This is a genomic window from Methanoculleus methanifontis (genome assembly GCF_030464365.1).
Taxonomy (GTDB): Archaea; Halobacteriota; Methanomicrobia; order Methanomicrobiales; family Methanoculleaceae; genus Methanoculleus; species Methanoculleus methanifontis.
This window is the reverse complement of record NZ_VCYI01000010.1, coordinates 1-55647: the sequence shown is the minus strand read 5'-3', so window position 1 is coordinate 55647 and position 55647 is coordinate 1. Positions and strand designations below refer to the sequence as shown.

Here is a 55647-nt window from a genome sequence, read left to right as displayed (position 1 = left end):
GAGAGGCATGAACCGATGACGGAGGAGGCGGAGATCGAGGTGCGGTTGGTGAACGTCTGGGACGTGGAGACAATCGCCGACCTCTACCGGGCTGGCGGCTGGTGGAACGAGCGATGGGATCCTGCCGACCTCGCCGCCCTCATCGCGGGAAGTTTCGCCTTCGCCGTCGCCGTCGACCGGACGACCGGCAGATCCGTCGGCATGGGCAGGGTGATCTCGGACGGGGTCTCGGACGGCTACGTCCAGGATCTGGTCGTCCTGCCGCGCTACCGGGGCCGGGGCGTCGGAACGATGATCTTATCTGCGCTGCTCGATTACTGTACGTCTGCAGGTGTCGCCTGGGTCGGCCTCGTCGCCGAACCCGGGACCGAGCCGTTTTACACCGCGCTCGGGTTTCGGAAGATGGAAGGGCACACACCCATGCGGTGGTACCCGGATAGGAGGTGAAACATGCTGAAACTTGCCGACTTCAAGCCCGTGAGTCTGGACGATCGCGACCTTTTCTCCAGGCATTACCGGCAGTTCCCCCAGGTACACAGCGACAACACGTTCGCGAACATGGTCTGCTGGAACCATTATGCGGACTACCGTTACGTGGAGGTCGAAGACTCGATCGTCCTCTCGAGCACCATCGACGGCTTGACGGCGTTCCGCATGCCGATCGGCCCGAGGAACCCGGATCTCCTCGAGGACGTCATCGATCTCGCGCTCCGGGAGGGGGGTGAGATACCATTGCGGGTCCTCGACCCAGCAAACGAGGAGTGGCTCCGGGAGGCCTACCCGGACCTCCCACTGCACGAGAACCGAGACTTCTTCGACTACATCTACCGGACCGAAGACCTCGCCGAACTCGCCGGAAAGGACTACGCCACTATCCGCCGCCAGGTCAACCGGTTCGGCCGGGACTACGCGTATACGATCGAGAAGATCACGGAGGAGAACATCGATGAGGTCTGGGAGTTCCTGGTCGTCTGGTGTGAGTGGCGGGACTGCGACTCCGAACCCATCCTCACCCATGAAAAAGACGCCATCCTCTTTGCCGTGAACAACTTCTTCGATATCGGGCTCGAAGGATGGATCGTCAGGCTCAGCGGCACCATCGGGGCGATATCGGTTGTCGGACAGGTCAACGCCTCGATGGCGGTCGTCCACTTCGAAAAAGCGCTCCCCGAAACCTATCGCAACATCTACAAGGTGATCACAACCGAGACGGCGGCCGGGCTCCGGGACCGCTACCGCTTCGTCAACCGGGAATGCGATATGGGCGTCGCCGGGCTCCGCGAGTCGAAGACGCGCTACCATCCCGCGTACATGGTCGAGGTCCACTCCGCAACACGGCGCGACCTGGAGACGTGCTGCCGATGAACGCCGATCTCGTACTCCGAAACGTGATGCTCCCGACGGGCCGCCGCGCCGATATCGCCGTCGTCGGCGGCATCGTCCGGCACATCGGCGCGGCGGTGCGTGCCGTCGAGACGATCGATTGCACCGGGTATACCTGCCTTCCGGGTGCGGTCGACATGCACGTCCACATGCGGGGCGGGGTGCAGGCCGAAAAGGAAGACTGGCGGACGGGAACGACGAGCGCGGTCGCCGGGGGGGTGACGGTCGTCGTCGACCAGCCGAACACCGTCCCGCCCATCATCACGCCCGAACTCCTCCGGGCGCGCATCCGCGAGGCGGAGGAGCAAGCGGTATGCGGGTTTGCGGTGAACGCGGGCGTCGTGCCGGAGGCCGATCTTGGCGGGATGTGGGAGTCCGGCGCGATGGCGTTTGGGGAGACCTTCGCCGCTCCATCGAGCTACGGTGATGGACTCGATGCGGAGACGCTCAGAGAGTTGTTTGCCCGCATCCACGCCCTCGGCGGGGTCGTGACCGTCCACGCCGAAGAGGTCTCCGGCCGGGCACCGGCGACGCTCGCCGACCACGACCGCGCCAGATCCGGTGAGGGAGAGGCCCGCGCCGTGCAGAAAGTCACCGGCCTCGCCCCGGCAGGGCTGCGGCTCCACTTCTGCCACCTCAGCACCGCCGCCTCGGTCAGGGCAGCACGCGGCACAGTGGAGGCGACACCGCACCACCTCTTCCTCTCGCGCAAGAACTTCGATCCGGACGACACCAGAGCCCGGGTGAATCCACCCCTCCGCGACGAGAAGACCCGGCACGAACTATGGTCGTGCTGGGACAGGATAGACGTCGTCGCCTCCGATCACGCCCCGCACACGGTTCAAGAAAAAGAGGCGCCCTTCGAGACCGCGCCCTCCGGCATCCCCGGGGTCGAGACGATGGTGCCGCTCCTGATGGCGGCGGTGCAAAATGGGCGGATCACCCTCGCCTCGGTGATCGAGAAGACGTCGTGGGCACCCGCCGCCATCCTCGGCATCCCGCGGGCAGGGTTTGAACCGGGCGACCGGGCGGACTTTGCCCTCTACCCGGACGAGATCACCCGTATCGACGCCTCACACCTCCACGCAAAGTGCGGCTGGTCGCCGTTCGAGGGGCTCGAAGCGGTCTTCCCGGAGGAGGTTATCGTCGGGGGAACGCGAGCCTACGTTCACGGCGATCTCCGGGAAACTTGCGCAGCGTGGTATCCCGGGCAAGGATATTTATCCCGGGAAAATAAATAATACAGGGCCGATAAAGCGCACCTTATAGGTCCCCGGGTGATCATCTGGCGAGACGCCCGGAAATGATCCGCGGGACAACCCAGGTGCGCGACAGGCACGCCCGGCATATGGGTTCGATCGGGTGAGGACCGGCACAAGCCGCCTGTGAACACCGATCGTTAGTGTCGGGCGACATCCCTTCAAGAGGACTATTCTCATGGACACCTACACCGATGCCGTCGCCGAAACCTCGCACGGGGTGACTGTCACGCTCGACGTCACGGCGGGTGCAAAGCGCTCCTCGTTTCCAGCGGGCTACAACGAGTGGCGAAAGAGCATCAAATGCCAGATCGCAGCTCCCGCTGTCGGCGGGAAAGCAAACCGCGCTATCACCGACCTTCTCGCGGAGACGTTCCATGTCCCCCGCGCCGATGTGACCATCATCGCCGGAAACACTTCTTCCTCAAAAACCGTAGCAATCGCCGGCATATCAAAATCTCATGCCCTCACATGCCTGAACGCCGCCGCTGCCTGATCCGGCGCGGACGGAAGATGCAGGACACAAGGCAGAACGACACCCGGCGTGAAAGGGCGCTACAGTACAGTTTATCAAAATGTAGGCGCCTGAGAGCATATTTTTAGGCCTATCCGTTTAAAAACATTGCGCTCAGGCCGCCATCTGATTTAAGTAATTTCACCCTAGATATATGATTAACCCGTACGTCCGCGCAGAACCAGACCCGTGTGGGGTGCGGCAATCAGACTTACACATACCAAAGGGGGCAAAACTCCATGTACTCACCGGATACCACAAAGTATCTCATTCATCTTATCCTGCAGATCGAGGGAGTGGTCGACAAGCCCGACGTAGTGGGCGCCATCTTCGGCCAGACCGAGGGGCTGCTCGGCGAAGACCTCGACCTGCGTGATCTACAGAGAACCGGCCGCGTCGGCCGGATCGATGTTCAGATCACCACGAAACGCGGAGAGACAAAAGGCGGGATACTCATCTCGTCTTCACTCGACCGGGCGGAGACCGCGCTCCTCGCCTCGTCACTCGAGACGATCGACCGGGTCGGCCCGTGCACGGCGCACGTCATGGTCGACCGCATCGAGGACATCCGGGTGACCAAGCGGCGCAAGATCGTCGAGCGCGCAAAAGAACTCCTCCTCGAGGACTTCGACGAGGGATCCATCAACAGCGACGAACTGCTCGACGAGGTCAGGGAAGCCATCAGGATCGAGAAACTCGAGTATCTCGGCGAAGAGAAGGTGCACGCGGGCCCGAATGTCATGGACTCCGACGCCATCATCATCGTTGAAGGAAGGGCCGACATCGTCAACCTGTTGCGCTACGGGATCAAGAACGCTGTTGCGGTCGAAGGAACTCACGTCCCGCGTATCATCATCGACCTCTGCTCGCAGAAGACCGCAACGACCCTCCTCGACGGCGACCGGGGCGGGGAGCTGATCCTCCGCGAGCTCCTTCAGGTCGCCGAGATCGACTTCGTGGCCTACAGTCCGCGAGGAAAGAGTGTCGAGGAGATGAGCCGCAAAGAGATCGTGAAGGCGCTCCGGAACAAAGTGCCTGCGGTGGGGATCATCGACCACTCTCCCACCGAGAAGATCGAGCGGCTGCCCACATACACGCCTCCCGCCGAGGTACAGGTTCCTGCCGGTGCGGGTGATGGTGAACAGCCGCCGCGCCGGGAATGGCGCTCGAAGTCCCCCTCGACCCTCGGGGAACACATGGCCGACGTCCGGGACAAGAAGATTGCGCGGTTCCTCTCACCGGATTACACCGTCCTCCTGGAATCCAACGCAACCGACGTCGAGGGCGCACTCCAGAACCTGAACGGCGACGTCGAGGGGGTTGTCGTCGATCGTGTCATCGACCAGAAACTCCTCGATCAGCTTGGGGGGAAGGATCTCGAGTTCGTGGCTGCCCGGGACTTTAAGGGAATCATAAAGCGTCCGCTCTCCATAAGACTGATAAAGATAGGGTGACGGTTATCCCGGGTGCAAATTTATATATATTCATATCCACCATTTTTATCTCTGGGAGAGAATATGCACAAGGAAGAGTTGATAGCCTTACATGGGATTCTTACTGAGATTAAAGACTTTTTTGAGTTGCAGAACCAGGAACTGAAATTTTCTCAATATTACGCGTTGAAAATAGACCCATCTCAGGTGCATAAGAGCAAGATGGAACATAAGTACGCAATATTCGTGCTCGGCACGGAACTTGCAAACGCCATGAAGGACGTGGAGTTCTCGTCATCCGGCCGGATCTCCGCCCGGATGAAAGAGCTTGCGGAGAAGACCTTAAAAGAGATAGAGTATCTCCAGTAAGAGCGCAAGCGGGTGCAAAACCCCTCTGCTCCCCTCCTCTCCTCAGGCACGCATCTCGCGCTCGCGCTCGATGAGGTATCGAGCGAGCAACTTCGGGATGGGCGCCGCCATGCAGTGCCAGTTCGGCGTCCCATTCACCTCAAGGACCGTATAACCGTCCCGGTCACAAAGGAGATCGACCCCGCAGTAATCGGTCCCGATCGCCGCCGCAGCAGCCTCGGCGACGGCGCGCATCCCCTCGTCGATCGGAACCGGCATCCCGGTTCCGCCCTGATGGATGTTGTGCATCAGGGTATCGGAGACCCGGGCTATTGCACCAACGGCCTCGCCGCCGAGGACGAAGACGCGGAAATCCCGGTCGTTCTTCACGTATTCCTGCAGGTACCATGGGCCCGGCCCGAGTTCCCCGGGCTCCGTCACGAGCCGGATACCGTTTCCGTCATACCCGTAGAGCGGTTTATAGACAACGTTTCCGTGCCGCAGGAGAAATTCCCGCGCCTGCTCCTCCGACTGCATGTAAGCCGTATCCGGCGTTTTCACTCCATTTGCGAGGAGGAGTGCCGTCGTCATCACCTTGGATGCGCAGGCAACGATGCTCTCGGGTGTGTTAATCACCCGGTTATGGAGCGAGAGTACGTTCAAGGTCTCGAACTGGTGCCCGTCCTGCCGGATACCGCAGACCCATATGAGTTCGTTCTCAAGCCCGGAATCAAGGGGATCGACTGCACCGATATCGAGAACCCTATATCGGGCATCGGCTCTCTCCAGTTCCCGCATAACAGCGCCGGTTGAGTTGTCGTCCGGCGTATCGGTCGGTTTAGGTACGATATGGATCATGCGCCTCACATCCCGCTCCCGGAACGGCAGTTCACGGTCAGGGGTTTTCAGTACCATTTTGTACCTTGCCGGATATAACCGGTAGGTACCATGCAGAAGAACCGGGTCTGTATCATCGGGTGCGGAAACCCATTCATGGGAAACGACGGGGCGGGGATCTCGGTGATGCACCTCTTTGACGGGAGATTTCCCGGGGTGGATGCAATCGACGGCGGCACCGGCGGGTTTGGTCTGATCCCGCTGATGGAAGGCTACGAGAAGGTGGTGATCATCGATGCGATGGTGGGTATCGGCGACCGCATCGGAGAAGTCCTTACGTTTGAGGTCCCGCCATCGTGGGACCTTCCGGCATACACGCTCCACGACATCGGGATCGGTGAGGTGGTGACGATTGCCCGGGAACTCGGATACGCCGGCGAGATCGTGACCGTCGGGATTGAAGTGGGCGACATCCAGGAGTTCAGCAAAGATATCGACCCGGAAGTTGAAGAGGGGATCCGGGTTGCCGAGCAGGAGATCCTTACCATTCTCCGGGAGTGGACCGGGGGTTAGGGGTAAGATCTTAGATAGCCGTTATCACACCGTCCGAATTATTGCGCACCGGGTAACCATATGGAGCGTTATAAATAACAAGGTTTATCTCATACCACTTAACTAAAGTTGTCTGAATGCAACTGCCACGCGGTCGGTTCCATCGTCTAATCAAGTCCACGACACCCCGTGCCCTGGTAGATGAGATTACCTCAGAACAGTTCACCGGGATCTGCACGATTGTCCCTGGCAGCGAGAGTGCCACTCTGGTGCTGAACGAGGGTCGGGTTGTGCTTGCCGAATATGGGGGCATAAAAGGGCAGCACGCACTGGACGCGGCGTTGGAGGGCGAAGAGAACGAGGTGGCAGCAGAACTGAACCTTCTGACGCCCGAGCAGGTACAGCTTGCTCTGGAGTTCAATCGCCCGTTCGCGATCGGAGAGCCCGAAAAACCGGGCAGGCTTTCGGCAGGAAGAGGTGCTCCGGGAGGAGCAACGCCGTCCACAGCACCGAAGGGTGCCGGTGCGGCCTCTTCATCCAGGCGTCATCCAGAATCGACCGCAGAGATGCATCATATTCCCATGCCGGGAGTGAAGCCCGCGGAGAAGGCGGCCGAGGCGTCTCAATCAGGAGGTGACGAGCTCGATACACTCGTCCAGAACATGGAAGAGATGGACGTCGAGCAACTGGTCAGCAGTTTCAAGGTAAACTGCAAAGACATGCTCAAGAAGATTCACCTCGACCACCTCATCCAGGACAAAGAGACCTAACCTTCAGGAGCTGGTAACAGAATGGATTCAACAGGCACGATCCAGTTTTTCCTCATCCTCCTCACACTTATAACGGTAGCCGGTTTTGCCGGTATTGCGTACTACCTTGCGGAGATCTCCCGGGTCATCAAAAGACTGGATTCTCCACAGGCCTCAGTAACGCCTGAGGCTTCCTCGGGCCCGGATCTCGCCGTGCCTGTGTCCACGCCTCCTCCCAGGCCAATCGATCCCGGGAACACGGGAAGCCTTGAGGAAACGCTCGGTGCAATCAGCGAAAAATACAGCCTTGCATCCCTGACGGTGGCGGCCGCAGACGGCCTTCTGATCGGCTCGACAAAGCCCGGCAGCGAGGACGAGGCCGCACGGTACAGCCACCTCTACTCGCAGGGAAGGCTGCACGACGAGGAAGGAGTGGAACTCCTTGGTGTCCCCTACCGTGGGGAGACGGTGGTCGGCATCGCCCACTCTTCGGAGCATCTCTCTGACGAACAGATGAACGCACTCGAACAGGATATCCGGGAAACCCTGCAACACTGGGTGTAAGACCGCAAGGATCAAAACAGCGAGTGATTACATGGTAAAAGTATACACAATTGCGTCCGGTAAGGGCGGTACCGGTAAAACAACGGTCACAGCAAACCTGGGCCCGATGCTCGCCCAATTCGGAAAGAAGACATGCATTCTGGATGCCGACGTCGGAATGGCGAATCTCGGACTCATTCTCGGGCTTGAAAACCTGCCGGTGACCCTGCACGAGGTGCTGGCAGGCAAAGCACGCATCCGGGACGCCATCTACGACGGGCCGTTCGGCGTGAAAGTCGTCCCGTGCGGCCTCTCTTTGCAGGGCTTCCAGCAATCGAACCCCGACCGGCTCAAGGACATCATGACCGACCTTGTGAGCGAGTTCGATGTCCTGATCCTGGACGCTCCTGCAGGGATCAGCAGGGACGGCGTCATCCCGCTGACAATTGCCGACGGGGTGATTCTCGTCGTAAACCCCGAGATCTCCTCGATTGTCGACGGCTTAAAGACAAAGATCCTGACCGAGACCGTCGGCGGCCACATCGAAGGAGCGATCATCAACCGGGTCACGGCCACCGGGAACGATTTCAACACCGCACAGATGGAGAAACTCCTCGGGGTCCGGGTGCTCGGGGTCATACCGGAAGACCCGAACATCCGGCGCGCATCTGCAGGGAAGTCGCCGATCGTGGTGAAGTACCCGGCGTCCAGTGCATCCCGTGCCTTCAAGCGCCTTTCCGCCGACGTGGCCGGGATCGAATACACTGAGGAAGAGACGCAGCCTTCCCGGGAAGGCTTTGTCAACCGGCTCGCCCGTGCCCTCTTCCGGGCAAAAGCGTGATCGTTGGGGCCCGCAGGACCTATCACACGCATTAACGCCTTTTTTCATCCGATCTTCGCACAGCAACGGGGAGTGAGCCGCGCAACCGCAAGGGAGCATTCACTAATATCGGTTCCGACTGCGCGAGGCGTCGGGAAAAGACCTTTCGTAGCGGCCACCACCGCCAGCACGGCAGTACAGCTATTTTCTGAACGAACTACAAATCACCCTGTACAGCCAGAAAATAGAATGAAACTGCACAAAATCCGAAATATTCTTTTACCTGATGAACTCTCTAAGCGGACAAAATATATACTTTTAATAGCAGGAAGTGTTAATCACCTTCTGAGGCTCGCAATGGAGATACATGTGGATACGGATGCGTGCGTCGGGTGCGGTCTCTGCGTCAAGGACTGCCCAATGCACGTGTACGAACTCCAGAACAACGTGAGTGTCGCGGTCAGGCCGAACAATTGCATGGGATGCCTTTCCTGCCACGAGATCTGCCCGGCCCAGGCACTCGAGCACCGGGGCATCTACGCTGCCCGGAGACACTACATCGACATCAAAGTCTGTGAAATGCTTCGGAAGGTGGTCTGATGAGCGCTGGATACATCGATGAGATGCACGAGGCCTTTCACTCCGATCTCGTCTATCGTTCCGAGGATATTCCCCTCGAATGTTCGCCCAGGCCAAAGGAGATGGAACAGACGCTCCACGGCGTGATGAAACTCAACGGCCTTGTAATCAGGTCGCTTGAGGAGATCGCAGGCCGCGGGGCAAACGCAGTCACCTACCGTGCCGGCAAGAAGTTCGGTCACGAGGTTGCCAAGTACTTCCAGAAACGTGAGGACGTGGAAGGGGCGCTCCACGAACTCTCCGACCTGCTTCGGGGCCAGTACTCGTTTGAGGTCTGGAAACCTGAGGACAAGGAGACGTTCATCATCGAGGAGAACGGCGAGACGTTCATCTACCTCGTCTTCCACGACTGCATCGTCCGCCAGACGCTCCGACGCAACGGTCTTGAGCAGGGCGGCCCGCTCTGTCAGACGCTCTTCGGCTACGTTGTCGGCGCGATCGAGGAGATCACCGGCAGGAAAGCCAAACTGGAGATCGTTCACACCGGCCCGAACGCCTGCCTGAAGAAACTGATCCTAAAATGAGGCAAGGACGATGAAGATCGCTATTGAAGAACTGGCAGGGTGTTCGGGATGCACGATCGCAGTGCTAGATCTCCATGAAATGCTCCTTGACGTCATCGCGGAAGCGGACATCGTCTACTCCCCCGTGATCATGGACGTCAAGGAACCTCCCGAGGATATCGATATCGCATTCGTGACCGGAGCCGTCCGAAATGAAGAGAACCGCGAACGCCTCGAAAAGATCCGGAAACGGTCAAAGACGCTTGTCGCACTAGGAACCTGCGCCTGCTACGGGGGAGTATCGGGTCTCTCGATGCTGAGCTCGAACGAAGACCTCTTCTCCTGCGTCTACCGGGAGGTTGAAACGACGAAGCCCGACGGGGTTATCCCAACAGACGTGCCGCCGTTCCTCTACCGGGCGTTCGCGGTGGGCGACCTCGTGAAGATCGATTACTACATCGTGGGCTGCCCGCCAAAAGAGGCGTTCTTGAAACAGATCATCCCGGCAATGGTCGCGGGAGACACCCTCGAACTCTCGCGCAAGTCCGTCTGTTCGGAATGCGACAGAATCATGGGGCCGGTCGAGAACTGGACGCTCAAGCGCCGGCACGAGGGTGTTCCCGACCGCGAGCACTGCCTGCTCGGGCAGGGCTACCTCTGTCTCGGGAGCGTCACCTTCGGGAGATGCGGGGCGTCGTGCCCCAAAAACAACATCCCGTGCCACGGGTGCAACGGCCCCTCGCTTGACATCCTTCGCGAACCCTGTCGGGACATCTACGGCATGATGGCGCGGAGAATTTCGGATCTCACCGGTAAGCCGCAGAAAGAAGTGGAGAAGGAACTCTACGACGTCGCACACACGATGTACGCCTTCACCATCGGGAGCCTGATCATGGAGGACAAGGAGAACTCAAAGATCCGGGATCTGGTAAAGGAGAGGAGCAGATGAAAGAGATCACAATCAGCCCGGTGACCCGGATCGAGGGTCATGCAGGCGTCAGGATCTACCTCAACGACCAGGGGCAGGTCGACTCGGCCCACTTCCAGGTCGTGGAACTGAGGGGGTTCGAGAAGTTCCTTATCGGCGCTTCGATTGAGGAAGCACCCCGTATAACGCCTCGCATCTGCGGGATATGCCCTTCGGCGCACCACCTGGCCGCAGCGAAGGCGACCGACCAGATCTTCGGCGTCGAACCGCCTGCAACCGGGAAGAAACTCCGGGAGCTCTTGAGCATCGGGCAGTTCATCCACTCTCACGCCCTCCACTTCTTCATGCTCGCGGCTCCGGACTTCATCCTGGGCCACGATGCACCGGTGGAGAGCAGGAACGTCATCGGGCTTGCCCGCCACTCGCCGGATCTCGCGAAAAAGGCGATCGCGGTCAGGAAGTTCGGTCAGCGCCTGACGGAAGCGGTCGGCGGCAAACCCATCCACCCGTCAAACGCGCTGCCCGGCGGGATGTCGACGCCGCTCACGGAAGGGAAGAAAGCAGAACTCACCACTATGGCAAATGAGGTGCTCGGGATCGCGCGTGAAGGGTGGGATCTCGCCCGCGGCCTCCTCGACGGCGTCGATACGGATTTCGGGGCCGTAACCACCGGGTTCCTAGGCATGGCCAACAACGGGGTCTACTCGACCTATGAGGGGCCTGCGATGATGCTCGGCCCGGACGGAGGCCAGATCGGTTCGTTCTCGGGCCAAGACTACACGAACTTCATCGAGGAGTACTCGGAGGACTGGTCGTACCTGAAGTTCGCCCGGTTCAAAGGCGGCGATTACTACCGGGTCGGGCCGCTCGCCCGGCTCAACATCGTGCAGAAGATGGGCACAGAGCACGCGGACGCTGCTCTCGCGGAGTACCGCGAGCGGTTCGGCACCGTCACCCAGGCCACGCTCGCATACAATCTGGCACGTTACATCGAGTTCCTCGCCTCGTGCGAGCAGGCCGTCCAGTTGCTCTCCGACCCGGGCATCACCGGCTCAGACATCCGGACGCCTGTGGGAGCAGTCGTGAACCGCCGGGGTATCGGGCTCATCGAGGCACCCCGGGGAACCCTGATCCACGATTATACCGTCGATGAAAACGGCGTCATCGAGCGGTGCAACCTGATCGTGGCAACCTGCCAGAACAACTACGGGATGGACCGCGGCGTGGAGGATATGGCACGCCGTGTGGTGGAGAACGGAGCGTTGACCGACGGGGCAGCAAACCGCATTGAGATGATCATCAGGGCGTACGACCCCTGTATCTCGTGCGCAACGCACGCAATCGGGAGGATGCCCCTCAAGATCGAGTGCATTCGAAGAACATAGGAGAGAGAGAAAACATGTTAAGACAGATCCTGGGAGAATTCCTGAAACTTGACGGAGTTACCGCCGCAGTCGTGGCGGGACGGGACGGCTTTGTGATCGAGAGCGTCGTTGCCGGGGACGTGGACGTCGAGGCCCTGGGCGCCATGGCATCGACAGGCATGGGTACGTCTGAAGCCATGAGCGACGAACTCGGAAAGGGCGAGATGAACCAGATGCTCATCGAACTGGAGAACGGCCCTATCTTGCTCTCCCCGCTCTCGGAGGACGAGCTGATCGCCATTGTGGCGAACGCGAACGTTAATGTCGGGAGAATCCGCTACGAACTGAAGAAGAACAGGGATCGGATAACTGCTGCTCTGTGAGACGATGCTACCCGACGGCATCTCACTTGGACGACTGCAGGGGCCTCTCTCGGCCCTTGCTTCAATCAGCCCTCAGTTCACCGGAGCGGTGCGCGTCAGCGAGACCGGAGGAACCGGTTTTGTCCTGGTTCAGAGCGGGAAGCCCTATGCAGCCGCGTTCGAGAACAGCAGCAACGGTTTGCTGCTCAGTGGGGACGAAGCGTACAGATACCTGCTTGACCGGCCGTCGCTTGAATCCGAACTCATCGCCTACACCGTTGAGGAGACCGAGGCTGCCCGGGAGGCTTCCCGTGAAGCCGGATGCCTGATCAGCGAGGAGGGTGCAAAACCTTCTTCCCGGATAGGATCCGCGGAGACAGCCGGCCTCGACCAGATCGCACGGCAGCCGGGCGTCGTTGCAGTCTCGGTCTTCCACGAGGGATTTGCCCTTCAGTCGCTCGGATCCGGGGACTTCGAGCAGGTGGCCGCGGTCGCCGAAGACCTGCTCCGTGCCGGCACCCGCATCACCGGCGACATGGAGATGGGCGATCTCTCCCAGATAATCCTCGAGACACCGGCAGGGAAGCTCATCATCGCACCCTACGGCGACCTCTCCCTCTGCATCCTCGCAAAGCCGGATGCCAACCTCGGCCTGATCCGGCTCTCGATACGGGGAATGCGGGACAACCCCGAGTAAGAGAAAGGCGGTTCCGGCACCTCCACTCTCTCCCGGTGAACTCCATCAACAGTATACACGAGCCTATTTTCGGGAAATCCCGCGCACGTCCCATCCTGCTCTGCTGCAGGGTCTCCCGGAGCGTGCATGAATGCACCGGATCCACCCGCACCAAACAGTTGATATCTCCGCCCACCGGAGTAGTCCTATGCATCTCTCCATCAGATCGAGGAGAACGACGAGTCAACCCTGCCGGCAGCCCCGCAAGGAGGAGCGCCGGCGCCATAGGGTGATCGCCCTATGAAGTATTACCCGGTTCATGCCGGATACCCGCCGTACGCCGAGGTAAACCCGGCAATTGAAGCGGCTTTTGCCGAGCACGGGAGAGGCGGCGTCCAGATGCCGCCGAAGGTCTACGTGACATTCGTCGAGGACGGGGACTTCCGGACGATGCCGGCATACCTCCCGTCCCGGGGGATTGCCGGGGTGAAGATCGTTAACGTCCACCCGCATAACCGCACGAGAGGCCTTCCCACCGTCATGGCGCTCACCATCATCATCGATATAAAAACCGGTATTCCGACGGCGATCATCAACGCCACCGAACTCACTGCGCTGCGCACCGGATCGGCGGGCGCCATTGCGGCGAAGTATCTCGCGCCCCGCCATCCCGTCACCCTCGGGATCGTGGGGGCCGGGCGGCAGGCGGAGGCGCAGGTCGAGGCGACGGCCGCTTCGCTCGCGATCGAGGAGATCCTGGTCTGGAGCAGGACTGAGAAGAGTGCGGAGGCTTTTGCAGCGCGTTACTCCGACTACAATGCCCGGAGCGTCCCAATCGAGCGCGCCTGTGACTGCGACGTGCTGACCACGACGACGCCGTCGACGAAACCGGTCGTGATGGCGGACTGGATCCACGAAGGGACGCACATCAACGCGATCGGCGCGGACGCCCCCGGCAAACAGGAACTGGATCCCGCGATCCTCAATAAAGCCGAGGTCTTCGTCGACGACCCCGGCCAGGCGACCCACTCGGGCGAGGTCAACGTCCCGATCAGCACCGGGAACTACGACCCCGCCCGAATCGCGGGAATCCTCGGCGAGGTCGTCGTCGGGAAGAAAGGACGGTCGTCCCCGGACGCCATTACGATCTTCGACTCCACCGGGCTTGCCATCCAGGACCTCGCCATCGCCGCCCTCGTCCTGCGGGACGATGCGGAGTACGAACTGCCGTTCCCGTGACGCTTGCACGAGGCCGGGTGATGGGGTGTCCATGCTGTATGAATGAAGATGACCCCTTGCCGGGCTTGCCCCCGCCTTATAGGGGGAGAAATCCGCCCGGTCCTCCCCGCCACGCTGGAAGGGGGCAGTCATGGCGATAGGCGATGGGGAAAACATGCTTGGGGGCGCATACATCACATTTCCAGTATCTCCCCGGTGCAGTGGACCGTGAGGGTATCGCCACTGGGGTGGGGCTGACGGGGAGGGGGGACACGCCCCCCTCCCCTGTCTCTATCGCATATGGTTTCTCCCGGTATCACCCACCACTTCGGTATATCTGTAACCCCCACCCCGCCCGGCCTTCGGCCTCCTCCCCCGCCCCCAAGGGGGCGGGGGCAGTCATGGCGATACCCGGTGGGCAGCCGTGCATGGTTCTTCTCCAGGTACTCCCCGTACACTGGGCTGTGAGGGTATCGCCATCGGGAGAGGGGCCGACGGGGAGTGCGATGTTCCAGAGCGCGACTGCCAGGACGGCAGGAGCATCCCCCCTGTCTCTATCGCGTAAGGCTCTATCAATAGCCCCCACCCACACCAGATTCAGCGAAGTTACAATCTCCAATACTTCGCGCAAAAGATAGGGTACACATAAAAAGCCGCCGGGGGGGAGTGCGAGCGAAGCGAGCTTGAGCACCGTTAGGTGCGAGCGAGCAGTCACTCCTCCCCATCTCGTATAAGGCAGGCGAGTTACTCGTCCTTCTGGGGCTCTGCGAAGGCTTTCCAGACCTGCTCGCGGTAGACCGGGCCGCTGTTGTAGGTGCAGAACGGGATCAGACGACCATCGGGGGTCGCGTAGTGGATACAGCACCGCTGCACCCGGGAGAGATCGTAGTTGTACTTGTCCATGAAATGCATCGTGCCAATGAAGAGAGCGTTCCAGTGGAACTCGCGCAGGGCCTCGAAGTTCTGCATCACGAGAGCCTTTGCAATCAGTTTCATGAACTCCCCGGTGTTCTTCTGCTCCGCCTTCCTTGTGGAGCCGTAGAGATCCTTGACCCCCTCGACGAGGGTCACGTACTTGTTGATCGATCCGCCTTTCGCGAGTTTCGCCGTCATCTTCTCGACCGACTCGAAGAAGGCGTCGACGTCCACCATCCTGTTGACCGGAACCATCCCTTCATCGGTTACGAAGACGTAGGTCGCTGCGCCGCAGTGCTGGTGCGTGGTGAACGAGATCTGGGGTTTACCGGTGTAGGCCTCGACGAGCTCCGAGATCGGGACGACGCAGGGCACCGGGTAGAAGTAGTCTTTCTTGATTACGCCGTCCGTCTGCTCCTCGATCCGTTCCGCAAGTTCCGGGATGGTGATCCGCTCTTTCCTGACGTCATCCTCGCTTGCGGCCCCGGTAAACGACACCGGCTGGAAGTTGACGCCGCGGATGATCCCGATGTGCTCTGCGGCGTACTTGATGATGGCGCCCACTTCGTGGTCGTTCCTGCCATTGATGACCGTAGGCACCAGCACCACCCCCAGGCCAATCTTTTCGCAGTTCTCTATTGCTCGCCGGTCACTCGCGAGTTTCGAGTTCGTCTCGCGCGTGACGCCGTCGAAGTGCAGATAAACGGTGGAAAGCCCGGCCTCTTTGAGCTGCTTCGCGTAGTCGGGATCCTGTGCGAGCCGGATACCGTTCGTCGCGACCTGCACCTGGGACATCCCGAGTTCTTTTGCCTTCCGGATGATCTCGGGCAGATCGTCGCGCATCGTCGGCTCGCCTCCCGAGAACTGGACGGCAGGCGCCGGGACTGGCTTTTCCTCGCGCAGCATGCGCAGCATCCCGACGACCTGGTCGAAGGTCGGTTCGTAGATATAGCCGCAGGCCCGGGCGTTCGCAAAGCAGAAGTCGCAGTTGAGGTTGCACCGGTTCGTCAGATCGATGTTCGCGAGCAGCGTCGTCGACCGGTGGTTCTCGCAGACACCGCAGTCGTTCGGGCATCCTGCCAGGGAACCGGTCTTCTGCGGGTTCGAGACCCCGTTTCCGATGCGTTCGTAAGCTTCAAATCTCCGGTACATCTCCACATCGGACCAGTAGAGGCCCCGGTACGCACCATGTTCCGGGCAGGTCCGGACCAGCCAGACCTTCCCCCCCTCCTCAACGACATCCGCGTCGAGCACGCGACCACATGTTGGGCAGAGGCTCTTTGTCTTTTTAATTAGCATTCTCTCACCGTGCCCACCTACTCATTCTATCTCATATTTCGACACTTTAATCTTTATATTTACTGATTATACTGAGTATTGACAGTTATCAATTCAGACATCGGTTACTGGATTTTTTCCGGGCTCGCGGCACTCTGGATCATGCTTCCGGCATACGTGCCGAACTCAGCAGCCGCACTCTTCGGCGGCGGGAGACCTATCGATCTCGGGCGGACGTTCTCCGACGGGAGGAGGATCTTCGGCGACGGAAAGACATACCGGGGATTCTTCGGGGGCATCCTCTCGGGGGTGCTGGTAGGTCTCATCGAGATCTGGGCAGTTACTGCGTTCAGCCTGGGTGCTCTCCCCCAGCAGACGTTCCTCTCCGTCACCCTCCTTGCAACCGGCGCGCTCCTCGGCGATCTCGCCAAGAGTTTCCTGAAGCGGAGGCTCGGGAAAGGACGGGGCGAATCCTGGTTCCTGGCCGACCAGTATGACCTGGTCGTCGGTTCCTTCCTGCTGCTCCTCATCTTCGACCCCCTGTGGTTGTCCTGGAACATCACTATACCCATTGCAGTCTGGATCATCGTCATGACGCCTCTCCTGCACCGGGTGGTGAATATTATCGGTTATTACATCGGAGTTAAAGAGGTACCATGGTAAACCCAATCGCGACACTGTTGCTTGAGTGTGGGGCTATCGAGTTTGGGGAGTTCGTCCTCGCCTCGGGAGCCCAGAGTTCTTACTACATCGACATAAAAGCTGCGACAACGAACCCCGCCATCCTCAGGGAGATCGGGAAAGCCATTGCCGAAAGGGAAGATTTCGAGATGGTTGCCGGCGTAGCGGTCGGTGCCGTACCGATCGCCGTCGCCGTCTCGCTCGCGAGCGGCCGGCCGTATGCCATCATCAGGAAGGAGGAGAAGGGTCACGGAAAATCCGGGACGATCATCGGCGATGTTACCGGGAAAAACGTGCTGCTGGTCGAGGATGTGACCACATCAGGGGGGAGCGCCCTCTACGGTCTTGAAGCGCTTCGTGCCGCGGGCGCGCACGTCGACCGGGTAGTGACCGTCGTCGACCGGGAAGCGGGCGCTCTCGAAGCGCTTGCAGAAAAAGGCGCGTCTCTCCTTGCACTTGTGCGGGTCAGCGAACTGCTGGACGGATAAACATTTTTTAAGAGCGGGTAAATATGATGGATATGAAAGTACTCGTTGTAGGCGGTGGTGGCAGGGAGCATGCGATCACCAGGGCGCTTTCCTGCAACAGTGACACGAAGATTTTTTCTGTCATGGCACGCAAGAACCCGGGGATTGCCCGGGTCGCGGAGCGGGTGCTCCTCGAAAAAGAGACCAATATCGAGAAAATACTACCATTCGCCACCAATTGCGGAGTTGATGCTGCGGTCATCGGGCCGGAGGCCCCCCTTGAGGCGGGCATCGTCGACCGCCTCGAGGCGGCGGGGATACCGTCCCTCGGGCCGACGCGTGCCGCGGCCCGGATCGAGACGGACAAGGCGTTCTGCCGCCGGCTGATGGAGCGGCACGGTATCGCGGGGTGCCCGGAGTACCGCGTCTGCCATGACCCGGAGGAGGCGCGGCGGTTCATCGAGTCCTACGACGGCGACCTCGCGGTCAAGCCGATCGGGCTCACCGGCGGGAAAGGCGTGCGGATCATGGGCGAACACGTCGATGTGGCGGGGGCGGTCGAGTACGCCCGGGAGATCGGAGGGAACGTCGTCCTGGAAGAGCGGCTGGTAGGGGAGGAGTTTACCCTCCAGGCGTTCGTCGACGGCGAGCACCTGGTGCCCATGCCGCTCGTGCAGGATCACAAGCGTGCATACGAAGGAGACGTGGGACCGAACACCGGCGGTATGGGCTCTTACTCCCTGGAGGATCACATGCTCCCCTTCGTCTCCCACCGGGACTACGATACAGCCCTCCGGATCATGGAAGAGACGGTCGCGGCCATGCGGGCCGAGGGAACGCCCTATCGGGGGGTTCTCTACGGCCAGTTCATGAACACCCGCGAAGGCCCGAAAGTCATCGAGTTCAACGCCCGCTTTGGTGACCCCGAGGCCATGAACGTCCTCTCGCTCCTGGAATCGGACTTTGCCGGGATTATCGGCCACATCATCGAGGGCGACCTTGCGGCGTCGCACGTCCGGTTCGCGAACAAGGCTACGGTCTGTAAGTATCTCGTCCCCGAGGGCTATCCGGAGGCGCCGAGGGCTAACGAGCCGCTGACCCTCGGCGACTACGGCGACGCCCTGCTGTATTACGCAAGCGTCGAGGAGCAGAACGGGACGCTTCATACCCTGACGTCGCGGACGCTCGCGTTCGTCGGGAGGGGCGAGACGCTCGAAGAGGCCGAAGCGATAGCCGAACAGGCGGCGTCTTCTGTCTCAGGAAGCGTCTTTCACCGCAGGGACATCGGCACACCCGAGATCCTCGAAAAAAGGTGCCGGCACATGAGGGAGATTGCATGAAGAAAGATTTTCTCTCGCTCCTCGATATTGACGAGCACGAACTCGAGAGCATTGTCGCCGACGCGGTGCGCCTGAAGCGGCTGAAGTCTGCAGGAACCGCGCATGAACTCCTGAGGGGCAAGAGCCTCGGGATGATCTTCGAGAAGGCGTCCACCCGCACCCGGGTCTCGTTCGAGGTGGGGATATCCGATCTCGGCGGCCACGCACTCTTCCTGAACCCCCAGGATATGCAGCTCGGACGGGGCGAGGAGATCCGGGACACGGCACGGGTGCTTGCCCGCTATGTGGATGCGGTGATGATCCGTGCCTACAGCCATGCCACCATCGAGGAATTCGCTCGCTACGCGAACGTTCCGGTTGTCAACGGCCTTTCCGACCGCCTGCACCCCTGCCAGGTGTTGGCCGACATCATGACCCTCAGCGAGCGGTTCGGCGATCTCCACGGCCTGAAGCTCGCGTGGGTCGGGGACGGCAACAACGTCTGCAACTCGTGGATCCTCTCCTCCGCCCTGACCGGGATGGAGGTTGCGGTTGCGAGCCCCCCGCGCTACCAGCCGGAGGACGAGATCGTCGACCGGGCACGGGCAATGGGAGGGAAGGTCACCATCGTCGCAGACCCAAAAGAAGCGGTCAGGGACGCGGACGTCCTCTACACCGACATCTGGGTCTCGATGGGCGACGAACAGGAGCGTGCCGAGCGGCTGCAGGCGCTCAAAGGCTACACGATAGACTCCCGCCTCCTTGCGCAGGCATCCCCCGACGCGCTCGTGATGCACTGCCTCCCCGCCCACCGGGGCGAGGAGATCACCGACGAGGTGATGGAAGGGCCGCAGAGCATCGTCTGGGACCAGGCCGAGAACCGGCTCCACGCGCAGAAGGCGCTGCTCGTGCGCCTGATCGGCGGTGGGATGACATCGGTCGAGTAAAACATCTTCGCGGCCGATCCACCCGGGGTTCGACGGGTGAGATCGCTTATGGGCTCGTTCCGGCCGGGGGGTCATGGTGTCCTCTGGTGGAGGGAGCCCGTGCAGAGATTTTTTTAGGGCTCTGTTCTTATTGAAATACCGCCTATCCCGATGCACGGCTTTCGTGGGGATATCGCCGTTGGGGGAGTGCGACTGGCCGAAGGGCAGGAGCACGAGAAGAACGAAGTTCTTCGAGGGGCTGACGGGGAGTGCGATGTTCCGAAGCGCGACGGTTCGTTAGAACCGGAGCGTGAGCACCGAAGGTGCGAAGGAACGGAGTTCGAACACCGTCAGGTGGGAAGGGGGGAGTATTCCCCCCTCAAAACTCTTCGAGTTTCTCATGCTCGCTGCGCTCGCACTCCCCTTTGTCCCCACCCCCCTCCGTGGCGATACTCCCACGGTCCAGTGTACGGGTGAGGCGAAGAAAACCAGGTTTCAGTTTATTCCCATAGAGGAGTTGTCCTCAAACCACTGCCCGGCCTTCACTGTGCACCCCAGGACCACGCCTCACGGCGTCAACCCCCGGCGCACAAACAAAAGAAGATGCAGTTATTCCGCGACGAACTCTTTGAGCTGCTCAAAAAGGTACTTCTGCACCTCTTCGACGACCTCTCGTTTGCCGCGGAACGCAATCAGTTCCCGTGCGTCTCCGTCCATGTTCGCGAACGCCATTTTCTGCTGCCTGCGCACCACTTCGACGTCATACTTCTCGACGACGTCGTAGATCATCTTCCGCGGCACACCGGGGGGAACAAGCATATCGTAGAGTTCTTCTTCAGCCATGGTTACCAGATCCTACTTTCCTATTTTGATCCGGCGGGACATAATACATGGCCCTCCCCGCACGCCGCCGAGCGGTGCTTTCGGTTTCCCGAGCGAGTTCATGCACCGGCCCATCAGTGCCGCTCCCCGGGCAAGGCCGTCGTCCACGAAGACCAGGTGGTCGTTCGGGGTGTCGTAGAGGTTCCGTTCCGTGATGCCCTCGATGATGTACTCGGGCTTCCTCCCCGATATCGCCGCACGCCCGGTGAACCCGATCGACGAGTTCGGTGGCACCATCCCTCTCTCGACGGCGACGTCGATGAGCCGGAGCGCCATCCTCGCGCAGACCCGGTCGACGACCTCGGTCAGCATCGCCACGCCGTGTTTCTCGTGGATATCGCGCCCGATTGCCTCAAGATCCGGCATCCCGCTGCCGTTGACGCCCGAGTCGCATCCAATGAGAGCGACACCCGATTTGTCGGCCATGTCCGCGCAGACCGGAACCCGCCCGAACCTCGTCCGGTCGGTGGGAACAATCCGGATATCGATGTGCTCGTGGCAACGGTCGACATACTCCTCGACAACAGAACGTTTTCTGCCCCCGAACGCACCCTTGATGCTGTGGTCGCCGAAGAGGTCGAGCGCGGTACCCGTCTGGTCACTCACGAGCCGGGTGCCCCGGACGATCGCATCCGGTATGGCGCCCGCGAGCCCGCAAAAGTTCCCCGTCGTCTGGGCAAACGGGTTTGGGTCATCGCGGGCGACGTCGCTCGTAATCCGACCGTCGAGCGTCGTCCCGAAGTCGATGGATATGCAGGGGTTCCGGAAGTCGACCGCCGTCCACTTTGCACCCTCCTTGATCCCCGCCATCGCAAGCTCGCCTTCCATCTCGTTCGCCACCATCTCGACGCCCGTACAACCGACCGGCGGCACAACACCAGCCACCGCACCGACGAAGACCACTTTATCGGCAAACGAGAACTGCCGGAGTTTCGGCGGGAGGTTGTCGATCGACATCGGCGGCGTCATCTTCCGCGGGGGAACGCCTGCTTCGAGGCAGCCGTTCGCAAGAGCAATGACAAAGTCCCCGACCTGGTCGGGAGAGTCCATCGCCGCCACGACGCCGGTGCTCCGTACGACGAAATCCAGATCGTCCTTGATGCTCAGGTGAGCCTCGTTGTGACACTGGATCAGGGTGTCGCGCACCAGTTCCGTAACCGACTCCCGGGTCAGTTCCGTGCCGTCCAGGGTCGCCCCGAAGATCGTCTCGCCCGGTTTCGGTGCCCGGACATCGCGGCTCATGGTCACGGTCTTGTTGATGACATACGACCTGCCGGTTTCGAGATTCGTGCCGGTCAGAATGCACTTTGTCGTGGTATTGCCCATCTCAACAGAAGCCACGATAAAATAGGGCTTTACCCGGTACTCGGGAACACCCACGCCCGGCCCGTGGGAGATCGACGGCGGCGGCGGGCTTTCGACGATGTGGGGTGCAGGTTTGAAAAAGCGCTCCAAAAAGCGGGCACACATAGTAGTCGTTTCCCCGTCTCCCACTTTATACCTTTCCATGATTCCATATACCTCCGGTGACCTGAAGAGGGAGGAAACTCCCGGGGAAATGCTTCTTCCGGCTCCCGGAGTTGTATTTCGGCTTCTCCAGCAAGATTTGTTAATTCAGGCAATGGTCGGCGTCCTGGTTCAAATCCGAGAATCTGTGGAGACTTTGTTATCTGCTGTGCCGGGAGAAGAGCGTGAGAAGGCGTTGCGCCTCGCGTCGTGAGCGGAATGAATGCAACTGCATTAATCGCGATTGGCAACGATCAAACAACTGTAATGAAGAGAAAGTCCAGTATAACAGACCGTGGGAGATTTCGCACCGGCACGAGCATGTCCTGCCGCCATCGCGGATCATCGTCCAACGGCCTGCATTGCCGGTTCCGGCAGAGTGCTTATATATCGACAGCGCGGATAACCACATTACCGGACAGGCTGCGGCACTCCGTCGTGCCCGTTCCGCTTCCAGGGAGAGGTGAACCGTATGGTTGCGCTTTCAGATGATATTAAGGAGATATTTACGAAAACCAAAGTCATGCCGATGGCCACAGCATCCAAGAGCGGTGTTCCGAACGTGGCGCCGATGGCATCGATCCAGCTCGTCGGCGACGACACCGTCTGGATCATGGACAACTACATGGTAAAGACGCTTGAGAATCTCAAAGAGAATCCCATCACGGCGCTTTACTTCTACGACCAGGAGACCAAGCGCTGTTTCCAGGTGAAGGGCGCGACAGAGATCAAGACGTCCGGCCCCGATTACGAGAAGTTCCGCGACCAGGTGAGGACGAAGGGCCACCAGTACCCGGCGAAATCGCTCATCGTCATCAAGATCACCGACGTCTTCGAGTGCACGCCGGGAAAAGAAGCCGGGAAGAAGGTGCGTTAAGCACCCCTTCAACACTTCTTGAGGTTTTTCAGCAGGCGCGCCTGCAAGCCGAAGTAATTCGAGAACCCGACGGCGTGGTTCTGGTCGAGCGTCTTCGAGTCGAAGGACACCAGATCGTCGGAGTAGAGCGCGGAATCCGAGCTCCGGCCGAGCACCTTCACGCTGCCCTTGTAGAGGCCGACGTCCACGGTGCCGTTCGCCCGCTCCTGCGTCTTGTCGATGAACGCGTTGAGCGCGTAGAAGAGCGGTTCGTGCACGAGCCCCATGTAGGCAAGTTCGGACCACCTGTCGTCGACGATATGCTTGAACGCGAGTTCCGAACGGGTCAGGACGAGGCGTTCGAGGTCGCTGTGTGCGGCGAGGAGAACGGTCGCAGCCGGGTGCTCATAGATCTCGCGCGCTTTCAGGCCGAGGATCCGATCCTCGACCATGTCATTGCGGCCGACACCATTCCTTCCGGCGATCTTGTTCAACTCCCTGATCAGGGCAAGGCCGGGCAGTTCTTTCCCGTTGAGAGCGACCGGGATTCCCTGCACGAACTCGATACTGACCTCTTCCATCGCGTCGGGAGCATCCTTCGGCGACACCGTCCAGGCGTAGATATCATCAGGCGGGTGGAAGGCAGGATCTTCAAGTTTGCCGCCCTCGATGCTCCGGCTCCAGCAGTTCTCGTCGATGCTGTAAGGCTTTTCCTTCGCCACCGTCACCGGGATATCATGATCCTGCGCGTAGCAGATCTCCCACTCGCGGGTCAGGTTCATCTCCCGCATCGGCGCAACGATATCATACCCGGCAGACCTGAAGATAAAGTCAAACCGGAGCTGGTCGTTTCCTTTGCCGGTGCACCCATGCGCGATCTTCGAGGCGCCTTCCTGCTCTGCAACCTTCACGATCTCCTCGGCGATCAGCGGGCGGGCAAGCGCCGTGCCCATCGGGTAACCCTCGTATGACCCGTTCGCTCTTATTGAGGGGAAGATGCAGTCCGCTACAAACATCTCCTTCACATCGATGGTGTAGTGGTTGTCTGCAAGCATCCGGCCCTTCTCGGTTGCCCGCGCGATCTCCTCCTCGGGCTGACCAACGTCGACGGCAACGGTGACGATCTCATCGAACCCGTAGTGCTCGCGCAGGAGGGGGATACAGATGGAGGTGTCGAGACCTCCTGAAAATGCTAGGACGACTTTTCGCTTTTCCATGATACTGATCTCCGCGTTCCTGGTTCCCTGCCTGACGGCAGACCGGAGTGATCTACATTGATATGACCTTTCACACAATAAAAGAAATGGTATGGCTGGCCCGGCAGAAATTCCATCCATTACCTGTTTTTATGCCAGCGGGTTGGGCACAAAGAGCCCGGAGGCGCTGCCGGGGTGATTGTGCAACCCCGGGGCTTACCTGCGCGGCCGGGGTCATCGGGGAGCTGATGGCTGGGATGCCAGAATTCGGACTAGCGAGCGCTATAGAACGAATTAACGGCAAAGAGCGAATAAAATTCGAGATAGCCACCATGACTGCGGCCCATCAGCGAAAAGGATGAAGAATGCAAGAAAAACGAAAATTGAACTTATTTCTGCTCGATTTGAGGAACCCGAAATTATAAAGCAGATAACATAGAAATCGTGAAGCTGGAGGGGTCCGTCATTTTTGAGGAGATACCCATAGAGTACACAAGATCATTACAACCAATAATCAGCGTCAGGGACCTGACCAAGGTATTTGGGCAGGACCCGGAAAAAGCACTGGAACTCCATAGAAGAGGCCGCTCGAAACAGGAGATCTACGAGGAGACCGGCTCGACGCTGGCCCTCGATGACGTTTCGTTCGACGTCATACCGGGCGAGACGTTCGTCTTGATGGGGCTGTCCGGAAGCGGGAAATCAACGCTCCTGCGCTGCATCAACCGAATCATCGACCCTACCGAGGGCGAAATACTGCTTGACGGTGAGGACATCGTCGGCATGGGCCAGGAAGAACTCCGAACGACCCGGCGGCGCAAGCTCGGGATGATCTTCCAGGGTTTTGCTCTCCTCCCGCACAAGACAGTTCTCGACAACGTCGCCTTCGGCCTTGAGATCCAGGGCGTTCCGGCGGAAGAACGGCACGCAAAAGCCGAGGAAGTGCTCCAGATGGTGGGGCTCGGGGGCTACGGGGGGAGCATGCCCGGGGAGCTCTCCGGCGGCATGAAGCAGCGTGTCGGGCTCGCCCGCGCGCTCACCAGCGACCCGGATATACTCCTGATGGACGAGGCGTTCAGTGCTCTCGACCCCCTTATCCGCAGGGACATGCAGGACGAACTGCTGGACCTCCAGCAGCGGCTCGGCAAGACGATCATCTTCGTCACCCACGACCTCGACGAGGCCCTGAAACTCGGCGACCGGATCGCCCTGATGAAGGACGGCGCAATTGTGCAGATCGGCACGCCGGAGGAGATCCTGACGAACCCCGAGAACGCCTACGTCGAGAAGTTCGTCGCCGACGTCGACCTCACGAGGGTTCTCACGGCAAGCGAGGTGATGCGCCGCCCCGAGCCGGTCGCCCAGTGCACCGCGGGCCCGAGGGTTGCCCTGCACCTCATGGAGGAGCACGACATCCCGGGGATATTCGTGATCACGCGTCAGCGCATACTCCAGGGCCGGGTGACGCTCGACGCCGCCGCCGAGGCGGTCAAGAAGGGCAAACAGCTCGCTGACATCCTCATCACCGACGTTCCCGCCGTGGCTCCCGATGCATCGCTTTCCGACATCATCTCGCTGATCGTTGAGAGCCCCTATCCTGTGGCGGTGGTAGACGATACCGGCAGGCTCAGGGGTGTCATATCGCGCGGCGCCATACTTGGTGCTCTGGCACGAAAGGGAGAGGATATCAATGCAACTGCCTAAACTCCCCGTGGGAGATGCCGTCGAAGTGCTCGTTTACTGGATCGAGCAGTACTTCGGCTGGCTGCTCGATGCCATCAGCGGAGGGCTCGGGTTCCTCATCGGCGGTTTTCAGAGCATCCTGATCGCCATACCGGCACCGATCCTGATCGTCCTGGTAAGCGTGCTGGTCTGGTTCGTCACCCGGCGCGACATCAAATTGGCAGGGCTTACCGCACTCGGCCTGCTGCTGATCTGGGATCTCCAGCTCTGGAGCCTGGCCATGCTCACCCTGGCGCTCGTCCTCGTCTCGACGATCGTCGCGCTCGCGATATCGATCCCGCTCGGTATCGCGGCCGCAGGAAGCGACACGCTCAATGCAGCGCTCCGGCCGATCCTCGACTTCATGCAGACGATGCCCTCGTTCGTCTACCTCATCCCCGCCGTGATCTTCTTCGGCATCGGGAACGTGCCGGGCACCATCGCAACGGTCGTCTTCGCGATACCGCCGGCATTGCGCCTCACCAACCTCGGGATCCGGCAGGTGCCGACCGAGCTGATCGAGGTCGCGGACGCCTTCGGTTCCACGCCCCGGCAGAAACTCTTCAAAGTGCAGCTCCCGGTTGCGCTTCCCACCATCATGGCCGGGGTGAACCAGTGCATCATGCTCGCCCTCTCCATGGTCGTCATCGCATCGATGATCGGTGCCAGAGGGCTCGGCTACCAGGTGCTCGTGGGCATCCAGCGGGTGGATATCGGCGGGGGGTTCGAGGCGGGGCTTGCCATCGTGATCATCGCGATAATCCTCGACAGGATCACCCAGAACCTCGTGCCGCAGCACAATGAGAGGTCGTGACCGGGAAAGGCCCGATCAGACCCATGTTTTTTCGCGTACTCCCCGGACACCAGACGACGGTGGAACAAAGGTACCACCTGTATGTCGGGTATGATTTCCCGGTCGGAGACCCCTTAAAACCCAGTTTCCGGAGAGTCTCGTTTGCCGGTCGGAACCCGTAAAGTCTAAATATGGTTAGGTCCATAAGTTGAACCGGTCAAAAACTGGCCGTTTTGCCCTGGGGTGCAAACACGCCAGGAGTGGCGTCTACCGCCACCTCTGCTCTATGTCCGGCTCATCGGCGAACCGCCGTCCCGGACTGTTCGTAAGAACCCGGAACCCCACACTGCCGGGTTCGGAATGTAATCTGCCTGCCTTCTGGCGGGACAAAAATCTACAAGGTGAATTATGGTTCGAAAAATTGGAAGCCTGCTCGCACTAACGGGCTTAATTCTGACGCTCTGCCTCTTCTCCGCCGGCTGTACCGGTACGGAACCAGCTGAGGCAAAGGAGGTCAGTATTGGGTACGTCACCTGGGACTGCGCCATCGCGAGCAGCAATGTAATGAAACAGGTCTTTGAAGAAGCGGGATACGATGTCGAAATGGTCGCAGTCGACGCAGGACCGCTCTTCCAGGCGCTCGCCAGCGGGGACGTCGACTTCACGACGACCGGATGGCTCCCGCACACCCACGAGCACTACTGGGAAGAGTACGGTGATCAGATCGACTACGTCAACGAAAACATCCCCGCAGCGGCACGGATCGGGCTTGTCGTCCCGGAGTACGTGACCATCGACTCGATCGAGGAGATGAACGACGTCTCTGACCAGTTCGACGGCAGGATCGTCGGCATCGAGCCCGGTGCGGGCATCATGACCCGGACCGAGCAGGCCATCGATGATTACGATCTCAACTACGAGCTGGTTTCAAGCAGCAGCGCCGGCATGGCGGCTGAGCTCTCCTCCGCCATCAGCAGCGAGGAGTGGGTCGTGGTGACCGGATGGTCGCCGCACTGGAAGTTCGGCCGCTTCGACCTCAAGTTCCTTGACGACCCACAGGGCGTCTACGGCGGAGCCGAGGATATCGTGACCCTTGCGCGCCAGGATCTCGCGACCGACGACCCGGAGGCCCACGCCATCCTTGAGCGGTTCGAGTGGACCGGCGATGATATCGCCTCGGTCATGACCGATATCGCGGACGGCATGCCTGAAGAGGAAGCCGCGCAGAAGTGGGTCGATGCCAACCGCGACACGGTTGACGTCTGGCTCGGGAACGCATAACCCCCACTTTTTTTATCCCCAGAACATCGAACAGGATTGATCTGCAGTCAGTCAAGTGACCACGCCTTCCAAGTATATCCCATCCTCTTCCAGGAGAACAATCGCAGGTTGTTTTACAAGGGAACGGGAAGGGAAACGCGGGAGCAGAAACGAGAACCTGAGACCGAACTGTATCGGTGGATGAGGCCTACCACCAGTATCCGGCAACGTCCCTGCTCTCGACACGGTCAGAAAAACGGGTTCAACAGAGTCGTGAACACTAAGTAGAACCGAACCCCAATGTAAATGGGGGAAAAACAAGCCTTTCTGCCCGGGGATGCAAAACGCCAGGAGTGGCGCGCAGTTATCTTCAGTTGTGTCCAACTACTTACCATTCAGGACACTCTTTGAGAGCCCACAACCCCGCATCCAGGCTCTGAATGTTAACCCGTCGTCTCCTGACAAAAACTGAGAAGTGATGAAAGATAATGGCTCAAATAACCAGGAAATTATTTAGACTGACAGGTATAGGCATCGTCCTGATGTTCTGCCTCCTCTCAGCCGGTTGCACCGACACACAGGCAACCGAATCCGCAAAGGGTGAGGTCAGCATCGGCTATGTTACCTGGGATTCGGAGATCGCCAGCGCCAACGTGCTCAAACAGGTCTTTGAGAAGGCCGGATACGACGTAGAGATCGTTGCTGTCGATGCAGGACTGCTCTACCAGGCGATTGCGAAAGACGATCTCGACTGTACGGTCTCAGCCTGGCTCCCGGCCACACAGGCGAACTACTGGGAGCAGTTTGGCGATGATGTCGACCACGTCCGTAAGAACCTTGAGGGCGCAAAGATCGGTCTTGTGGTTCCGAGTTACGTGACCATCGACTCGATCGAGGAACTTAACGGCGTCAGGGACAAATTCGACGGTACAATCATCGGTATCGAACCGGGTTCCGGGGTCGTGCAGAACACCGAAGAGGCGATAACCGAGTACGGACTTGAGTATGAGCTCCTTGCCAGCAGCAGCGCAGGCATGGCCGCAGAACTCAGGTCGGCCATCCAGAACGAGGAGTGGATCGCCGTGACCGGCTGGAACCCGCACTGGAAGTTCGCCCGCTGGGACCTCAAGTACCTTGATGACCCGAAAGGCGTCTATGGTGGCGAGGAATATATCGGAACGCTTGCCCGGCAAGGGCTTGCAGAGGAGAAGCCTGGCGTTTACGGCATCCTTGAGCGATTCCACTGGACTCCAGCCGATATGGAGTCGGTGATGCTCACCATCGAGAACGGTGAATCCGATGAGGACGCTGCAAAGGCCTGGGTGGATGCTCATCCGGACCAGGTCGCCGAATGGATCGGCGAAAACTAATACTCTTTTTTACCGACATTCCGGTAAACCTGTAGCAGAGGGTTGCAGACCCGTTTGGGGCGAACCCACTCTGGACTATGCTAACCGGGTATCCTCACCTGAGAAACGCACCCGGAAAAAAGAATGTGGGAAGACCCTGTTACGCCAGCCCGTGGTAGTGCCCGAGCGGCTCGATGGTGATCTCCTCGCGCTTGATGGCGTCGATCGCCATCGCCGCCGCCCGCGCCGCCTGGAGGGTGGTGATGTAGGGTATGCCGTAATCGACGGCGGCCCGCATGATCTGGATGTGATCCTGCCGGGACGCCTTGTCCGCCGGGGTGTTGATGATCAGCCGGATGTTGCCGGAACGCATCGCGTCGATGACGTTCGGGGAACCTTCCTGGACCTTCCGCACAAGGTTCGCCTCGACGCCGTTCTGGGTGAGGAAGTCGACCGTCCCGCTCGTCCCGTAGAGCGAGAGGCCGAGTCCCCGGAGTTTCCGGGCGACCGGCAGGAGTTCCTCTTTCTGCTCGTCCGTCACCGAGATGAAGACGTTGCCGCTCGTCGGCAGGGTGTTCTCTGCAGCAGTGCATGCCTTGTAGTAGGCACGGCCGAAGTCGTAATCGATGCCCATCACCTCGCCGGTGCTCTTCATCTCCGGGCCGAGGACAGTGTCGACGCCGGGGAGTTTGTTGAAGGGCAGGAGCACCTCTTTGACCGCAACGTGCTCGATCTCCCGTTCGGCAACATCCATATCGGCGAGTTTGCGCCCCACCATCACCTTCGCCGCGATCTTCGCGAGCGCGATGCCCGTCGCCTTCGCGACGAACGGCACCGTCCGGCTCGCACGCGGGTTCGCCTCCAGGACATAGACCACGTCGTTTCTAACGGCATACTGGATGTTGATCAGCCCGAAGACCCCGAGGCCGAGAGCGATCTTCTTCGTGTAGTCGCGCACCCGCGCGATCACCGAGGGCGAGAGGGACTGCGCCGGTATGACGCAGGCCGAGTCGCCGGAGTGGACGCCGGCCCACTCGATGTGCTCCATGATGCCGCCGATCAGGACGTCCGTCCCGTCAGAGACCGCATCGACGTCGACCTCGACGGCATTCTGGAGGAAGGAATCGATCAGCACCGGGTGCTTCCGGCTCACCCGGACGGCCTCCTTGATATAACTCTCGAGTTCGGCCTCGTCGTGGACGAGTTCCATCGCCCGGCCGCCGAGGACGTAGGACGGCCTGACCAGCACCGGGTAGCCGATCTCCCCGGCCATCTTCCGTGCCTCCTCCTCGGAGTAGGCGGAACTGTTCGCCGGGCTCGGGATATCGAGCCTGGTCAGGAGCCGGCTGAACCGGTCGCGGTCCTCCGCCGCATCCATGGCATCGGGCGACGTGCCGAGGATCTTCGTCGCCAGACCGAGACGTTTGATCTCCGCTTCCAGCGGCACGGCCAGGTTCACCGAGTTCTGGCCGCCGAACTGGACCATGACGCCGTAGTAGTCGTCCTTCTTGAGGATGTTCACGACGTCCTCGAGCTGCATCGGCTCAAAGAAGAGCCGATCGGAGGTGTCGGCATCGGTCGAGACCGTCTCGGGGTTGTTGTTGACGATATGGACCTCGATCCCCTCTTCTTCGCGAAGCGCCATCACCGCGTGGACGGTGCAGTAGTCGAACTCGATCCCCTGGCCGATCCGGATCGGCCCGGAACCGAGGATCAGCACCTTCTTCGCGCCGTCCCGGACGAGCTCGCACCCCTCCTCCCAGGTGGAGTAGAAGTAGGGCGTCGTCGCCGGGAACTCGGCGGCGCAGGTGTCCACCATCTTGTAGGTCGGCGTTCCGGAGAGCGCCTCGATCTTGGCGGCGGTCTTCTTCGTCAGCGCCAGGAGGTCTTCGTCCGAGAAACCGTAGCGCCGGGCGATTCTGACGTCCTCCGGTTCGAAATCGGTCTCGAGTTTCCGTTCAAGGTCGACGATGTTCTTGATCTTCTCTAAAAAGAACGGCGTGATTGCCGTGAGTTCGCCAACCTCCTCGATCGTGAAGCCCTCGCGGAAGGCGTCGAAGAGGCACCCGAACCGCTCGTCCGTCGGGGACGTCAGGATCATCCGGATCTCGCTTGGGTTCGTGTGCCGCTGCATATCGTTATCGAGCGACCGGAGCGCCTTCTTGAACGCCTCCTCGACCGTCCGCCCGATTGCCATGACCTCGCCGGTGCTCTTCATCGCCGTGGTAAGCGTCCGGTCGGCCGACCCGAACTTGTCGAACGGCCACCGGGGCACCTTCACCACTACGTAGTCGATCGCGGGCTCGAAGGATGCCGGGGTGACGCCGGTCACGGTGTTCATGATCTCGTCGAGCCGAAGCCCGATCGCGATCTTTGCCGCAACCCGGGCGATCGGGTAGCCGGTCGCCTTGGAAGCGAGCGCGGACGATCGGGAGACACGAGGGTTCACCTCGATGATCCGGTAGTCGCCGTTGCGGTAGGCGAACTGGATGTTGCAGCCGCCCTGGACGTCGAGCGCCCGGATGATCTTTATCGCGGCGGTCCGGAGCGTCTGGAACTCATCGTCCCGCAACGTGAGAATGGGCGCGACGACGACGCTCTCACCGGTGTGGATGCCCATCGGGTCGACGTTCTCCATCCCGCAGACGATGATGCAGGTATCGGACGCGTCCCGCATCACCTCGAACTCGATCTCCTTCCACCCGGCGACGCTCTCCTCCACAAGCACCTGATGGATCCGGGAGCGAGCGAGCCCGAGCTCGCATATCCGCCGCATCTCCTCGGGCGTGTGCGCCACGCCGCCGCCGGAACCACCCAGGGTGTATGCCGGCCGGATGATCGCCGGGAGACCGACCTCGCGGATCGCCTCGTCGATCTGGTTCATGTGCTCGATGATCATGCTCCGGGGAACGGGTTCGTCGATGGCGTTCATCAGGTCGCGGAACTGTTCCCGGTCTTCGCCCCGGTAGATCGCCTCAAGCGGCGTCCCGAGGATCTCGACACCGTCGAGCGCACCCATCTCCGCGAGTTCCGCGGTCATGTTGAGGCCGGTCTGGCCGCCCATGCCGCTCAGGATCCCGTCGGGCTTTTCCTTTGCGATGATCTTCGCGATGAGTTCGGCCTTCAGCGGCTCGATGTAGATGACGTCCGCGGTATCGGGGTCGGTCTGGATCGTCGCGGGGTTCGAGTTGACGAGGACGACCTCGACGCCCTCCTCCCGGAGCGCGCGACAGGCCTGCGACCCCGAGAAATCGAACTCGGCCGCCTGCCCGATCTGGATGGGGCCGGAACCGATGATGAGAACTTTCTTAATATGAGATTTCTTCGGCATTATGGGATCTCCCTGTATATACGGTCAAAGAAGTGCATCTCCGTGTCCCGGGGGCCGCCGTGCGCCTCCGGGTGGAACTGGACGCAGGTGATGCCAAGATCACGGTTCTCGAACCCCTCAACCGTGCCGTCGTTCACGTTCCGGTACGAGACCGTGCATCCCTCGGGCAGGGTCTCTTCGTCCATCGCGAACCCGTGGTTCTGCGTCGTGATGTAGATGCTCCCGTCCTTGTAGCGGACCGGCTGGTTTGTTCCCCGGTGACCGAACTTCATCTTGTAGGTCTCGGCACCGAGCGCGAGCGCGGCCACCTGGATGCCCATGCAGATCCCGATGACCGGAACCTCGCCGGCCAGATCCCGGACGCACCGGATGGCGTGCGTAGCCCGCCTCGGGTCGCCGGGGCCGTTGCTGACGAAGAGTGCGTCGGGCTCTGCGGCCATCACCTCGTCCGGCGCGGCGGTGTGCGGAAATACGTGGATGTCGGCACCCCGGTGGCCAAGGCTCTCAAGGATGTGCCGCTTCACACCGAGATCGATGACGGCGATCCGCTTTCCGGGACCTGCGATCCGGTAGGGCTCGGGAGAGGAGACGCTCCCGATGAGGTCGACGTCACTGATCGGGGGAGCTGCCCGGGCGCGCCTGACCGCCTCTTCTCCGTCATCACTCCCGACGATGAGCGATGTCCTGAGCGTGCCGACCGTCCGGGTCTTTATCGTCAGGCTGCGGGTATCGACGCCCGATATCCCGAGAAGGCCGTTCTCTTCAAAATATTCTGCAACCGAGGGGAGCGCGGCGGGTACCGCGGCGATCTCACGCGCGACGCAGCCCCGCGCATGAACCATCGGACTCTCGAAATTCTGCTGATCTACACCATAGTTCCCGATGAGGGGATACGTAAACATCAAAATCTGTCCGGCATAACTGGGGTCAGTCAATGCCTCCATGTACCCGGTCATCTGCGTCGTGAAGACGAGTTCGCCGGAACATGTCCCCTCAACGCCAAAACCATCCCCTACAACAAATGTTCCGTCTTCAAGACCCAGAACCGCCTTCATGAATTACCATATCATGTGGATCAGATTCCTTAATATAATTGTGGCATGGAGATAATAGCGATTCGAGGGCTCAAAACGAATAGATTACGCCTTCGCATTTGGGGAATATTCACCCATATTCACATACTCTATTGTTCTGAACATGGAAGAGGTTTGCGCCTTCACCTGACGGCTGGGGATCCCCGTCATGGTGGTGTTCGAGCAAAAGAGAGGGCAGGGTTATGCCGTCGCCCGCGGGGCGATCTTCTGCAGTAAGGCATTCCACGCCTCCGGCTCCTCCTCGCGGACGCGGGCAAGCGCCGCCTGCAGCCGGGGATTGTCCCGGGCGATCCCGGCGTCTTTCGCGAGCAGGTCACCCAGGCGCTCGGCCGCGGCCTCTTCTGTCAGGGGCATCCCGCACGCGGCGCAGAAGCGAGCCTCTGCACACAGGGCCGCGCCACAGTGCGAGCAGGCCGGCGGCACCGGGGCGGGTCCGGATTACATATCGGTCACATGCACCCCGAGGAGACTGCACGTAAAAAGGGTTATGTGTAGAATGACAGCGAGACGTGACCGTATTTATCGTTAGTCTCACCCTCAGCTACTAGGACACCATCCGCCTTCAGGGTGGCCTTCAACGTTCCAGAACCGTAATCGTCCTTACTCACGCTGACGAATGCGCGCTCATCCTCGCCAAGGACGATCTCGCTGTAACCGTTGACGGGATATGTCTTTGTAGTCGTCACCGAGCCGATCGAGGCATAGACCCGTACGTCCCCGCTATACCAGATCTCCAGGATGTATTTCACGTCGCCAGTGAGTTTCTCTGGAGAGGGGCGCTCAAACTTCATAGTGCTCTCGTCCTGGTATTCTAGGAACCCATAGGCGTTCCCGTTAGCGTCCCGGACGAGGACACTTGAGACAGGCCCCATCGACACGAACACCATCTTATCGAACTCCCGGGCGTCGCATCCGCTCCCCATCTCTTGGAATGACTTATCTGCCTTTATATACAAGTCGTCATCGGCGAATGTGACCGTCCGCATCTGATACCGGTTCTGGCTCACCTTTGTGATCAGCCGGATATCGCTCGCGTCGGCATTTCTCAGGATCTCGCCCGCGGTGTACTTCGGGATGTATATTGTCGGTTGTGCGGTCGGTCGTGCAGTCGGTTGCGTGCGGGTCTCTGTCGCGGTTTCTACCGGCGTCGAGGGCGGCGCGGTTTCGATCGCTGTAGTGGTCGGAGTCGCGGCAGTTCCTGTTTCATCGGACGTGGTCCCGGTGCAGCCGCAAACGAGGAGTAGAGCGACCAGGAGGACCGCGAGAACAAAGGGGGGCTTCATATGGCCCACATCGGCGGTAGGTGTGAAAAGCGTTTCGAATTGATTTCCGAGTCTGTGCGATGAGTATAGCGATTATGCCGCGATCTCCTGCCGCGGCCAAGCTCATGCCCTGTGCAAACGGAGTGGTTGATGGGGCGGCGAACAGCTCCTTATGTGCGTCCCGATATTGTCTGCCGCTTTCCCAGCTTATCTTCAACCGAAGGTGTAAGGAGGCGTGGCGAGAGGAGAACATCGGAATGTGGCGCGATGTGGAGAAGCGTTTACGGCCCGGAGCAACGCCGTATAAAAAAAGAGTTAGAAAAATTGGACATACCCGGCATCCATGGGCCGGGTCGCCCGCGCTCACAACACCCCGGCGAGGCGTAGCATATCGTCTCGTTCCGGTAAGTATCGCTCAATCAGCCCAGCATCAATCATACAAACTGTCGCGTTTGGAGACGGTTTCCCGAGTTCGGAGGTAAGGCTAATTCCACGCTGAGCAATGTTGTCGACAATCAGTGCTGCCTGAAACATACGCCCGTTCATCAGAAGATCCTCTGAGTTGTCCATATTGTGGCGGGCCTCGCCTAGGTGTTGTTTTGCCCTCTCCACATGCTTGGCGGATTCGACAAACTTTTCGTGCGCGTACATGATACCAGCTGGATCGCCGGAGTACACAACAAATTTCCCATCAACAAACTCGGAATCAATATTAGTAATATTCCCTAATCCGATATCCTGAGCATTAACCGCTGCATGGAGTTCTCTAACGGCGGCATCCGTCGCCGTCTCGGCGGGAGTACTCACACATCCGGCTGTCACCACAATGAGTAGGATTGCCCCGATCGTCACAAGAGCGCGCGCCGGGGTCCAGAAAGAAGATTCCGCACCAGTCATGAGAGGGGATAAGGGATTGGGGTATATATAGAGCAAGGATCTATTCGACAGGGATCGTTTCCGGCAACCCGATCACTCCTCCTCCGCGCCAGCCTGCTTCAGGAGGTGCCGGATCACCGCGTCATACGAAGGCATCCCGAGCCGGTGCTTCAGCATCCACAGACGGACGAAGGTGCTGTGCTCAACTTTGATCGTCCGGGGTGGCCGCTTTGGGCTGCCGGAGGGGTTCATCAGCCGCACCCGGGAGAAAGAGAGGGGAGGGACATCACTCCTCCTCGTCGTCGATAGTCTCGCTATGCACTTGGACAACCTCTCCCCGCTTGCTCACCGCCGCGCCGCCAGCTACAGGTCGTACGAGACCCATCCGCAAGAGCAAACATCCCCTATCGCACCGGAGCCGGCACGCTCCGTTGGTCGTGCCAAAGGATCCGCAAAGCGTGCCTTCGGATCGACATTCTGGCGTGAGGTGATCGAGAGAAAGGGAGCCAGAGTACGTCGAAAAGCGTAAGCGTTTAGGCGTATCCATCAATGTTGGCATTTGGTCGCTCCCGGATGTCACTGCAGGCATACATCCCTGGCATGCCTGCTCTCCTGCTTGCTTTCTCGCCGCTGTTTTCGTCTACAACCCACAGCCCCATATCGACCATGGTCCTGCCGATCCCCTTGAGCGCAGGATTTGTCTTCTCGAAGAGCTCGATCGTCTCACGAGTCACGAGCCGGGGGTGCTCCCGGTTGGCAGGGGCGACACTTATGCCTCCAGCGGGAAGACTGGTGATCACCCTGCTCACCTCTGAATTAAGGGCGGGTGGGATCTGGCGGGAGAGGACTGATGTTGGCGCATTGCAACCCCTCTCGCGATCTTCTCTCTCATGTTCAAGCACCCGCCTCAGTGCAGCACTGAACGAGATCCCTTCACGCTTAGTGAAGGTGTGAAGTTCCTTTGGAATCGTCACCGATGTCTGAACGTGGTGGGTGCCGTCTGCGTAGATCACTACTGATGGCAGTTCTGTTCACCCCATCTCATTTATACAAGGGTATATAGAATAAAAGGCCATATAACGCAAGGATGATTGAGGGCATTAAAGAATTATCTCGGACAAAACATAACACGTGTCATAGTATGAAATGTGAAATCGCAATACGTGATGTAATCTTCTTTTCTCCAAACGAAGAACACATCTTCCTATCAGAGAAGAAGTTCTATTGGTACCGCCCCGAGATGAAGGAGGAATTGCCAACGTCAAGATCTATTTCTGATTTTTGGATAGTAGAGAAGCGGGGCGGATCGAACTTCCGGGCGACGATAGGCAACGAGGTTCTGATCGGACCGAGCGAGATCCGATATTATCTTCGCGTCAAATATCAGAGGAAGGGGCAACAACAACCACTCATGCCAAAATATCCTATCAAAGGGTATCGCATCCCAGGTGATGACGATAGACATCTTGGAAGCACGGATCTTTTTCCCACGGTACATCTCTGGCATCTCCCGTTCCCCTTCGAGACAGGGACGCACTCAGAGGTATGTCACAGGCTCGATCCTGAACAGTTCGATAGGAAAACCGGCAAACCGTATATTTACACCGTCCACGAACCTACCTGCCAATATTGTCACAACTGGCTGCTCCCGGGCAATCCTCATCGCCGGCCAGCGGTCCGCACGGTTGACGCGTACTACAGCATTGCGCCCGGACAAAAATACTGCTCTCAGGAGTGCAGATATAAAGCCCAGCTAGAACGTCAGAGATACCGATACAACTACAGTAGAGGGAATTTTAAGAAAATTGCGCCTGATGGATGGATCAACGTCAGACACCACCTCGATATGAGCGGCTCTTCCATACCTCATATCTCCATTGATGATCTTCAATTAATCCTAGATCACTACAAAGCGCAAACCAAGACATTTTCCAGAATTCATACCCCCACCGACGAACCACCTGGGCGCGATAATTGCGGGCAGGGGGTTGAGGAAATGATTTCTCCCAACCAGTCCATCGACGACCTACCCCGGTGCGATAATTGCGGTGGTATCATCCAGCGTAAGCGAATGAAGAGATCAGAGGGAAAAGGACAATACTGCTCAGATAGATGCAGGAAGGCATATAAAAGGAAAGTTGAGAAAGAATCCGCCCGGGGTGCCTGAACAATTAGTTCTTATCTGCCTCTCCTATCAACGCCTTAATCCGCGCATCCCCTAACTTCTGCAACGCCTCGAGATCGTCCGCGACACTGGCCTGCATCGTGTTCATCATCGCAATCTATCATCAAAAACAGTCAGAGGCTCATACCCTTCTCGGCTTCCTGGTAAGATCGATAGAAGTCACGATAGAGAGGAATCGTATCCTTCTTCTTATTTGTTAGAGCCTTTTGAAAGCCGTATTTCAGATAAAATCCCTCAGACTTCGGTTTTGCATCAACCGTGATCATGCGGCACCCCACATACTGCGAGAGCCGCATGGCGATGGCCACCGTCTTCAACAACATTGCTCGTCCGATACCCCGGCCCTCAAACTCCTGGTGCGTTGCCAGTCGTGCGATCTTCAGCGCCGGATAGTGCGGGTATGGATACCATTCTTCGCCGTCGTCGTCACTGACACTTTTCCTGATGATGCAGTCGTTGGTGAGCGTGAAAAACCCGACGACTTGCCCTTCATGCAGCACGATTCGCGTGACCGACAGCCGGGCAGCCTGGTTTTCGAGCGCATCTTCGATCAGGAACTCAGTCAGATCAGGTTCTCCGCATCGGAATGCTGAAATGTCAATGTCCTCATTGAGAAGAGAAAAAGATAGATTACTAAGGGGTATCTTCATATTCAAAGTCGCATCTCGCGGGCAAGGATGGCGGCTTCGCGGATCAACTCGCGGCCGTCATCGGTGTCTGTGGGGTGGTCCAAATAGCGCTGGAACCGCCGGGCGTCTTCCCCCTCCAGGACAAGCCCAAGTTCTATCGGTTTTGCCATCTTCTTTCCCTCCTGATACGATATAATATCCCGGCGTACATAAAATAAGTTTCTCTTGCCCTCAGGGTTAAATCTCCCCGCTGCTCTTCATCGCCCGGATCCTTGCATCCACCAGCCGCTGCAGCGCCTCCGGGGTAGCGCCCACATCAGCCTGCATCGCGTTCATCATTGTGATCTGCCGCTGGATGCCAGCAAGCTCTCCCCGGAGCGCCTGGTTCTCCCGCTCCAGCCGCGTCAGATCCTCCTTGTTGTACGGCGGGCCCTCATCAACCCGAAATATTGAAGTCGGCAGGGCGTGAGATGACACACAATGAGCGAGAGCGCGGCAGAGAAGATCCAGACCATCGAGACGCCCGAGGGGACGTTCACGCTCAGGCTTGTCCAGGACGACCTGGGAGACATCTACCCGGGCATGATCCGGTATACCGTCGATGTTCTCCGCGGGACCAAGTCGGTCTACGCCTACGCGATCAACACCTATGAGAGTGCGCGCCAGGGAACCCTCTTCGATACCCGGAAGGCGGCGGAGATCGTCTTCACCCGGCTCGCGCACGACGTGGCGTCCCGCCCCCATCTCTACACCCGGCCGCGCGTCTTCACCCGCCCGCTTCCGGGCACCGGCACGGCCGACGTCGTCATTCTGCAGGGGAGCCCGCGCCGGTTCGGCAACTCCGCAAAAATCGCGTCGTGGTGCGACGATGAGGCTGCCCGTGCCGGCCTCACGTCCCGGGTCTTCCACCTGCAGGAGATGGAGATCCGCCCGTGCATCGGCTGCTACGTCTGCTACGACCAGGGCTACTGCCCGGTCGAGGACGACATGCCCCCGATCATCCGGGCGCTCGAGGCCGCTTCCGTGGTCGTCGTATGCACCCCGGTCTACACCGGTACCGTCCCGGCGGCTCTCAAGGCGGCGATCGACCGCTGCCAGTGGCTTCATGCGCGGGAGAAGGTTCTGGGGAAGGAAGTGCACGCCCGGGGCCTGCTCGTCGCCGTCGCGGGACGGCGGGGGGCCGAGCCGTTTGTCTGCGTAACGAGGGTGGTGGAGATGTTCATGGAGAACCTGGGCATCCGTCCCGCCGCGCCGGTGCTGATCGGCGATCTCGACCGGGCGAGAGACGTTGAAACGATCGGCGGGGTTGAAGACGATGTCCGGGCGGCGCTCTCCGCGCTGCTTGCTCCCCGAGACGAAGAATAATATAGCATCCGTCCCCCACCGATGATGCATGGCAGAAGTGACTGTTGAGATTGTCGGGTTTGCGGAATCTGAGTGCGGCCCGTTTCCCTGCGACGAGACGCGATCCTGCGGCCTTGAGACCTGCTACCCATCCAATAGCCTGATGGACGCCATCAGCGCCCTGCGCGACGAGCTTCTCGCCGGGTACGGTGATAATGTCGAGGTGAAGACGACACTGATCGACGAGGAGGTGCCCGACCGCATCAAGGAGATCATCGAGGAGCGCCACCCTCCTATCCCGATCATCCTGGTCAACGACAGGGTGACGTCGATCGGGAGGATCTCGCTCGATCTGATAAAAGAAGAGATTGATTATGCGCTTGAAGAGTCTTAGAGTATCTTCTTCAACTCTCCGGTCGCGAGATCGAAGTACAGGCCGTGAATCTGTACCCGTCCTTCTTTTTCCGCAGTCCTGACCGGCGGGTAGGTGCGGAGGTGCTCGATCTGCAGGGCGACGTTCTCGAGCTCGATGAGACGCAGCCGGTTCTTCTCTTCTTCGGGGTTCTTCGGCGCCGGGATCTTTGCATCGACGCGGTGTTTCGCCTCCATCGCGTTGTTCAGCCAGAGCGGGACGTATGCATCCTTGCTCTCGTGATCGAGCGCCTTTATGGCGCCGCAGTCCGAGTGCCCGCAGATGACGATGTCCCCGACCTTGAGATGGTTGACCGCATATTCGAGTACGGTCGCAAAATTCCAGTCATGGACCGGGACGATGTTGCCGATGTTGCGCTGCACGAAGATCTGCCCGGCCTTCGCACCGGTGATGCGCTCGGGATTCACCCGTGAGTCGGAGCACCCTATCCAGAGGACCACGGGGCTCTGGCCTGATGCAAGCGGGCCGTAATGATCGGGATCTTTTCCGAAGTCTTCTTCCAGGAAGTGCTTGTTACCCTCAAGAAATCTGTCAATCATCATTATCCTCCTTAAGTGATATGGGCGACCGTTCTCGACGGTCGCGCCTGAAAAGTGAATTATTTCTCGGGTTTAAAAAAGTATATCGTTGAAGTTTTGGGGAAACAGTGCAGTCTCGAAACCGGACAAACGGGCGGCGCTCAACCCCCGGATCGGGTGCAAAACGCCTGAACTGCCCTGGAGGCCGATGCCCGGATCGGGGTGCGGAGTGTTGAGTGCGCTATGAGGTCAAGGTAGACCTGGTTAACAAAACCCGTTTGGTTAAAAGACTGTTCCCCGCCGGGGGCTACGATCCCGGCGGAGAGTATGCGCTCCCCCTCCCGGAGAAGAGGTCATCTCTGGACGGCGCCGAGGTTCGCCTGCTCCACGGTCTGCGCGTAACGGGCGAGCACACCGGTAAGCCGGCGTTCCGGCAGTTTCCAGGTCTTCCGCCGCTCCTCGAGGGTCGCTTTCTCTACAACGAGGTCGAGGCTCTTTGCATAGAGGTCGATCGCGATCTCGTCGCCGTCTTCCACAAGAGCGATCGGCCCGCCGACCGCGGCCTCGGGGGCGATGTGCCCGATGCACGGCCCCCGGGTGCCGCCCGAGAAGCGGCCGTCGGTGACCAGGGCGACCCGGGCGTAGCCGAGGCCCATAAGCGCCGAGGTCGGCGAGAGCATCTCGGGCATCCCGGGTCCTCCGCGCGGCCCTTCGTAGCGGATCACGACGACGTCGCCCTCCGCGATCTCGCGGTGGAGGATCGCTTCCATCGCGGCATCTTCACCGTCGAAGACCCGTGCCGGTCCCTGGTGCCGCCACATCGCCTCCGGGACGGCGGCGCACTTGACGACGGCGCCGTCGGGGGCGAGCGATCCCCGCACGATCTTCAGGCCGCCGGCAGGGCTGACCGGCGCGTCGGCCGTCCTGATCACGTCCGGGTCGGCGACCCGCGCTTCTTTCGCGATCTCGAGGATCGAACGGCCCGAGACCGTCGGGCCGTCGTCGAGGTACCGCTCGAGCATCGAGAGGACCGCGGGGATGCCTCCTGCCCGATAGAGAGCGAGCATCGAGTGCGGCCCCCCGGGCTGCATGTGGCAGATATGCGGGGTCTCCTCGGCGACGGTGTTGAAGGTCTCGAGGTCGAGGGGAACGCCTGCCTCCCGGGCGACGGCCATCAGGTGGAGAACGGTGTTCGACGACCCGCCGAGCGCCATGTCCACCCGGACAGCGTTCGAGAGGCTTTCTGGGGTGACGACGTCCCGCGGGCGGACGCCTTCCCGGACGAGCCCGACGACCTGTTCCCCGCTCTCACGGGCTATTCGGAGTTTTGCGGCGTCGACCGCAGGGATGGCCGCGCATCCCGGGAGGGAGAGGCCCAGCGCCTCGGTCACGCACGCCATGGTGTTCGCGGTGTAGAGCCCCTGGCAGCTGCCGCACCCGGGCATCGCCGCGCACTCAAGTTCCCCGAGTTCCTCCTCGCTCATCGTGCCGGCGGCGACACGGCCCACGCCCTCGAAGACGTCAATAAGGGAGAGTTCGCGGCCCGCCGCGTAGCCGGGGAGCATGGGGCCGCCGGTGACGACGATCGTCGGGACGTTGCACCGCATCGCCGCCATCAGCATGCCGGGGACGATCTTGTCGCAGGTACAGACGCAGACCAGACCGTCGAACCGGTGCGCCTCGACCATCAGTTCGACGGCGTCGGCGATGTTCTCCCGCGAGGGGAGGGAATACCGCATCCCTTCGTGGCCCATCGCGATCCCATCGCAGATGCCGATCGTCCCGAACTCGAACGGCACGCCGCCCGCGGCCGCGACGCCCTCCTGCACCTTCTGCGAGATCGACCGGAGGTGGAGGTGCCCGGGAACGATGTTGTTGTAGGCGTTCGCTATCCCGATGAAGGGCTGATCCATCTCACGGTCCGTGACACCGAGCGACCTGAGCAGCGCCCGGTTCGGAGCACGCTGGTAGCCTTTCTTTACCTTCTCACTCCGCATGGTAATCCTCGTAGGAGAATAAACGCGTGGGGAGAAAAGAGTATTCCGGGTAGCGGGGTGTGGTGCGGCCGGGCTGAAAGGGTTTTTGCATGGGGAAGGTAGGGTTGTGCCAGCTCTTTACGTCACATGGCAATGGGAGACGGTCTCACGCGAAGACGCGAAGTCGCGAAGTCTGCGCATTGCTACGCACCCATCCCCTCCCTTCGCGTTCTTCGCGTCTTCGCGTGAGGAAACACAGCGCTGACGACCGTGCTCCTTCACCCCTCAAACCCCTCATACAACTCCACCACCCCCCCTATCACGATCACCGCCGGCGGCCGGACGCCCGCGGCCCGGGCGTTCTCGGTGATATCGGCAAGCGTCCCGACCGTCACGCGCTGGTCGGGCCGGAGCCCCCGCTCGATGATCGCGATCGGGGTCGCGGGGTCTTTGCCGTTCGCGGTGAGGGCCGCCGCGATGGCGGGGAGGTTCTTTACGCCCATCAGGACGACGAGGGTTCCCTTCAGCCGCGCGAGAACCTCCCAGTCGAGGGCGGACTCGGGTTTCGTGGGGTCTTCGTGGCCGGTGATGAAGGTCGCCTGCGACGCATACCGCCGGTGGGTGACCGGGATCCCGACCATCTCCGGGACGGCGATGGCGCTCGTCACCCCCGGAACCACCTCGACGGCGATGCCGTGCTCCCTGAGCGTTTCGACCTCCTCCCCGCCGCGGCCGAAGAGGAAGGGGTCGCCGCCTTTCAGGCGGACGACCGTTTTGCCTGCCCTGACCCGCTCGACCATCAGCACCTCGATCTCGTCCTGTTCGAGGGTATGGCTGCCGCCGTACTTCCCGCAGTCAACGAGCTCGGCGTTCCGCGGGAGGGTTGCAAGGATCTCCTCGCCCGGGAGCTGGTCGTAGAGGATCACGTCCGCTCCGTCGATCACCTCGCGGGCCTTCATCGTCAGGAGGCCGAGCCCGCCCGGGCCGGACCCCACAAGATACGCTTTTCCTGTCATGGTTTTATCCCCAGTGCCGCATAGGCCTCCCGGATCAGTCCGGCCGCCTGCACACGCAGCGCCCGCCCCCACTCCCGGGCCTCGTCGAGGGCCGCGACGTGCCGCTCGATCCGCTCCCACCGGGAACCGTCGAGCGCGAGCACCTCGGCGATCAGGTTCCCGTCCCGGCAGTAAATCCCCTGCGGGGTGAAGCACCCGCCGCCGACCTCCTCCATGACGGCACGCTCGATCTCGACGTCGAGGCGGGTCGGCGCGTGGTCGAGCGGCGCAAAGGCGCCGGCGACGGCCGGGTCGTCACGACAGACGACCGCGATGGTCCCCTGGTTCGGGGACGGGACGAACCGATCGGTGGGGAGAGGCTCTCCCGGCAGCGTGAGCCCGAGGCGCTCAAGGCCCGCCTCCGCGAGCACGATGGCGTCGTACTGCCCCTCACGGAGTTTCCGGATGCGGGTGTCGACGTTCCCGCGGAGCTGCTTCACCTCAAGCGCCGGGGCGTCTCGGAGGAGCTGGGCGCGGCGCCGGGTGCTCGACGACCCGATGACAGAGACCGCATCGAGGGGGCACTCGTGTACCAGAAAATCGGCGGGCGAGTCCCGCTCGAGGATCGCGCAGCAGGTGAGCCCCGCCGGGCGGGCTGCGGGGATGTCTTTCATGCTGTGCACCGCGGCGTCGATCTCGCCGCGGAGGATGGCGTCGTCGAGCGCCCGGACGAAGACCCCCTGCCCCCCGATGGCGTGGAGCGGGACGCCGGTCGCGGTGTCGCCCTCGGTCGTGACCGTGACGACCTCCGCCTCGATACCCCGGTCGGCAAGCATGCCGGCCACCTTGTTTGTCTGTGCAAGCGCGAGAGCGCTTCCCCGTGTGCCTATGCGAAGAGACATGATCCGTATGCGTCCGCTATCTGTTTGATGTCCTGTTCCGTGTGTGCGGCCGAGAGGAAGTTCGTCTCGAACTGTGACGGCGGGAGGAAGACCCCTGCCTCGAGCATCGCCTTCCAGAACCGCGAGAACGCCTCCGTGTCGCACTCTTTGACCTCGCGGTAGTCCCGCGGCGGCTCGCTGCGGAAGAAGTGCTTGAAGAGCGAACCCAATCTGACGAACGAGCCTCTGCCCGCATCCGCGGCGGCCTCCCCGATCGCCCGCGTGGCCTCGTCGAGCCGCCGGTAGACCTCCGGGTGCTCGTGGAGGTGGCGGAGGGTCGCGTACCCCGCCGCAAGGCTTGCCGGGTTGCCGCTGAACGTGCCCGCCTGGTAGACGGGGCCGGCGGGGGCGACCAGTTCCATGATGTCGCGCCGTCCCCCGAACGCCCCGATGGGGAGGCCGCCGCCAATGATCTTGCCGAACGTGGCGAGGTCCGGCTCTACATCGTAGAGCACCTCCGCGCCGCCGATCCCGGCCCGGTAGCCGGTGATCACCTCGTCGAGGATGAGGAGGACGTCGTGTGCGGCGGTGATCTCCCGGACGTCGGCGAGGTAGCCGTCATCGGGGAGGACCGGGCCGACGTTCCCCATGACCGGCTCGAGGATGAACGCGGCGACGTCGTCGTTTCCGGCGAGAAGGGCTTCCAGCGCCTCGGGGTCGTTGTAGGGGGCCTGCCGGGTGTGCGCCACCAGATCCGCAGGGACGCCCGCGGAGTCGGGCACCCCGAGGGTCGTCGCCCCCGACCCGGCCTTGACGAGAACCGCGTCGTGGGCGCCGTGAAACCCGCCCTCGATCTTGATGATATCCTGCTTGCCCGTGTAGCCGCGGGCGAGACGGATCGCGGCCATCGTCGCTTCGGAGCCCGACGAGACGAACCGCACCATATCGACCGCGGGATGGTCGCCGGTGATGATGCCCGCAAGGTCGAGTTCGAGCGGCGTCGGCGTGCCGTAGAGCCACCCCTTCTCGAGCTGGCGCTCGATCGCCTCCCGGACTTCCGGGTGCGCGTGGCCGAGGATGAGGGGGCCGTAGCCGAGGCAGCAGTCGACATGGTCGGCACCGTCGACAGTCGAAAGATGCGAGCCCGCGGCGCGCTCCACGTAGAACGGGTAGGGCTTGATCGCCCGCACCGGGCTGCTGACGCCGCCCGGCATCAGGGTTTTTGCGCGGCTAAAGAGGTCACTGCTCTTCATCAAGCCACCCCGCCGCGTCTTCTGCAAAGTAGGTGATGATCAGGTCGGCCCCGGCCCGCTTGATGGCAGTGAGGGTCTCGATGGCGACGGCACGCTCGTCCAGCCACCCGCGTTCTGCGGCGGCCTTGATCATCGCGTACTCCCCGCTGACCTGGTAGGCCGCGACCGGCAGCCCGAACTCCGCGACGGCCGCAAGGATGTCGAGGTAGGCACCGGCCGGTTTGACCATCAGGATATCCGCCCCTTCGGCCACATCGAGCTCCGACTCCATCACTGCCTCGCGGGCGTTGCCGGGGCTGATCTGGTAAGTCGTCCGGTCGCCGAAACTGAATCCCGAGTCCGCCGCGTCGCGGAACGGCCCGTAGAGAGCGCTCGCAAACTTCGAGGAGTAGGACATGATCGGGACGTCCTGGTATCCGGCGGCGTCGAGAGCCTGCCGGATCGCCCGAACCATCCCGTCGAGCATGCACGACGGCGCGACGGTATCGGCGCCGTTCCGTGCGTGGGAGACGGCTATCTGCGCCATCAGTTCGAGGGAGGGGTCGTTTAGGAGGTCGGGGCCGTCGGCGGTCTCCCCGACGATCCCGCAGTGGCCGTGGTCGGTGTACTCGCAGGCGCAGACGTCGGTCACGACCACCATCTCTGGCAGCCGCTCCTTGATGTTCCGGACGGCCCGCTGGACGACACCGTCCGCCGCATAGGCCCCGGTCGCGTCGCCGTCTTTTGCGGCCGGAACCCCGAAGAGGAGCACCGCCCGGATGCCGGCGTGCCGGAGGCGCTCACAATAGTCGGTGACACCGTCCACCGGGTGGCGGAACTGCCCCGGCATCGAGGCGATTGGGATCGGCGTGCTGATCGATTCATCCACGAAGACCGGCGCGATGAGGTCGGTCTTTCGCAGTTCGGTTTCGCGGAGGAGCGGCTGGATTATCCGCCGCCGCATCCGTCTCATTCTTCGTTCTGGAAACATGGTTCTCCCCGGGTAATTGCCCGCATCAGGGCTTCTGCCGTTGTCATATCGCCGCACTCCGCGCTCGCGCGGATGGCCGTCGTCACGTCCGAGAGGAGCTTTTTCGTGAGCGCACGGGTCAGGTCGTCGACGACCTCCGTCATGCGGTCGTCCGCCTCTCCCAGGCGTGCAAGTGCCCGGTCGCGTTCACGTGCCCGGATCGACTCCGCCCAGGTGTAGAGGAGGGCAAGCGTCTCGTCGGCCGCCGTCCGGCGGAGGAGCCGGGTGAAGTGGTCGACTTCCTCGTCGATGATCCCCTGTGCACGGCCCGCTTCGCTCCTCCGCGACTCCATGGCTGCGTCGTTGACGTTTCTGAGGTCGTCGATGGTGAAGAGGTGCACACCTTCGATCGACCGCACCCCCTCCTCGACATCGCGGGGCTGGGCGATGTCAATGATGACCAGATGGCGGGGATGGGTATCAAGCGGCCAGAGCCGCTCTTCCATCACTGTCTGGATGTCCTCCGTCCGGATGACCGGATGCGGTGCGGCAGTGCAGGAGATGACGACGTCGGAGAGCGCGATGTAGCGGTAGAGGTCCTTGAAGTTGACCGCACGTCCCCCGATCTTATCGGCAAGCATCACCGCGCGCTCGTAGGTCCTGTTGGCGACGTAGATGGCCGTAAGACCCCTGGCAGCGAGCGCCTGCGCCACCAAAACACCCATATCCCCGCTCCCGACGACCAGAATGTGCCGGTCGCACAGGGTGCCGAGAAGGTTCTCCGCGAGCGTCACGGCCGCGGAGCCGACGGAGACCGCTCCCCGGTTGATCTCTGTCTGCCGCCGAACCCGCACCCCCACGTGCACCGCCTTCTTGACGCAGAGCCCGATGGCGCTGCAGCAGGTCCCGGCCTCCTCCGTGGCGGCGAGCGCCTGCTTGAGCTGCCCGAGGATCTGGTCTTCCCCGACGATCAGCGAGTCGATGCCTGCGGCCAGTTCCAGGAGGTGGCGGGGCACGGCCTCGCCCTCGATGACCGTAAAACTGTGCCGGCCCTTCTCCTGCAGGAACCCTTCAAGACTCCGTGCGTCGCCCTGGACAAGAATCTCGACGCGGTTGCAGGTCTGGAGCAGGAGCGCACCCCGGAACCGTTCCCGTGCCTCGCGGAGGAACGCCGCCTCGTCGGAGAACCGGAACGCCTCGAGCGTGGCGATGTCTGCGGTGTGATGGCTGATCCCCGCGAGCGCGAGGGGGATGGCGAACGGTTCAGGCATGCAGGTACCTCTCGATCGCCAGTGCGCGTGCCCGGCCGTAGTCGGTGGCGAGTGCTGCCCGGATCTCGTCGTCCGAAAGGATGCTCCAGAGAATGCGGGACCGCTCTGCCTGCACCGGTTCGGTCTCCCGGAGCATGGAACGGACCTCCTCCTGGAGTTCGATCATCTTATCGAGGTCTGCGTACTCGGCTTCGAGCCTCGTGCGGAGGTAGCGCGATACGGCAGGGCTCTTTCCGCGGGTGCTGATCGCGACGAGAAAGCGGCTGCCCCGGACGACCGAAGGGATGATGACGTCGCCGGGTACGCCTGCGGCATTGTTGAAGAGGACGCCGGCCTCGGCGCACAGCCTCCCTATACGGTCGTTGAGGCCCGGGTCGGGCGTCGCGGCTACCGCGAGGAACGCACCTTGCAGGAAGCCCTGGAACGTCTCGTCCGAAAGAACCGAAAGATCGGCCTCCTGCCGCCGGATCGCGAGAGCGTCGAGTTCCGGCGAGAACGAACGGCTGATCACCGTCACCTCCGCCTCATGCTCAAAGAACGCAGCCTTTCGGGCACCGACACCGCCTCCGCCGAATATGAGCACCCTCCTGCCGGTCAGGTCAAGCATGAGAGGGATCATTCCTTTTATACTGTGGTGAACGGACTAGATTAAGGTGTTGAAAGACCCGTTTCCCGGGAATTGGCAGCCACGGGTCTTTGAACCCGAACGTTGAGACCGATTCGCCCAAAGAAGGTTTAAATGGTAGAAACATCCAGTTCTCCGGGACAACTATGGCTGAAGAGACGTATGCATTCAGCAGGCTGGAAGGTGCGTTCCATCGCACGAAAGGCCTGCTCTGGCCGTTCAAGTGGGGGGTCTGGCTCCGCCTGGCCCTGATCGCACTCTTTGTGGGAGGGGGCGTCAGTCTCCCGAACACCTCCGGGTACAACTTCAACGAAGGCGACCTCCCGTCCGGCGTCGAGGGGGCCCTCCCCGGGATCGCAACGATCTTCGTGGTGCTCATCCTCGTCGTGCTTGCGATCGCGCTCATCTGGTGGATCATCGGCACGGTGATGCAGTTCGTCTTCGTCGATATGCTCCGGACCGGAGATATCCATATCAGGCGCTTCTTTGGAGAACGGGTTGGCAAAGGGGTGCGGCTCTTCCTCTTCGAGGCAGCCCTCACGCTGATCCTGATCCTCGCCATGATGGCGCTCATCCTCATGCTCGTCGGGTTCGAGGGGTCGGGTGGTGCCGGTGTTGCATTCATCCTCCTGTTCATTCCATTCATCCTGGTCGCAGCCCTCCTCTTCGGGATCGTCTTCCTCCTGACCCACGACTTCGTCGTCCCGATCATGATCCATGAAGATTGCGGGGTCATCGAGGGATGGCGGCGGCTTTTTGGGATGATCTCAGAAAACCTCTGGCAGACCGTCGCCTACATCATCACGAGATTCGTGCTCGGCCTCATCGCCGGAATCGTGCAGGCGGTCCTGGTCATCCTCGCGATGCTGATCATCGCAATACCGTTCGTGCTCATCGGGATCGTCCTCCTCGCCGCAATCCAGGCGAACATCGTGCTGCTCCTCGCGCTCCTCATCCCCTACCTCATCATCGTCATCCCGGTCGCGCTCCTGATCGCGGTGCCGTTCGTCACGTTCTTCCGGTATTACGGGCTGCTGGTCCTCGAAGGGCTCGCGCCGGGATACCATCTCCTCCCCGAATAACCTTTTTTTGAACGGGGGCCGGCAGGCTGGATAGTCGCCGGGCACAGGTGACAGACCGGATGCGAGAGGTTATCCGCGATGATGCCCGATACGGTGGTGGCCCCCTCGCAAGGAGGCACCACTCCGCGTCATCGTGACGGAAAGACTCTTCCTCTCGTAAACCATGAACCCCGATCAAGCAATGGTCGTTGAACCGCTGGTAATCCTTGCCCTGGCGCTGGCGCCGGGGGTGTTCTGGGCGTGGTACTTCTACCGCAGGGATAAATACGAGCCCGAACCGGCGGCTCTGATCGTGAAGATCTTCCTCCTCGGCGTCCTCATCACGTTTCCCGTCGCCTTCGTCGAGGGGTTCTTCGGCCTCTTCATCGTATCTCCGCTGATCATGGGCGCCGTCATCGCGCCCATCGTCGAGGAGTACGGCAAGTTTGCGGTCGTGCGCCGGTTCGCCTACCACAACACCGAGTTCAATGAGCCGATGGACGGCATCGTCTACGCCGCCGCCGCCGCCCTCGGACTCGCAACGCTCGAGAACGTCCTCTATGTCTTTACGGCATACCTGACATCGCCGTCGCTTGCCCTCGGCACGATCGTTGTCCGTGCGATCTTCTCGGTCCCGGGGCACGCGCTCTTCGCCGGTGTCTGGGGCTACGCCCTCGGCAGGGCCAAATTCGCGGCTCCCGAAGAGCGTTCGGGAATCGTCCTGCGGGGGCTCGCTCTCGGGATGGTGCTGCATGGCATCTTCAACTTCCTGCTCATCTCCGCTGAGATCGTCACCTACGCCCTGGCCGTATTCGTCCTGGTCCTGATACCAGGGCTCTGGCTGCTGGCAAACCGAAACATCAAGCAGGCGCTCGAACGCGGTCACCGATAGTGCGCGATCGGCCTCCCGCGGGGCCGGCCGACCTCGCGATCCTGCAGGGGCGGCAGCGCCCGATCCAGGCCGCGCTTCGATAGGCTTATTAGCCAGAAAAACCCACGTTGTAAGGCACACAGTGCGAAAGCACAGGCGTGCGCCGATAGTGTAGTGGTTATCACTAGGCGTTGCCAACGCCTAAACCCGGGTTCGAGTCCCGGTCGGCGCATAGAGACACCACATCGGTGCGCTGTTTTTTCGGAGTTTCATACGATAATCCCTTTTTCGCCATCTCCCGATCTCCAGTAGCCTGTACCGTCATATCTGGTCTTCTCCCTGAGAAGTTCCCGGGCCTTGGGCGTGAGACAATACCTCATTGTCCTTCCTTCTCGGTGAGGTTCGACGATCCCATCGGCTATGAGGCGCCTCATATACCAGAAAGCCGAGGGGGCTGAGATGCCGATAGCTACGGCAAGATCCTGCTGCGAGGGGTGATGATCCTCCAGGAGCAGGGAGAGAATCTGTCGTGTCGTACCGTTTTGCAGGTGAAGATAAAGACTCCGACTGACCACGCTGGAGCCTTCGCTGGTTTTGAAATAGCCCACCTGACCGCCTCGACGGACCTCGACGATCATGCCCACCGATTCGAGGCGCCAGAGATGGTATTGAGCCGCCCCCCTCGCGACCCCGGAGGCACGGGTCAGCGCCCCAAGTGAGATGCCCGGGCTTTGGCCGATACACTCATACAACCTTTTCCTGGAGTCATGGTCAAGGGCGTTCCTCCGGAAGATGCGCCGGTAGCCGAAAAAAGGCACCACAGTAAAAGAGTAAAAGAATTTAGCAGGGAAGAGAAGCATTGGGGAGATGAAGAGCAGCAGCTCGACGAGCATCATGCGGGGTGATAACTCCCAGAATGATATTTCGGTGAAATCATTGCCGCCTTCCGGCGGAGGTTCACCCAGCGGCGAAAATGTGTAACCTCCTGGGGCCGCCGCAGGACATATCAGGAAGGAAAATCCTGTGATGATAAGTGCGACAAAGATCCAGTGCTTCATTTCTTCGATACCTCTGCGCCCTTAAGATCTGCCCGACAGATCTGTCAATACCATTCAAAGGTGTAGTCCTCGGTTCCGTGAACACTCTCGCCATGGACGAGGAACGTCCACGTTCCGGGTTCTAACCCTCCGCTATTGCGAATGATCATACCTATCCGACCGTCATTTTTCCCGTCATCGGCATCGTGAAATATTGCAACAACAGTTGTGGGAGAACTGACTGTGAGAGAGAGGGAGTTTGCGGAATTTCCCCAGTTCAAATCAAGGGGCAGATCTGTTTCACCATTTGAGACAGATTTTGTATATCGATCGGTCCCCCCCTGTGTTATTGTGGCATAATTTCGTAATACAGACATCCATTGATGTTCTTCAGGTAGAGGGGCAATTTCATAGCCACAGTCGTTTACCTCGGACTCCAGTGCATATGCAGGCAGAGTGAGCAACGCCGCCATGAGCAGTACTGGGATCAGGATCCTACACGCATTCATAAGCAATATCTAGGAGAACTTCGAAAAACCCCACCTCATCCAAAGTACTTTATAGCCACGGATCGACGTTTTTCTCATGAGCACGTTTACCAATTTTGCGATTCGGCACGAATATGCCAGCCTTGCCGCTCTGGGCGATCGGCTGGGGGAGGTCAGCGGTCTGATCGACTGGGACGCCTTTCGTCCTCTCCTTGCTGACCTCTACACCAATGCCGAGGGACGAGGCGGTCGTCCGAACTACGACGTTGTTCTGATGATCCGGCTGCTGGTGCTTCAGCAGTGGTATGGCCTCTCGGATCCCGAACTGGAACGTCAGGCGACCGACCGGATCTCGTTCCGCCACTTCCTGGGATACCCCGAGACCATTCCGGATCGGTCGACGGTCTGGCTGTTCCGGGAACGCCTGGCGCAAACCGGGAAGGATACCGCGATCTGGGAGGAGTTCCAGCGGCAACTCGAGGTACAAGGGCTCACCATCAAGCGCGGCGTCATGCAGGACGCCTCGTTCATCACCGCCGATCCCGGACACGCCTCTGCCGACACCCCCCGGGGAGACCAGGCAGAGACGCGGCGTAGCCGTGACGGCACCTGGGCAAAGAAGGGCTCGAAGTCCCAGTTCGGCTACAAACTCCATATCCTCATGGACAAGGACTACCAGCTCATCCGCCGGATCGAGACCACCACGGCGTCGCTCCATGACAGCAGGATCGATCTCTCCTGCACAGGCGAAACGGTCTATCGTGATAAAGGCTACTTCGGGGTGAAACCGAAGGCGTCCATGGACAAGACCATGCACCGGGCGACTCGCGGTCATCCGTTGTCGATCAAGGAGAACCGGCGGAACAAGGCCATCAGCAGGACCCGATCACTGGTGGAACGGCCGTTCGCCTGGATGAAACGGGTGTTCGAGGCAGGGCATCTCATGGTCACGACCGTTGCCAGGGTCCGCGTCAAGAACACCTTCTCCTGCATAGATTTTAATCTCCGCCAACTTCTTACCCTCCAAGCGCAAGCTGCCGAGCGGTAGCTCTCGAGAAAATCCAAAAAAAAACCCCAAAGGAAAGAGTTCAGGAAGGAAGCGGCGCAGCAGTGAAGGAATGAAAGAGCAAATCCTTGATGAAAGAGAGGATTAATCGCAATTCTCCTAGGACTTTAAGAGTAGACACCTTAAATCTTCTGTGTAAATCATCTAATTGTCCTCTAACGATTAGATGAATATCACACAAGATATTTAGTGATATGAGATTACTACTGAAGCAGATGCCTGATTCGGTGTATTACAAGGGTTTAGAAGCGGATCACAACGCCCCGGAGCGTCTATCCTACTCAGGAGATAGTGAGGTGATCCTATAATTATAAGTCCCCCCAGATAAAACCGGGAATCATGGTATTCCGGGAAATCGACGATGATCTCTGGGAGATTGTTCAGAACTACCTTCCCCCAACAAAGCCGCACATTGGCCGACCCCGCTGTGATCCCCGCGGGCTGATCAACGGCATCCTGTACGTTCTGACCACCGGATGCTCCTGGCTCGATGTCCCGGCGAACTACGGTACTAAATCAACGGTTCACCGGTATCACCTCGAGCTCTGTGAGAAGGGCGTGTATCAGGCGATCTTCCTCGACCTGCTCCGATCCGGGTACGAGATCAAGAAGATCGATCTCTCGCATTGTGCGACAGATACCAAGGATATCCCGGCAAAAAAAGGGGATCCATCGGCTATGATGGCTATAAAAAGGTAAACGGGAACAAACTGAGTGCTCTGGTCGATCGGAACGGCCTCCCGCTTGCCTGCACGGTTGCACCAGCAAATGTCCACGATTCCCGGCTCTACGAACCAACTCTCGAAACATTTGAGATTCCTGAGGTGCAGGTTCGTCCCCGGATCATCTCCGCAGATGCAGCCTACGATGCTCGGGAAATCCGACAATACAACCGGAAACGAGGGATCAAGAGCAATATCCCGGTCAATCGAAGATCCCGGAAACAGCCGAAGCGAGGAAGACCGTTCGGGTTTGATCCGGAACTCTACAAGAAACGCAGTGCGGTAGAGCGGTTCTTCAGCTGGATTGAAGCATTTAAGAAGATCGTTCCACGATACGAGCGGTATGAGCACTCATTCATGGGACTGATTCACCTGGCATGCAGCATCATGATTGCGAGAGTATTGGGATGACCTCAGTAATTATCAGTGTTCTACCAACCAAGGGTACCACTTACACTTCAGGAGCGTAAGTAAATTCGATGCAACTGTTGAATTAGTTGTGTTATCTCAAAAGTCTGGGTGAATTCACTCTTGGAACAAAAGGTTACCCCTTAAAAGCGTGATTATGTAGGAAAAATCATCCTCAGGCATCATACAAAAAGGAGGAATAAAATGGCTAACTTAAAGAAAGTTGGGTTTGGCATCACACTCGTCTGGTTGTTGCTGGTGGGTGTGACCATCGTGCCCGTGAGCGCTCAACCGGCAACAAAAGATTTAATGCTCCCAGATGATCAAAATCCCTTCTTGTTAAGGATCCCTGTCACATGGAAGGCTGATACAGTTTTGTCGAGGGATTCTTCAAATGAGGTGCTTTGTAGGCATTACTCGACCTCTAAGACAGATAATGGAGATTACTTTCCAATCGACAAAATTGGTGTCCGTGCGAAAGTCTGGAAAAATGGCCTTTTAAAGTATGAGGAAAATCTGATCAATCGTAACTCGGGCATAGCAGAATTAAACTATAACTCTGGCAGTGAATCGGCAAGCGGGACCTGGACTGCAGAAACAAATCACATCTTCGAAGCTCCAGAGTATAACCAGTATCAGTATCCACAGACTGATGATACATTGAGTATCTAGCACTCAACCACTTTTTTCATGGAGGATCGGTATGGGTAAAAAGGTGAAGAGCGATCGGATAATCGTTTATTTGGCTATCACTGTAATAATATTTACTTTAAGTTCATGGGTTGGCATTTCGGTATTGATAATCGAAAAGGAACCTGTACCTGCATGGGCCGAGACTTTTAACTCGTCTAATAGATCAGAGAGTGTCACGGTGTACGATCCAGATCGCGTTGATGAGAATTTTTGCATTGGACTGTACACAGCGCCCATTCATGAGCAGAAATATTTTCTCCAGAAATCAAAAAATGGTAGCGTAACGAAAGTTCTGTAAAATTGAATTGGCCCTGGATCCAACCTAGATTTGGACAAAGGAGAAACAGGGCCATGGATCCCTTAGCGTTAATCGAAGATTATCTTTCCGATCAGGAGAACGG

The 55647-nt window shown here is 60.0% G+C and carries 60 protein-coding genes and 1 tRNA gene; 36 read left to right on the top strand and 25 right to left on the bottom strand.

Going from position 1 to position 55647, the window contains the following annotated elements:
• Positions 1 to 15: 15 nt before the first annotated feature.
• The 6 genes from FGW20_RS08540 (at position 16) to FGW20_RS08515 (ending at position 4958) form a co-directional block, all read left to right on the top strand.
• A complete protein-coding gene (locus FGW20_RS08540) occupies positions 16 to 447 on the top strand; it encodes a GNAT family N-acetyltransferase (RefSeq protein WP_301677719.1) in 432 nt (143 codons plus the stop codon).
• Positions 448 to 450: 3 nt separating this feature from the next.
• Positions 451 to 1365: a DUF2156 domain-containing protein gene (locus tag FGW20_RS08535; protein ID WP_301677660.1), complete on the top strand. Its 915-nt coding sequence runs from the start codon at positions 451 to 453 to the stop codon at positions 1363 to 1365.
• Positions 1362 to 2624, top strand: a complete 1263-nt coding sequence (gene pyrC / locus FGW20_RS08530) for a dihydroorotase (protein ID WP_301677659.1) — start codon at positions 1362 to 1364, stop codon at positions 2622 to 2624. Before FGW20_RS08535 ends, pyrC begins: the two co-directional genes overlap by 4 nt.
• A gap of 196 nt (positions 2625 to 2820) precedes the next feature.
• On the top strand, positions 2821 to 3138 hold the full coding sequence (locus FGW20_RS08525) for a DUF167 domain-containing protein (protein ID WP_301677658.1): 318 nt from the start codon (positions 2821 to 2823) through the stop codon (positions 3136 to 3138).
• 257 nt (positions 3139 to 3395) lie between these two features.
• On the top strand, positions 3396 to 4610 hold the full coding sequence (dnaG, locus tag FGW20_RS08520) for a DNA primase DnaG (RefSeq protein WP_301677657.1): 1215 nt from the start codon (positions 3396 to 3398) through the stop codon (positions 4608 to 4610).
• 63 nt (positions 4611 to 4673) lie between these two features.
• On the top strand, positions 4674 to 4958 hold the full coding sequence (locus FGW20_RS08515; RefSeq protein ID WP_011843860.1) for a UPF0058 family protein: 285 nt from the start codon (positions 4674 to 4676) through the stop codon (positions 4956 to 4958).
• A gap of 42 nt (positions 4959 to 5000) precedes the next feature.
• Here the strand turns inward: FGW20_RS08515 and FGW20_RS08510 are convergent, their stop codons facing one another.
• Positions 5001 to 5795: an ATP-grasp domain-containing protein gene (locus FGW20_RS08510; protein ID WP_301677718.1), complete on the bottom strand. Its 795-nt coding sequence runs from the start codon at positions 5793 to 5795 to the stop codon at positions 5001 to 5003.
• A gap of 90 nt (positions 5796 to 5885) precedes the next feature.
• Here FGW20_RS08510 and FGW20_RS08505 point away from each other — a divergent pair, with 90 nt between their 5' ends.
• From FGW20_RS08505 to FGW20_RS08455, 11 genes are all read left to right on the top strand, one after another.
• On the top strand, positions 5886 to 6347 hold the full coding sequence (locus FGW20_RS08505) for a hydrogenase maturation protease (protein WP_301677656.1): 462 nt from the start codon (positions 5886 to 5888) through the stop codon (positions 6345 to 6347).
• 116 nt (positions 6348 to 6463) lie between these two features.
• A complete protein-coding gene (locus tag FGW20_RS08500) occupies positions 6464 to 7096 on the top strand; it encodes a hypothetical protein (protein ID WP_301677655.1) in 633 nt (210 codons plus the stop codon).
• A gap of 21 nt (positions 7097 to 7117) precedes the next feature.
• Positions 7118 to 7639, top strand: coding sequence for a hypothetical protein (locus FGW20_RS08495; protein ID WP_301677654.1), 522 nt, complete (start codon positions 7118 to 7120; stop codon positions 7637 to 7639).
• Positions 7640 to 7670: 31 nt separating this feature from the next.
• Positions 7671 to 8459: a cell division ATPase MinD gene (minD, locus tag FGW20_RS08490; RefSeq protein ID WP_301677653.1), complete on the top strand. Its 789-nt coding sequence runs from the start codon at positions 7671 to 7673 to the stop codon at positions 8457 to 8459.
• 336 nt (positions 8460 to 8795) lie between these two features.
• On the top strand, positions 8796 to 9038 hold the full coding sequence (locus FGW20_RS08485) for a 4Fe-4S dicluster domain-containing protein (RefSeq protein WP_301677652.1): 243 nt from the start codon (positions 8796 to 8798) through the stop codon (positions 9036 to 9038).
• Entirely contained in the window at positions 9038 to 9601 is a 564-nt protein-coding gene (locus tag FGW20_RS08480) for a hydrocarbon binding protein (contains V4R domain) (RefSeq protein ID WP_301677651.1), read from the top strand. Before FGW20_RS08485 ends, FGW20_RS08480 begins: the two co-directional genes overlap by 1 nt.
• Positions 9602 to 9611: 10 nt before the next feature.
• Positions 9612 to 10529 (top strand): NADH-quinone oxidoreductase subunit B family protein, encoded by a 918-nt coding sequence (locus FGW20_RS08475; RefSeq protein ID WP_301677650.1) that lies wholly within the window; start codon positions 9612 to 9614, stop codon positions 10527 to 10529.
• Positions 10526 to 11893, top strand: coding sequence for a Ni/Fe hydrogenase subunit alpha (locus tag FGW20_RS08470; RefSeq protein ID WP_301677649.1), 1368 nt, complete (start codon positions 10526 to 10528; stop codon positions 11891 to 11893). Before FGW20_RS08475 ends, FGW20_RS08470 begins: the two co-directional genes overlap by 4 nt.
• A 14-nt stretch (positions 11894 to 11907) precedes the next feature.
• Entirely contained in the window at positions 11908 to 12255 is a 348-nt protein-coding gene (locus FGW20_RS08465; RefSeq protein WP_301677648.1) for a roadblock/LC7 domain-containing protein, read from the top strand.
• 4 nt (positions 12256 to 12259) lie between these two features.
• Positions 12260 to 12931: a roadblock/LC7 domain-containing protein gene (locus FGW20_RS08460; RefSeq protein ID WP_301677647.1), complete on the top strand. Its 672-nt coding sequence runs from the start codon at positions 12260 to 12262 to the stop codon at positions 12929 to 12931.
• 279 nt (positions 12932 to 13210) lie between these two features.
• Complete coding sequence (locus FGW20_RS08455; RefSeq protein ID WP_301677646.1) at positions 13211 to 14149, top strand: ornithine cyclodeaminase family protein; 939 nt, start codon at positions 13211 to 13213, stop codon at positions 14147 to 14149.
• 723 nt (positions 14150 to 14872) lie between these two features.
• On the opposite strand, the gene tes is transcribed toward FGW20_RS08455, so the two are convergent.
• The gene (tes, locus tag FGW20_RS08450; protein WP_301677645.1) at positions 14873 to 16342 is read right to left on the bottom strand and encodes a tetraether lipid synthase Tes; all 1470 of its coding nucleotides are present in this window, start codon (positions 16340 to 16342) and stop codon (positions 14873 to 14875) included.
• Between the two features lie 141 nt (positions 16343 to 16483).
• Between tes and FGW20_RS08445 the strand changes: the two genes are divergently transcribed.
• From FGW20_RS08445 to argF, 4 genes are read left to right on the top strand one after another with little or no spacing between them, the layout of a single operon-like run.
• Complete coding sequence (locus tag FGW20_RS08445) at positions 16484 to 16984, top strand: CDP-2,3-bis-(O-geranylgeranyl)-sn-glycerol synthase (RefSeq protein WP_301677717.1); 501 nt, start codon at positions 16484 to 16486, stop codon at positions 16982 to 16984.
• Positions 16978 to 17490: an orotate phosphoribosyltransferase gene (gene pyrE, locus FGW20_RS08440; protein WP_301677644.1), complete on the top strand. Its 513-nt coding sequence runs from the start codon at positions 16978 to 16980 to the stop codon at positions 17488 to 17490. The genes FGW20_RS08445 and pyrE overlap by 7 nt, the downstream gene beginning before the upstream one ends.
• A gap of 26 nt (positions 17491 to 17516) precedes the next feature.
• Positions 17517 to 18809, top strand: coding sequence for a phosphoribosylamine--glycine ligase (gene purD, locus FGW20_RS08435; protein WP_301677716.1), 1293 nt, complete (start codon positions 17517 to 17519; stop codon positions 18807 to 18809).
• Positions 18806 to 19735, top strand: a complete 930-nt coding sequence (gene argF, locus FGW20_RS08430) for an ornithine carbamoyltransferase (protein WP_301677643.1) — start codon at positions 18806 to 18808, stop codon at positions 19733 to 19735. The genes purD and argF overlap by 4 nt, the downstream gene beginning before the upstream one ends.
• Before the next feature lie 588 nt (positions 19736 to 20323).
• Here argF and FGW20_RS08425 read toward each other — a convergent pair.
• Positions 20324 to 20557: a hypothetical protein gene (locus FGW20_RS08425; protein WP_301677642.1), complete on the bottom strand. Its 234-nt coding sequence runs from the start codon at positions 20555 to 20557 to the stop codon at positions 20324 to 20326.
• Positions 20558 to 20569: 12 nt separating this feature from the next.
• Entirely contained in the window at positions 20570 to 22066 is a 1497-nt protein-coding gene (locus FGW20_RS08420; RefSeq protein ID WP_301677641.1) for a methanogenesis marker 14 protein, read from the bottom strand.
• A 508-nt stretch (positions 22067 to 22574) separates the two neighbouring features.
• Between FGW20_RS08420 and FGW20_RS08415 the strand changes: the two genes are divergently transcribed.
• On the top strand, positions 22575 to 22979 hold the full coding sequence (locus FGW20_RS08415) for a pyridoxamine 5'-phosphate oxidase family protein (protein WP_301677640.1): 405 nt from the start codon (positions 22575 to 22577) through the stop codon (positions 22977 to 22979).
• A gap of 8 nt (positions 22980 to 22987) precedes the next feature.
• On the opposite strand, the gene FGW20_RS08410 is transcribed toward FGW20_RS08415, so the two are convergent.
• Positions 22988 to 24175, bottom strand: a complete 1188-nt coding sequence (locus tag FGW20_RS08410) for an argininosuccinate synthase (RefSeq protein WP_301677639.1) — start codon at positions 24173 to 24175, stop codon at positions 22988 to 22990.
• Between the two features lie 423 nt (positions 24176 to 24598).
• Here FGW20_RS08410 and FGW20_RS08405 point away from each other — a divergent pair, with 423 nt between their 5' ends.
• From FGW20_RS08405 to FGW20_RS08390, 4 genes are all read left to right on the top strand, one after another.
• The gene (locus FGW20_RS08405) at positions 24599 to 25858 is read left to right on the top strand and encodes a quaternary amine ABC transporter ATP-binding protein (RefSeq protein WP_301677638.1); all 1260 of its coding nucleotides are present in this window, start codon (positions 24599 to 24601) and stop codon (positions 25856 to 25858) included.
• A complete protein-coding gene (locus FGW20_RS08400) occupies positions 25845 to 26690 on the top strand; it encodes an ABC transporter permease (protein ID WP_301677637.1) in 846 nt (281 codons plus the stop codon). Before FGW20_RS08405 ends, FGW20_RS08400 begins: the two co-directional genes overlap by 14 nt.
• A gap of 387 nt (positions 26691 to 27077) precedes the next feature.
• Positions 27078 to 27950, top strand: coding sequence for a glycine betaine ABC transporter substrate-binding protein (locus tag FGW20_RS08395; protein WP_301677636.1), 873 nt, complete (start codon positions 27078 to 27080; stop codon positions 27948 to 27950).
• 521 nt (positions 27951 to 28471) lie between these two features.
• A complete protein-coding gene (locus tag FGW20_RS08390) occupies positions 28472 to 29299 on the top strand; it encodes a glycine betaine ABC transporter substrate-binding protein (RefSeq protein WP_301677635.1) in 828 nt (275 codons plus the stop codon).
• Between the two features lie 139 nt (positions 29300 to 29438).
• Here FGW20_RS08390 and carB read toward each other — a convergent pair whose 3' ends face one another.
• From carB to FGW20_RS08355, 7 genes are all read right to left on the bottom strand, one after another.
• Positions 29439 to 32609, bottom strand: coding sequence for a carbamoyl-phosphate synthase large subunit (gene carB / locus FGW20_RS08385; RefSeq protein ID WP_301677634.1), 3171 nt, complete (start codon positions 32607 to 32609; stop codon positions 29439 to 29441).
• Positions 32609 to 33664, bottom strand: a complete 1056-nt coding sequence (gene carA, locus FGW20_RS08380; protein WP_301677633.1) for a glutamine-hydrolyzing carbamoyl-phosphate synthase small subunit — start codon at positions 33662 to 33664, stop codon at positions 32609 to 32611. Before carA ends, carB begins: the two co-directional genes overlap by 1 nt.
• Before the next feature lie 219 nt (positions 33665 to 33883).
• On the bottom strand, positions 33884 to 34057 hold the full coding sequence (locus FGW20_RS08375) for a hypothetical protein (protein WP_301677632.1): 174 nt from the start codon (positions 34055 to 34057) through the stop codon (positions 33884 to 33886).
• Between the two features lie 131 nt (positions 34058 to 34188).
• Positions 34189 to 34986: a hypothetical protein gene (locus tag FGW20_RS08370; RefSeq protein WP_301677631.1), complete on the bottom strand. Its 798-nt coding sequence runs from the start codon at positions 34984 to 34986 to the stop codon at positions 34189 to 34191.
• Between the two features lie 342 nt (positions 34987 to 35328).
• Positions 35329 to 35862: a hypothetical protein gene (locus tag FGW20_RS08365; RefSeq protein ID WP_301677630.1), complete on the bottom strand. Its 534-nt coding sequence runs from the start codon at positions 35860 to 35862 to the stop codon at positions 35329 to 35331.
• A 72-nt stretch (positions 35863 to 35934) separates the two neighbouring features.
• The gene (locus FGW20_RS08360; protein WP_301677629.1) at positions 35935 to 36093 is read right to left on the bottom strand and encodes a hypothetical protein; all 159 of its coding nucleotides are present in this window, start codon (positions 36091 to 36093) and stop codon (positions 35935 to 35937) included.
• 281 nt (positions 36094 to 36374) lie between these two features.
• Positions 36375 to 36854: a hypothetical protein gene (locus FGW20_RS08355; protein WP_301677628.1), complete on the bottom strand. Its 480-nt coding sequence runs from the start codon at positions 36852 to 36854 to the stop codon at positions 36375 to 36377.
• A gap of 128 nt (positions 36855 to 36982) precedes the next feature.
• On the opposite strand from FGW20_RS08355, the gene FGW20_RS08350 reads away from it, so the two are divergent.
• Complete coding sequence (locus FGW20_RS08350) at positions 36983 to 38008, top strand: hypothetical protein (protein ID WP_301677627.1); 1026 nt, start codon at positions 36983 to 36985, stop codon at positions 38006 to 38008.
• A gap of 131 nt (positions 38009 to 38139) precedes the next feature.
• Here FGW20_RS08350 and FGW20_RS08345 read toward each other — a convergent pair whose 3' ends face one another.
• The 3 genes from FGW20_RS08345 to FGW20_RS08335 form a co-directional block, all read right to left on the bottom strand.
• Positions 38140 to 38676, bottom strand: a complete 537-nt coding sequence (locus tag FGW20_RS08345; protein ID WP_301677626.1) for a GNAT family N-acetyltransferase — start codon at positions 38674 to 38676, stop codon at positions 38140 to 38142.
• Between the two features lie 2 nt (positions 38677 to 38678).
• Positions 38679 to 38825, bottom strand: a complete 147-nt coding sequence (locus FGW20_RS08340) for a hypothetical protein (RefSeq protein ID WP_176788108.1) — start codon at positions 38823 to 38825, stop codon at positions 38679 to 38681.
• Between the two features lie 67 nt (positions 38826 to 38892).
• The gene (locus FGW20_RS08335; protein ID WP_301677625.1) at positions 38893 to 39132 is read right to left on the bottom strand and encodes a hypothetical protein; all 240 of its coding nucleotides are present in this window, start codon (positions 39130 to 39132) and stop codon (positions 38893 to 38895) included.
• Between the two features lie 3 nt (positions 39133 to 39135).
• On the opposite strand from FGW20_RS08335, the gene FGW20_RS08330 reads away from it, so the two are divergent.
• Together FGW20_RS08330 and FGW20_RS08325 are read left to right on the top strand one after the other, a co-directional pair.
• Positions 39136 to 40020, top strand: coding sequence for a flavodoxin family protein (locus tag FGW20_RS08330; protein WP_301677624.1), 885 nt, complete (start codon positions 39136 to 39138; stop codon positions 40018 to 40020).
• A gap of 28 nt (positions 40021 to 40048) precedes the next feature.
• Positions 40049 to 40393: a hypothetical protein gene (locus FGW20_RS08325; RefSeq protein WP_301677623.1), complete on the top strand. Its 345-nt coding sequence runs from the start codon at positions 40049 to 40051 to the stop codon at positions 40391 to 40393.
• On the opposite strand, the gene FGW20_RS08320 is transcribed toward FGW20_RS08325, so the two are convergent.
• The 8 genes from FGW20_RS08320 to FGW20_RS08285 form a co-directional block, all read right to left on the bottom strand.
• The gene (locus tag FGW20_RS08320) at positions 40390 to 40971 is read right to left on the bottom strand and encodes a carbonic anhydrase (protein ID WP_301677715.1); all 582 of its coding nucleotides are present in this window, start codon (positions 40969 to 40971) and stop codon (positions 40390 to 40392) included. The two genes, FGW20_RS08325 and FGW20_RS08320, sit on opposite strands and share 4 nt — an antisense overlap.
• Before the next feature lie 332 nt (positions 40972 to 41303).
• The gene (ilvD, locus tag FGW20_RS08315; RefSeq protein ID WP_301677622.1) at positions 41304 to 42947 is read right to left on the bottom strand and encodes a dihydroxy-acid dehydratase; all 1644 of its coding nucleotides are present in this window, start codon (positions 42945 to 42947) and stop codon (positions 41304 to 41306) included.
• 257 nt (positions 42948 to 43204) lie between these two features.
• Complete coding sequence (gene cobA / locus FGW20_RS08310) at positions 43205 to 43942, bottom strand: uroporphyrinogen-III C-methyltransferase (protein WP_301677621.1); 738 nt, start codon at positions 43940 to 43942, stop codon at positions 43205 to 43207.
• Positions 43939 to 44823, bottom strand: coding sequence for a hydroxymethylbilane synthase (gene hemC, locus FGW20_RS08305; RefSeq protein WP_301677620.1), 885 nt, complete (start codon positions 44821 to 44823; stop codon positions 43939 to 43941). The genes cobA and hemC overlap by 4 nt, the downstream gene beginning before the upstream one ends.
• Positions 44808 to 46055 (bottom strand): glutamate-1-semialdehyde 2,1-aminomutase, encoded by a 1248-nt coding sequence (gene hemL / locus FGW20_RS08300; RefSeq protein ID WP_301677619.1) that lies wholly within the window; start codon positions 46053 to 46055, stop codon positions 44808 to 44810. Before hemL ends, hemC begins: the two co-directional genes overlap by 16 nt.
• Positions 46042 to 47025 carry a porphobilinogen synthase gene (gene hemB / locus FGW20_RS08295; RefSeq protein WP_301677618.1) on the bottom strand — a complete coding sequence of 328 codons (984 nt, stop codon included), beginning with the start codon at positions 47023 to 47025 and terminating at the stop codon, positions 46042 to 46044. The genes hemL and hemB overlap by 14 nt, the downstream gene beginning before the upstream one ends.
• Entirely contained in the window at positions 47004 to 48275 is a 1272-nt protein-coding gene (gene hemA, locus FGW20_RS08290; RefSeq protein ID WP_301677617.1) for a glutamyl-tRNA reductase, read from the bottom strand. Before hemA ends, hemB begins: the two co-directional genes overlap by 22 nt.
• Positions 48268 to 48894 carry a precorrin-2 dehydrogenase/sirohydrochlorin ferrochelatase family protein gene (locus FGW20_RS08285; protein ID WP_301677616.1) on the bottom strand — a complete coding sequence of 209 codons (627 nt, stop codon included), beginning with the start codon at positions 48892 to 48894 and terminating at the stop codon, positions 48268 to 48270. Before FGW20_RS08285 ends, hemA begins: the two co-directional genes overlap by 8 nt.
• A 152-nt stretch (positions 48895 to 49046) precedes the next feature.
• On the opposite strand from FGW20_RS08285, the gene FGW20_RS08280 reads away from it, so the two are divergent.
• From FGW20_RS08280 to FGW20_RS08270, 3 genes are all read left to right on the top strand, one after another.
• A complete protein-coding gene (locus FGW20_RS08280) occupies positions 49047 to 49982 on the top strand; it encodes a DUF7544 domain-containing protein (RefSeq protein ID WP_301677615.1) in 936 nt (311 codons plus the stop codon).
• A 163-nt stretch (positions 49983 to 50145) separates the two neighbouring features.
• A complete protein-coding gene (locus tag FGW20_RS08275; RefSeq protein WP_301677614.1) occupies positions 50146 to 50853 on the top strand; it encodes a PrsW family intramembrane metalloprotease in 708 nt (235 codons plus the stop codon).
• 139 nt (positions 50854 to 50992) lie between these two features.
• Positions 50993 to 51064: transfer RNA gene (locus FGW20_RS08270), tRNA-Gly, on the top strand.
• Between the two features lie 37 nt (positions 51065 to 51101).
• Here the strand turns inward: FGW20_RS08270 and FGW20_RS08265 are convergent.
• Together FGW20_RS08265 and FGW20_RS08260 are read right to left on the bottom strand one after the other, a co-directional pair.
• Positions 51102 to 51890, bottom strand: a complete 789-nt coding sequence (locus FGW20_RS08265) for a winged helix-turn-helix transcriptional regulator (RefSeq protein ID WP_292392295.1) — start codon at positions 51888 to 51890, stop codon at positions 51102 to 51104.
• Between the two features lie 44 nt (positions 51891 to 51934).
• On the bottom strand, positions 51935 to 52378 hold the full coding sequence (locus FGW20_RS08260; RefSeq protein ID WP_301677613.1) for a hypothetical protein: 444 nt from the start codon (positions 52376 to 52378) through the stop codon (positions 51935 to 51937).
• 76 nt (positions 52379 to 52454) lie between these two features.
• Between FGW20_RS08260 and FGW20_RS08255 the strand changes: the two genes are divergently transcribed.
• The 4 genes from FGW20_RS08255 (at position 52455) to FGW20_RS08245 (ending at position 55225) form a co-directional block, all read left to right on the top strand.
• Positions 52455 to 53405: an IS5 family transposase gene (locus tag FGW20_RS08255; RefSeq protein WP_301677612.1), complete on the top strand. Its 951-nt coding sequence runs from the start codon at positions 52455 to 52457 to the stop codon at positions 53403 to 53405.
• 357 nt (positions 53406 to 53762) lie between these two features.
• Complete coding sequence (locus FGW20_RS08250; RefSeq protein ID WP_301677611.1) at positions 53763 to 54122, top strand: transposase; 360 nt, start codon at positions 53763 to 53765, stop codon at positions 54120 to 54122.
• On the top strand, positions 54050 to 54556 hold the full coding sequence (locus FGW20_RS13345; RefSeq protein ID WP_367617935.1) for an IS5 family transposase: 507 nt from the start codon (positions 54050 to 54052) through the stop codon (positions 54554 to 54556). The genes FGW20_RS08250 and FGW20_RS13345 overlap by 73 nt, the downstream gene beginning before the upstream one ends.
• 201 nt (positions 54557 to 54757) lie before the next feature.
• A complete protein-coding gene (locus tag FGW20_RS08245; RefSeq protein WP_292392294.1) occupies positions 54758 to 55225 on the top strand; it encodes a hypothetical protein in 468 nt (155 codons plus the stop codon).
• The last annotated feature ends 422 nt before the right edge of the window (positions 55226 to 55647 follow it).

Coding starts and splice junctions, on each gene's coding strand:
- FGW20_RS08540 (WP_301677719.1), top strand. CDS start 16: ATGACGGAGGAGGCGGAGATCGAGGTGCGGTTGGTGAACGTCTGGGAC.
- FGW20_RS08535 (WP_301677660.1), top strand. CDS start 451: ATGCTGAAACTTGCCGACTTCAAGCCCGTGAGTCTGGACGATCGCGAC.
- pyrC (WP_301677659.1), top strand. CDS start 1,362: ATGAACGCCGATCTCGTACTCCGAAACGTGATGCTCCCGACGGGCCGC.
- FGW20_RS08525 (WP_301677658.1), top strand. CDS start 2,821: ATGGACACCTACACCGATGCCGTCGCCGAAACCTCGCACGGGGTGACT.
- dnaG (WP_301677657.1), top strand. CDS start 3,396: ATGTACTCACCGGATACCACAAAGTATCTCATTCATCTTATCCTGCAG.
- FGW20_RS08515 (WP_011843860.1), top strand. CDS start 4,674: ATGCACAAGGAAGAGTTGATAGCCTTACATGGGATTCTTACTGAGATT.
- FGW20_RS08510 (WP_301677718.1), bottom strand. CDS start 5,795: ATGATCCATATCGTACCTAAACCGACCGATACGCCGGACGACAACTCA.
- FGW20_RS08505 (WP_301677656.1), top strand. CDS start 5,886: ATGCAGAAGAACCGGGTCTGTATCATCGGGTGCGGAAACCCATTCATG.
- FGW20_RS08500 (WP_301677655.1), top strand. CDS start 6,464: ATGCAACTGCCACGCGGTCGGTTCCATCGTCTAATCAAGTCCACGACA.
- FGW20_RS08495 (WP_301677654.1), top strand. CDS start 7,118: ATGGATTCAACAGGCACGATCCAGTTTTTCCTCATCCTCCTCACACTT.
- minD (WP_301677653.1), top strand. CDS start 7,671: ATGGTAAAAGTATACACAATTGCGTCCGGTAAGGGCGGTACCGGTAAA.
- FGW20_RS08485 (WP_301677652.1), top strand. CDS start 8,796: ATGGAGATACATGTGGATACGGATGCGTGCGTCGGGTGCGGTCTCTGC.
- FGW20_RS08480 (WP_301677651.1), top strand. CDS start 9,038: ATGAGCGCTGGATACATCGATGAGATGCACGAGGCCTTTCACTCCGAT.
- FGW20_RS08475 (WP_301677650.1), top strand. CDS start 9,612: ATGAAGATCGCTATTGAAGAACTGGCAGGGTGTTCGGGATGCACGATC.
- FGW20_RS08470 (WP_301677649.1), top strand. CDS start 10,526: ATGAAAGAGATCACAATCAGCCCGGTGACCCGGATCGAGGGTCATGCA.
- FGW20_RS08465 (WP_301677648.1), top strand. CDS start 11,908: ATGTTAAGACAGATCCTGGGAGAATTCCTGAAACTTGACGGAGTTACC.
- FGW20_RS08460 (WP_301677647.1), top strand. CDS start 12,260: ATGCTACCCGACGGCATCTCACTTGGACGACTGCAGGGGCCTCTCTCG.
- FGW20_RS08455 (WP_301677646.1), top strand. CDS start 13,211: ATGAAGTATTACCCGGTTCATGCCGGATACCCGCCGTACGCCGAGGTA.
- tes (WP_301677645.1), bottom strand. CDS start 16,342: ATGCTAATTAAAAAGACAAAGAGCCTCTGCCCAACATGTGGTCGCGTG.
- FGW20_RS08445 (WP_301677717.1), top strand. CDS start 16,484: ATGCTTCCGGCATACGTGCCGAACTCAGCAGCCGCACTCTTCGGCGGC.
- pyrE (WP_301677644.1), top strand. CDS start 16,978: ATGGTAAACCCAATCGCGACACTGTTGCTTGAGTGTGGGGCTATCGAG.
- purD (WP_301677716.1), top strand. CDS start 17,517: ATGGATATGAAAGTACTCGTTGTAGGCGGTGGTGGCAGGGAGCATGCG.
- argF (WP_301677643.1), top strand. CDS start 18,806: ATGAAGAAAGATTTTCTCTCGCTCCTCGATATTGACGAGCACGAACTC.
- FGW20_RS08425 (WP_301677642.1), bottom strand. CDS start 20,557: ATGGCTGAAGAAGAACTCTACGATATGCTTGTTCCCCCCGGTGTGCCG.
- FGW20_RS08420 (WP_301677641.1), bottom strand. CDS start 22,066: ATGTGTGCCCGCTTTTTGGAGCGCTTTTTCAAACCTGCACCCCACATC.
- FGW20_RS08415 (WP_301677640.1), top strand. CDS start 22,575: ATGGTTGCGCTTTCAGATGATATTAAGGAGATATTTACGAAAACCAAA.
- FGW20_RS08410 (WP_301677639.1), bottom strand. CDS start 24,175: ATGGAAAAGCGAAAAGTCGTCCTAGCATTTTCAGGAGGTCTCGACACC.
- FGW20_RS08400 (WP_301677637.1), top strand. CDS start 25,845: ATGCAACTGCCTAAACTCCCCGTGGGAGATGCCGTCGAAGTGCTCGTT.
- FGW20_RS08395 (WP_301677636.1), top strand. CDS start 27,078: ATGGTTCGAAAAATTGGAAGCCTGCTCGCACTAACGGGCTTAATTCTG.
- FGW20_RS08390 (WP_301677635.1), top strand. CDS start 28,472: ATGTTCTGCCTCCTCTCAGCCGGTTGCACCGACACACAGGCAACCGAA.
- carB (WP_301677634.1), bottom strand. CDS start 32,609: ATGCCGAAGAAATCTCATATTAAGAAAGTTCTCATCATCGGTTCCGGC.
- carA (WP_301677633.1), bottom strand. CDS start 33,664: ATGAAGGCGGTTCTGGGTCTTGAAGACGGAACATTTGTTGTAGGGGAT.
- FGW20_RS08375 (WP_301677632.1), bottom strand. CDS start 34,057: ATGCCCCTGACAGAAGAGGCCGCGGCCGAGCGCCTGGGTGACCTGCTC.
- FGW20_RS08370 (WP_301677631.1), bottom strand. CDS start 34,986: ATGAAGCCCCCCTTTGTTCTCGCGGTCCTCCTGGTCGCTCTACTCCTC.
- FGW20_RS08365 (WP_301677630.1), bottom strand. CDS start 35,862: ATGACTGGTGCGGAATCTTCTTTCTGGACCCCGGCGCGCGCTCTTGTG.
- FGW20_RS08360 (WP_301677629.1), bottom strand. CDS start 36,093: ATGAACCCCTCCGGCAGCCCAAAGCGGCCACCCCGGACGATCAAAGTT.
- FGW20_RS08350 (WP_301677627.1), top strand. CDS start 36,983: ATGAAATGTGAAATCGCAATACGTGATGTAATCTTCTTTTCTCCAAAC.
- FGW20_RS08345 (WP_301677626.1), bottom strand. CDS start 38,676: ATGAAGATACCCCTTAGTAATCTATCTTTTTCTCTTCTCAATGAGGAC.
- FGW20_RS08340 (WP_176788108.1), bottom strand. CDS start 38,825: ATGGCAAAACCGATAGAACTTGGGCTTGTCCTGGAGGGGGAAGACGCC.
- FGW20_RS08330 (WP_301677624.1), top strand. CDS start 39,136: ATGAGCGAGAGCGCGGCAGAGAAGATCCAGACCATCGAGACGCCCGAG.
- FGW20_RS08325 (WP_301677623.1), top strand. CDS start 40,049: ATGGCAGAAGTGACTGTTGAGATTGTCGGGTTTGCGGAATCTGAGTGC.
- FGW20_RS08320 (WP_301677715.1), bottom strand. CDS start 40,971: ATGATTGACAGATTTCTTGAGGGTAACAAGCACTTCCTGGAAGAAGAC.
- ilvD (WP_301677622.1), bottom strand. CDS start 42,947: ATGCGGAGTGAGAAGGTAAAGAAAGGCTACCAGCGTGCTCCGAACCGG.
- cobA (WP_301677621.1), bottom strand. CDS start 43,942: ATGACAGGAAAAGCGTATCTTGTGGGGTCCGGCCCGGGCGGGCTCGGC.
- hemC (WP_301677620.1), bottom strand. CDS start 44,823: ATGTCTCTTCGCATAGGCACACGGGGAAGCGCTCTCGCGCTTGCACAG.
- hemL (WP_301677619.1), bottom strand. CDS start 46,055: ATGAAGAGCAGTGACCTCTTTAGCCGCGCAAAAACCCTGATGCCGGGC.
- hemB (WP_301677618.1), bottom strand. CDS start 47,025: ATGTTTCCAGAACGAAGAATGAGACGGATGCGGCGGCGGATAATCCAG.
- hemA (WP_301677617.1), bottom strand. CDS start 48,275: ATGCCTGAACCGTTCGCCATCCCCCTCGCGCTCGCGGGGATCAGCCAT.
- FGW20_RS08285 (WP_301677616.1), bottom strand. CDS start 48,894: ATGATCCCTCTCATGCTTGACCTGACCGGCAGGAGGGTGCTCATATTC.
- FGW20_RS08280 (WP_301677615.1), top strand. CDS start 49,047: ATGGCTGAAGAGACGTATGCATTCAGCAGGCTGGAAGGTGCGTTCCAT.
- FGW20_RS08275 (WP_301677614.1), top strand. CDS start 50,146: ATGAACCCCGATCAAGCAATGGTCGTTGAACCGCTGGTAATCCTTGCC.
- FGW20_RS08265 (WP_292392295.1), bottom strand. CDS start 51,890: ATGAAGCACTGGATCTTTGTCGCACTTATCATCACAGGATTTTCCTTC.
- FGW20_RS08260 (WP_301677613.1), bottom strand. CDS start 52,378: ATGAATGCGTGTAGGATCCTGATCCCAGTACTGCTCATGGCGGCGTTG.
- FGW20_RS08255 (WP_301677612.1), top strand. CDS start 52,455: ATGAGCACGTTTACCAATTTTGCGATTCGGCACGAATATGCCAGCCTT.
- FGW20_RS08250 (WP_301677611.1), top strand. CDS start 53,763: ATGGTATTCCGGGAAATCGACGATGATCTCTGGGAGATTGTTCAGAAC.
- FGW20_RS08245 (WP_292392294.1), top strand. CDS start 54,758: ATGGCTAACTTAAAGAAAGTTGGGTTTGGCATCACACTCGTCTGGTTG.